At 72.3% G+C, this 55503-nt stretch carries 55 protein-coding genes (1 of these 55 only partly in view); 33 read left to right on the top strand and 22 right to left on the bottom strand.

Annotated elements, in window-relative coordinates:
* A protein-coding gene (locus ACZ4MH_RS29490; protein WP_351601687.1) for an inorganic phosphate transporter crosses the window boundary here: on the bottom strand, nt 1-510 show its beginning. The gene continues 738 nt to the left of window position 1, outside the view; 510 of the gene's 1248 nt are visible here — the first part of the coding sequence; the start codon lies at nt 508-510; the stop codon falls past the left edge of the window.
* 182 nt (nt 511-692) lie between these two features.
* On the bottom strand, nt 693-1469 hold the full coding sequence (locus tag ACZ4MH_RS29485; RefSeq protein ID WP_351601690.1) for a lysozyme: 777 nt from the start codon (nt 1467-1469) through the stop codon (nt 693-695).
* Between the two features lie 215 nt (nt 1470-1684).
* On the opposite strand from ACZ4MH_RS29485, the gene ACZ4MH_RS29480 reads away from it, so the two are divergent.
* From ACZ4MH_RS29480 to ACZ4MH_RS29470, 3 genes are all read left to right on the top strand, one after another.
* Complete coding sequence (locus ACZ4MH_RS29480; protein WP_351601693.1) at nt 1685-2356, top strand: class II aldolase/adducin family protein; 672 nt, start codon at nt 1685-1687, stop codon at nt 2354-2356.
* A 107-nt stretch (nt 2357-2463) separates the two neighbouring features.
* Entirely contained in the window at nt 2464-3591 is a 1128-nt protein-coding gene (locus ACZ4MH_RS29475) for an alpha/beta hydrolase (protein ID WP_351601696.1), read from the top strand.
* Between the two features lie 278 nt (nt 3592-3869).
* Nucleotides 3870-5462 carry a hypothetical protein gene (locus ACZ4MH_RS29470; RefSeq protein WP_467754767.1) on the top strand — a complete coding sequence of 531 codons (1593 nt, stop codon included), beginning with the start codon at nt 3870-3872 and terminating at the stop codon, nt 5460-5462.
* A 104-nt stretch (nt 5463-5566) separates the two neighbouring features.
* Here ACZ4MH_RS29470 and ACZ4MH_RS29465 read toward each other — a convergent pair whose 3' ends face one another.
* Nucleotides 5567-5977 (bottom strand): VOC family protein, encoded by a 411-nt coding sequence (locus ACZ4MH_RS29465; protein WP_351596180.1) that lies wholly within the window; start codon nt 5975-5977, stop codon nt 5567-5569.
* Nucleotides 5978-6274: 297 nt separating this feature from the next.
* Between ACZ4MH_RS29465 and ACZ4MH_RS29460 the strand changes: the two genes are divergently transcribed.
* From ACZ4MH_RS29460 to amaP, 8 genes are all read left to right on the top strand, one after another.
* Nucleotides 6275-7873 carry an ABC-F family ATP-binding cassette domain-containing protein gene (locus ACZ4MH_RS29460; protein ID WP_351596183.1) on the top strand — a complete coding sequence of 533 codons (1599 nt, stop codon included), beginning with the start codon at nt 6275-6277 and terminating at the stop codon, nt 7871-7873.
* 370 nt (nt 7874-8243) lie between these two features.
* Nucleotides 8244-8465 carry a helix-turn-helix domain-containing protein gene (locus ACZ4MH_RS29455; protein WP_006606369.1) on the top strand — a complete coding sequence of 74 codons (222 nt, stop codon included), beginning with the start codon at nt 8244-8246 and terminating at the stop codon, nt 8463-8465.
* A gap of 130 nt (nt 8466-8595) precedes the next feature.
* Nucleotides 8596-9384, top strand: a complete 789-nt coding sequence (locus tag ACZ4MH_RS29450) for an enoyl-CoA hydratase/isomerase family protein (protein WP_351596187.1) — start codon at nt 8596-8598, stop codon at nt 9382-9384.
* Between the two features lie 216 nt (nt 9385-9600).
* Nucleotides 9601-10068 (top strand): Asp23/Gls24 family envelope stress response protein, encoded by a 468-nt coding sequence (locus tag ACZ4MH_RS29445; protein WP_351596190.1) that lies wholly within the window; start codon nt 9601-9603, stop codon nt 10066-10068.
* A 45-nt stretch (nt 10069-10113) separates the two neighbouring features.
* On the top strand, nt 10114-10314 hold the full coding sequence (locus ACZ4MH_RS29440; RefSeq protein WP_030264671.1) for a hypothetical protein: 201 nt from the start codon (nt 10114-10116) through the stop codon (nt 10312-10314).
* A 3-nt stretch (nt 10315-10317) separates the two neighbouring features.
* Entirely contained in the window at nt 10318-10857 is a 540-nt protein-coding gene (locus ACZ4MH_RS29435; protein WP_351596195.1) for an Asp23/Gls24 family envelope stress response protein, read from the top strand.
* Nucleotides 10858-10891: 34 nt separating this feature from the next.
* A complete protein-coding gene (locus tag ACZ4MH_RS29430) occupies nt 10892-11557 on the top strand; it encodes a DUF6286 domain-containing protein (protein ID WP_351596198.1) in 666 nt (221 codons plus the stop codon).
* A gap of 9 nt (nt 11558-11566) precedes the next feature.
* Entirely contained in the window at nt 11567-12169 is a 603-nt protein-coding gene (gene amaP, locus ACZ4MH_RS29425; protein WP_351596201.1) for an alkaline shock response membrane anchor protein AmaP, read from the top strand.
* Nucleotides 12170-12200: 31 nt separating this feature from the next.
* Here the strand turns inward: amaP and ACZ4MH_RS29420 are convergent, their stop codons facing one another.
* The 5 genes from ACZ4MH_RS29420 to ACZ4MH_RS29400 form a co-directional block, all read right to left on the bottom strand.
* Nucleotides 12201-12956 carry an SDR family oxidoreductase gene (locus ACZ4MH_RS29420; RefSeq protein ID WP_351596204.1) on the bottom strand — a complete coding sequence of 252 codons (756 nt, stop codon included), beginning with the start codon at nt 12954-12956 and terminating at the stop codon, nt 12201-12203.
* Nucleotides 12957-12960: 4 nt separating this feature from the next.
* Nucleotides 12961-14757, bottom strand: coding sequence for a glycoside hydrolase family 15 protein (locus tag ACZ4MH_RS29415; protein ID WP_351596207.1), 1797 nt, complete (start codon nt 14755-14757; stop codon nt 12961-12963).
* A 41-nt stretch (nt 14758-14798) separates the two neighbouring features.
* The gene (locus ACZ4MH_RS29410; RefSeq protein ID WP_351596210.1) at nt 14799-15626 is read right to left on the bottom strand and encodes an SURF1 family cytochrome oxidase biogenesis protein; all 828 of its coding nucleotides are present in this window, start codon (nt 15624-15626) and stop codon (nt 14799-14801) included.
* 80 nt (nt 15627-15706) lie between these two features.
* Entirely contained in the window at nt 15707-15940 is a 234-nt protein-coding gene (locus ACZ4MH_RS29405) for a hypothetical protein (RefSeq protein ID WP_351596213.1), read from the bottom strand.
* A gap of 180 nt (nt 15941-16120) precedes the next feature.
* On the bottom strand, nt 16121-17155 hold the full coding sequence (locus ACZ4MH_RS29400) for a DEDDh family exonuclease (RefSeq protein WP_351596216.1): 1035 nt from the start codon (nt 17153-17155) through the stop codon (nt 16121-16123).
* A 291-nt stretch (nt 17156-17446) separates the two neighbouring features.
* Between ACZ4MH_RS29400 and ACZ4MH_RS29395 the strand changes: the two genes are divergently transcribed.
* The 4 genes from ACZ4MH_RS29395 (at nt 17447) to ACZ4MH_RS29380 (ending at nt 21521) form a co-directional block, all read left to right on the top strand.
* On the top strand, nt 17447-18733 hold the full coding sequence (locus tag ACZ4MH_RS29395) for an amidohydrolase family protein (RefSeq protein ID WP_351596219.1): 1287 nt from the start codon (nt 17447-17449) through the stop codon (nt 18731-18733).
* 102 nt (nt 18734-18835) lie between these two features.
* Nucleotides 18836-19717, top strand: a complete 882-nt coding sequence (locus ACZ4MH_RS29390; protein WP_351596222.1) for a sterol desaturase family protein — start codon at nt 18836-18838, stop codon at nt 19715-19717.
* Complete coding sequence (locus tag ACZ4MH_RS29385; RefSeq protein ID WP_351596225.1) at nt 19714-20421, top strand: lysoplasmalogenase; 708 nt, start codon at nt 19714-19716, stop codon at nt 20419-20421. Before ACZ4MH_RS29390 ends, ACZ4MH_RS29385 begins: the two co-directional genes overlap by 4 nt.
* A gap of 56 nt (nt 20422-20477) precedes the next feature.
* A complete protein-coding gene (locus ACZ4MH_RS29380; protein ID WP_351596228.1) occupies nt 20478-21521 on the top strand; it encodes a zinc-dependent alcohol dehydrogenase family protein in 1044 nt (347 codons plus the stop codon).
* Nucleotides 21522-21587: 66 nt separating this feature from the next.
* On the opposite strand, the gene ACZ4MH_RS29375 is transcribed toward ACZ4MH_RS29380, so the two are convergent.
* Entirely contained in the window at nt 21588-23099 is a 1512-nt protein-coding gene (locus ACZ4MH_RS29375) for a S8 family serine peptidase (RefSeq protein ID WP_351596231.1), read from the bottom strand.
* A 604-nt stretch (nt 23100-23703) separates the two neighbouring features.
* Here ACZ4MH_RS29375 and ACZ4MH_RS29370 point away from each other — a divergent pair.
* The 3 genes from ACZ4MH_RS29370 to moaA all read left to right on the top strand — a co-directional run bounded on the left by ACZ4MH_RS29370 (nt 23704) and on the right by moaA (nt 26869).
* Nucleotides 23704-24108 carry a DUF485 domain-containing protein gene (locus ACZ4MH_RS29370; protein WP_467754766.1) on the top strand — a complete coding sequence of 135 codons (405 nt, stop codon included), beginning with the start codon at nt 23704-23706 and terminating at the stop codon, nt 24106-24108.
* Nucleotides 24105-25730 carry a solute symporter family protein gene (locus tag ACZ4MH_RS29365; RefSeq protein WP_351596234.1) on the top strand — a complete coding sequence of 542 codons (1626 nt, stop codon included), beginning with the start codon at nt 24105-24107 and terminating at the stop codon, nt 25728-25730. The genes ACZ4MH_RS29370 and ACZ4MH_RS29365 overlap by 4 nt, the downstream gene beginning before the upstream one ends.
* Before the next feature lie 149 nt (nt 25731-25879).
* Entirely contained in the window at nt 25880-26869 is a 990-nt protein-coding gene (moaA, locus tag ACZ4MH_RS29360) for a GTP 3',8-cyclase MoaA (RefSeq protein WP_351596237.1), read from the top strand.
* Between the two features lie 128 nt (nt 26870-26997).
* Here moaA and ACZ4MH_RS29355 read toward each other — a convergent pair whose 3' ends face one another.
* Nucleotides 26998-27228 (bottom strand): hypothetical protein, encoded by a 231-nt coding sequence (locus tag ACZ4MH_RS29355; protein WP_351596240.1) that lies wholly within the window; start codon nt 27226-27228, stop codon nt 26998-27000.
* Between the two features lie 211 nt (nt 27229-27439).
* Nucleotides 27440-27847, bottom strand: a complete 408-nt coding sequence (locus ACZ4MH_RS29350; RefSeq protein WP_351596243.1) for a DUF3099 domain-containing protein — start codon at nt 27845-27847, stop codon at nt 27440-27442.
* Between the two features lie 218 nt (nt 27848-28065).
* Here ACZ4MH_RS29350 and ACZ4MH_RS29345 point away from each other — a divergent pair, with 218 nt between their 5' ends.
* Nucleotides 28066-28350: a GlsB/YeaQ/YmgE family stress response membrane protein gene (locus ACZ4MH_RS29345; protein WP_351596246.1), complete on the top strand. Its 285-nt coding sequence runs from the start codon at nt 28066-28068 to the stop codon at nt 28348-28350.
* 166 nt (nt 28351-28516) lie between these two features.
* Here the strand turns inward: ACZ4MH_RS29345 and tyrS are convergent, their stop codons facing one another.
* The 3 genes from tyrS to ACZ4MH_RS29330 all read right to left on the bottom strand — a co-directional run bounded on the left by tyrS (nt 28517) and on the right by ACZ4MH_RS29330 (nt 33099).
* Nucleotides 28517-29920, bottom strand: coding sequence for a tyrosine--tRNA ligase (gene tyrS, locus ACZ4MH_RS29340; RefSeq protein WP_351596249.1), 1404 nt, complete (start codon nt 29918-29920; stop codon nt 28517-28519).
* Between the two features lie 151 nt (nt 29921-30071).
* Complete coding sequence (locus ACZ4MH_RS29335; protein WP_351596252.1) at nt 30072-31487, bottom strand: metallopeptidase TldD-related protein; 1416 nt, start codon at nt 31485-31487, stop codon at nt 30072-30074.
* Between the two features lie 82 nt (nt 31488-31569).
* Nucleotides 31570-33099 carry a TldD/PmbA family protein gene (locus ACZ4MH_RS29330; RefSeq protein ID WP_467754765.1) on the bottom strand — a complete coding sequence of 510 codons (1530 nt, stop codon included), beginning with the start codon at nt 33097-33099 and terminating at the stop codon, nt 31570-31572.
* Between the two features lie 253 nt (nt 33100-33352).
* On the opposite strand from ACZ4MH_RS29330, the gene fabG reads away from it, so the two are divergent.
* Nucleotides 33353-34057 (top strand): 3-oxoacyl-[acyl-carrier-protein] reductase, encoded by a 705-nt coding sequence (gene fabG, locus ACZ4MH_RS29325; RefSeq protein ID WP_351596255.1) that lies wholly within the window; start codon nt 33353-33355, stop codon nt 34055-34057.
* Nucleotides 34058-34062: 5 nt separating this feature from the next.
* Nucleotides 34063-34830 carry an enoyl-ACP reductase FabI gene (gene fabI, locus ACZ4MH_RS29320; protein ID WP_351596258.1) on the top strand — a complete coding sequence of 256 codons (768 nt, stop codon included), beginning with the start codon at nt 34063-34065 and terminating at the stop codon, nt 34828-34830.
* Nucleotides 34831-34928: 98 nt separating this feature from the next.
* Here the strand turns inward: fabI and ACZ4MH_RS29315 are convergent, their stop codons facing one another.
* Nucleotides 34929-35612 (bottom strand): FadR/GntR family transcriptional regulator, encoded by a 684-nt coding sequence (locus ACZ4MH_RS29315; protein WP_351596261.1) that lies wholly within the window; start codon nt 35610-35612, stop codon nt 34929-34931.
* Nucleotides 35613-35759: 147 nt separating this feature from the next.
* On the opposite strand from ACZ4MH_RS29315, the gene ACZ4MH_RS29310 reads away from it, so the two are divergent.
* The 4 genes from ACZ4MH_RS29310 (at nt 35760) to ACZ4MH_RS29295 (ending at nt 38333) form a co-directional block, all read left to right on the top strand.
* Nucleotides 35760-37061, top strand: a complete 1302-nt coding sequence (locus tag ACZ4MH_RS29310; RefSeq protein WP_351596264.1) for a CynX/NimT family MFS transporter — start codon at nt 35760-35762, stop codon at nt 37059-37061.
* Nucleotides 37062-37130: 69 nt separating this feature from the next.
* The gene (locus ACZ4MH_RS29305; protein ID WP_351596266.1) at nt 37131-37247 is read left to right on the top strand and encodes an SGM_5486 family transporter-associated protein; all 117 of its coding nucleotides are present in this window, start codon (nt 37131-37133) and stop codon (nt 37245-37247) included.
* A gap of 235 nt (nt 37248-37482) precedes the next feature.
* Nucleotides 37483-37686 (top strand): hypothetical protein, encoded by a 204-nt coding sequence (locus ACZ4MH_RS29300; RefSeq protein ID WP_351596269.1) that lies wholly within the window; start codon nt 37483-37485, stop codon nt 37684-37686.
* Between the two features lie 107 nt (nt 37687-37793).
* Nucleotides 37794-38333, top strand: a complete 540-nt coding sequence (locus ACZ4MH_RS29295) for a SixA phosphatase family protein (protein WP_351596272.1) — start codon at nt 37794-37796, stop codon at nt 38331-38333.
* Nucleotides 38334-38424: 91 nt separating this feature from the next.
* Here the strand turns inward: ACZ4MH_RS29295 and serB are convergent, their stop codons facing one another.
* The gene (gene serB / locus ACZ4MH_RS29290) at nt 38425-39669 is read right to left on the bottom strand and encodes a phosphoserine phosphatase SerB (protein ID WP_351596275.1); all 1245 of its coding nucleotides are present in this window, start codon (nt 39667-39669) and stop codon (nt 38425-38427) included.
* 146 nt (nt 39670-39815) lie between these two features.
* Nucleotides 39816-41567: a streptophobe family protein gene (locus tag ACZ4MH_RS29285; protein WP_467754764.1), complete on the bottom strand. Its 1752-nt coding sequence runs from the start codon at nt 41565-41567 to the stop codon at nt 39816-39818.
* Nucleotides 41568-41830: 263 nt separating this feature from the next.
* Here ACZ4MH_RS29285 and ACZ4MH_RS29280 point away from each other — a divergent pair, with 263 nt between their 5' ends.
* Nucleotides 41831-44419, top strand: a complete 2589-nt coding sequence (locus ACZ4MH_RS29280; protein ID WP_467754763.1) for an ABC transporter ATP-binding protein/permease — start codon at nt 41831-41833, stop codon at nt 44417-44419.
* 114 nt (nt 44420-44533) lie between these two features.
* Here ACZ4MH_RS29280 and ACZ4MH_RS29275 read toward each other — a convergent pair whose 3' ends face one another.
* A complete protein-coding gene (locus ACZ4MH_RS29275; RefSeq protein ID WP_351600395.1) occupies nt 44534-45316 on the bottom strand; it encodes a transglycosylase SLT domain-containing protein in 783 nt (260 codons plus the stop codon).
* 505 nt (nt 45317-45821) lie between these two features.
* Here ACZ4MH_RS29275 and ACZ4MH_RS29270 point away from each other — a divergent pair.
* Both ACZ4MH_RS29270 and ACZ4MH_RS29265 read left to right on the top strand, forming a co-directional pair.
* Nucleotides 45822-46979 carry a GAF domain-containing sensor histidine kinase gene (locus tag ACZ4MH_RS29270; RefSeq protein ID WP_351600398.1) on the top strand — a complete coding sequence of 386 codons (1158 nt, stop codon included), beginning with the start codon at nt 45822-45824 and terminating at the stop codon, nt 46977-46979.
* Nucleotides 46972-47637, top strand: coding sequence for a response regulator transcription factor (locus tag ACZ4MH_RS29265; RefSeq protein ID WP_351600400.1), 666 nt, complete (start codon nt 46972-46974; stop codon nt 47635-47637). The genes ACZ4MH_RS29270 and ACZ4MH_RS29265 overlap by 8 nt, the downstream gene beginning before the upstream one ends.
* Nucleotides 47638-47747: 110 nt before the next feature.
* On the opposite strand, the gene ACZ4MH_RS29260 is transcribed toward ACZ4MH_RS29265, so the two are convergent.
* Nucleotides 47748-48554 carry a hypothetical protein gene (locus ACZ4MH_RS29260; RefSeq protein WP_351600402.1) on the bottom strand — a complete coding sequence of 269 codons (807 nt, stop codon included), beginning with the start codon at nt 48552-48554 and terminating at the stop codon, nt 47748-47750.
* Nucleotides 48555-48641: 87 nt separating this feature from the next.
* On the opposite strand from ACZ4MH_RS29260, the gene ACZ4MH_RS29255 reads away from it, so the two are divergent.
* From ACZ4MH_RS29255 to ACZ4MH_RS29240, 4 genes are all read left to right on the top strand, one after another.
* The gene (locus tag ACZ4MH_RS29255; protein WP_351600404.1) at nt 48642-49451 is read left to right on the top strand and encodes an ABC transporter ATP-binding protein; all 810 of its coding nucleotides are present in this window, start codon (nt 48642-48644) and stop codon (nt 49449-49451) included.
* A 126-nt stretch (nt 49452-49577) separates the two neighbouring features.
* Complete coding sequence (locus tag ACZ4MH_RS29250) at nt 49578-49991, top strand: NfeD family protein (protein WP_351600417.1); 414 nt, start codon at nt 49578-49580, stop codon at nt 49989-49991.
* Between the two features lie 129 nt (nt 49992-50120).
* A complete protein-coding gene (locus ACZ4MH_RS29245) occupies nt 50121-51050 on the top strand; it encodes an SPFH domain-containing protein (RefSeq protein WP_351600406.1) in 930 nt (309 codons plus the stop codon).
* Between the two features lie 103 nt (nt 51051-51153).
* Nucleotides 51154-51921: a sulfite exporter TauE/SafE family protein gene (locus ACZ4MH_RS29240; protein ID WP_351600408.1), complete on the top strand. Its 768-nt coding sequence runs from the start codon at nt 51154-51156 to the stop codon at nt 51919-51921.
* Nucleotides 51922-51973: 52 nt separating this feature from the next.
* Here the strand turns inward: ACZ4MH_RS29240 and ACZ4MH_RS29235 are convergent, their stop codons facing one another.
* The 3 genes from ACZ4MH_RS29235 to ACZ4MH_RS29225 form a co-directional block, all read right to left on the bottom strand.
* Nucleotides 51974-52477: an HNH endonuclease gene (locus ACZ4MH_RS29235; protein ID WP_351600409.1), complete on the bottom strand. Its 504-nt coding sequence runs from the start codon at nt 52475-52477 to the stop codon at nt 51974-51976.
* 393 nt (nt 52478-52870) lie between these two features.
* Nucleotides 52871-53410, bottom strand: a complete 540-nt coding sequence (locus tag ACZ4MH_RS29230; protein WP_351600411.1) for a YbhB/YbcL family Raf kinase inhibitor-like protein — start codon at nt 53408-53410, stop codon at nt 52871-52873.
* Nucleotides 53411-53451: 41 nt separating this feature from the next.
* Nucleotides 53452-54234 (bottom strand): sporulation protein, encoded by a 783-nt coding sequence (locus ACZ4MH_RS29225; protein ID WP_351600413.1) that lies wholly within the window; start codon nt 54232-54234, stop codon nt 53452-53454.
* 215 nt (nt 54235-54449) lie between these two features.
* On the opposite strand from ACZ4MH_RS29225, the gene ACZ4MH_RS29220 reads away from it, so the two are divergent.
* Nucleotides 54450-55100 (top strand): DNA-3-methyladenine glycosylase, encoded by a 651-nt coding sequence (locus ACZ4MH_RS29220; protein ID WP_351600415.1) that lies wholly within the window; start codon nt 54450-54452, stop codon nt 55098-55100.
* Nucleotides 55101-55503 lie beyond the last annotated feature (403 nt).

The following is a 55503-nucleotide window of genomic DNA, read 5'->3' as shown; positions in this document are numbered from 1 at the left end:
GGTGTCCTCGTCGGCGCGGTTGCGGGCCAGCCGGTACGTGAGCCGGGTGGCGGCCGTCGCGGCGATGCCCGCGACGATCGGCGCGGCCACGGCCGGGATGAGGACCTTCATGACGACCGCGTCGGCGTTGACCCCGCCGATGCCGACGGACACCAGGGTCGCGCCGATCAGGCCGCCGAAGAGGGCGTGCGAGGAGCTGGAGGGGAGGCCGGCGAGCCACGTCAGCAGGTTCCAGACGATCGCGCCCACCAGGCCGGCGAAGATCACTTCGGGCCGGATGCCGGCGCCTTCGTCGATGATGCCCCCGGAGATGGTCTTGGCCACCTCGACGGAGAGGAACGCGCCGACGAGGTTCAGCGCCGCCGACATCGCCACCGCGACTTTGGGCTTGAGGGCCCCCGTGGAGATGGTGGTGGCCATGGCGTTGGCCGTGTCGTGGAAGCCGTTCGTGAAGTCGAACACCAAGGCCGTGACGATCACGATCCCGATGAGAAGCGTGATGTGTTCCATTCACCCAGGCAATCAGTTCGATGGTCAGTGACGCGAACGACCGTAGGGAGGGTGGGTGAACGGAAGATGAACGACAACGGGCCTGGTGGTGACGCCCCCGCCGATTTCGTGCGGAGGCGCCTCACCGGTCACTCGGGGTTCATCCAGAGGTGTACAGAACGTGCTTTGCGTCGAGGCGCTTCCTAGCCCGCGGCGAACCTGCGGAGCTGGTCGAACGAGCCGTTCCAGGCGTTCTGGTCGCCCGGCAGCGCGCCCTTGTTGGAGTACTGCCAGATGCTGAGGAAGTCCCAGCCCTTCGGCAGCTTGCCGGGCTGCCCGTGCCAGGATGCCAGCCACAGCGGGTGGCTCTTCGCGAAGGCGCCGCTGCCGCCGGTGCAGGTGTTCCACCAGCGCGTGGTCGTGTAGATCACCGGCCGGCGCCCGGTCTGCCGCTTGATCTCGTCGCTGAAGCTCCAGATCCAGCGGACCATCTTCTTCTTGCTCACGCCGTAGCACTTGTGCTTCTTGCTGTACGGGTTGTGCTCGATGTCCAGGGCCGGCGGCAGCGTCCGGCCGCCCGCCGTCCACCGGCCGCCGTGGCTGAGCAAGTACCGGGCCTGTGCGGCGCCGGAGGACTCGTCCGGCACCGCGAAGTGGTACGCGCCGTGCAGCAGGCCGGCCTTGCGCGCGCCGCCGTACTGCCTGTCGAAGTAGGGGTTGGTGTAGGAGGTCGATTCGGTGGCCTTGACGTAGACGAACCGCGCGCCGTTCGCCCGGGCTTCCGGCCAGTCGACGTTCTTCTGGTGCGAGGAGACGTCGTGGCCGTGCGGTACGCCGGACGCCGCCGAGGGGCTCGCGGCGGCGAGTTCGGTGAGTGCGGCGCCGGCCAGTGCGGCCAGCGTCAGGGCGGTTGCGGTGGCGGCGGTGGTCAGGCGGGGCAGTAAGGCCGGTGAGTGGTCACCTTTGTGGTCACGAGCCATGGTTCCCCCCGGATGGCGACGTGCATGACAAATCACCCAGAGACTATTGGATGATCCCGAGATGGCGGCGACCTCCGGCCAATCACCGGTTACCACTGAGATATCCCGGTTTGGGGGATACCGGAGGGGAATGGTCCGCCTTACAGTGCCGCGGCTGCGCGGGGGGCGGCCGGTACGGTGCGGAGCCCAGGTACGTCAGGAGGGAGTGGGGCGGGATGGCGGAGCGGGAGCCGGGACCGGTGCGAGAGGTGGCGGAGGCGTGGGACGCGCTGGTGGCCGCGGCGCGGCGCACGGTGGCCGACGGACTGGTGGTCGGCACGTCGGGGAACGTGTCGGTGCGCGCCGGCGGACTGGTGCTCGTCACGCCCAGCGGCGTCCCGTACGACCGGCTCGGGCCGGACGACCTGGTGGCCGTGGACCCGGCGGACGGGCGGCAGGTGGCGGGCGCGCTGCGGCCGACGAGCGAGCTGCCGATGCACCTCGCGGTGTACCGCCACACCAGTGCCACCGCTGTCGTCCACACCCACGCGGTGCACGCCACCGCTGTCTCCACCCTGGTCCCCGAACTCCCGCCGGTGCACTACATGACCGCGGCCCTCGGCGGCACCGTCCGGGTTGCCTCATATGCGACGTACGGCAGTCAGGAGTTGGCCGACAACATGCTGCACGCGCTGCGCGGCCGCACGGGCGTGCTGCTGCAGAACCACGGCACCCTCACCTACGGCGACACCCTCGACCAGGCGTACGACCGTACGGCGCAGCTGGAGTGGATGTGCCGGCTGTGGCTGACCGCCGCGTCCGTCCCCGGCCACACGCCGTCCCTGCTCTCCGAAGGCCAGCTCGCCGAGGCGGGCGAGCGGCTGCGGGGGTACGGGCAGCAGGGCTGAGGGCCGGGTGCGCTTCCGGGGCGCGGCGGGCCGCGGATGGCCGGGTCCGTCACCCGGCCGGAGCGGCCCACTGGCCAGGCGCGGCCCGGGTCCCCAGACTGGGGAGGGTGCGCCTGGGTACCGCGGCGGCAGCGGCCGTCACCACCGTGATCGGTACCGGAGCGGCCGCGTTGGCGGCCGGCCGGTATGCCAGCGACGTCGCTCTGAAACCCACTCCCGACCGGCCGTTCCCCGGCGACGGGCGGCTGACGGTGCACGGCACCACGGGGGACCGGGTCACGCTCACCCGCAGCCTGTCCGCGCTGCGGCCCGGCCGGTACGGCCTGACGGGCCGCGGCTGCCACGCGGTGATCGGCCCGGTGTGCGACGGCGAGCCGCACGCGGCCGACACGGTCGTCCGGCGCCTGGAGCGGATCACCCACGGGGCCCTCGCGCGCGGCACCCGTATGCGGCTGACCCCGCAGGTGTACATCGGCAGCCCCTCCGACGCGCTCGGCCTGGAGTGCGCCGACGTGGACGTGCCCGGCGAACTGGGCGCGCTGCCCACGTGGTTCGTGCCGGGCGAGCGGGAGACCTGGGTCATCGCCGTGCACGGCCTCGGCACGACACGGGAGCACCCGATGGTCGTGATGCCGTTCCTGCAACGCCATCACTTCCCGGTGCTGGCCCCGGCGTACCGCAACGACCTGGGCGCGCCGCGCACCGCTGACGGCATCGGGCACCTCGGGGACGCCGAGTGGCGCGACGTGGACGCGGTGATCCGGTACGCCCTGCGGTACGGCGCCCGCCGGGTGATCCTGCACGGCTGGTCCACCGGCGCGACGATGGCGCTGCACGCCGCGGCGCACTCCGCGCTGCGCGACCGGATCGCCGGGCTGGTGCTGGACTCGCCGGTACTGGACTGGCGCGCGACGGTACGGGCGCTGGCGGCGGCCCACCGTGTGCCGCGCCCCGTGCTGCCGCTGGCGGTGCGGGCCGCCGAGGGGAGCACGGGCCTGCACTCCGACCGGCTGGCAGAGGCGCGCGACCCGGCGCTGCTCTCCGTACCGACGCTGATCTTCCACGGGCCCGGCGACACCATCGCCCCCTGGGCGGCCTCCCGCCGCCTGAAGGCGGCGCGGCCCGACCTGGTCAGCCTGCACACCGTCAGGGACGCCCCGCACGGGGCCATGTGGAACGCCGGGCCCGACGAGTACGAGGAGTCGCTGCGGCGGTTTCTGACGCCGTTGATGTAACCGCCCTTGAGCAGCGGTAGCGGGTAGCGGCCGGCCGGTCGTCCCGGTGCGCAGGTCATGTGGCACGGGGGGGCCGGGGGCCTGGCACGGGGTGCCGCGAGGAAGGGGGCGATCATGGGCGGATCGGGCACGAGCGGACCTTCCGAAGAACGCAATCCGCATTCCGATTGGGTTTTCGGGCCCACAAGAGCAAGACTGCTCCTGTGACGTCCCGTACTCCGCGCGACTCCCGGCTCCGCCTCGTCCCCAGACAACCGATCGCCGCCGCCCGCCGTGCGGTGAGCACCCGGACCGCCAGGCCCGCGACGCGGCCGCCCGAGGGCACTCCGCCGCCCGCCGAGCTGGCCCGGATGGCGCGCAGCGGACTGGCGGGCGCCGTCCGGGTGGCCCGCTGGGCCGACCGCGCGCGGGGCGAGGGCGTGGGCGCGTGCGCGGGCCCCGACGGCTCGCTCCCGGACGCCGCGGCCGAGGAGGCCGCCGCCGTACTGGACCTGACGCCGCGGCAGGTGCGGGCCGACTGGGACCGGGCCCGGCTGGCCGGACTCATCGAGCTGCACGACGGAGAGGCCCGGCCGGGCTGGCGGCTGCGCGCCTGGGACCGCGACGACTCGGCGGCGCTGCGCGGCTGGGTCGCGCTCTTCGACGCCTGGTCACTGGCGCGCCCCGCCCCGGAGGCCGCGCGCCCCGGAGCGGTCGCCGAGGTCATCGAGGCGCTGCCGCAGGTGCTGTCGCTGCTGTACCTCTCCTCGGGCCCGGTCCAGGTGGCCGACCTCCTGGAGCTGCTCGACCAGCGGATCGCCGAACTGCGCACGGAGCGCTGCGAGGTGCCGTACGAAGGCCCGGTGGACGCGGCCGCCCGTGCCGCGGAGCCCGGCGCACCGGAAGCGACCGGCACCGCCCCGGATGCCGATGGCCAGGCCACTGAACCTGAACCTGCGACCGGCCGGCAGGCCGCCGCCCCGGCGGACGCGGCCGGCGCAGCGGACGCGACGGCCCCGGCGGACGCGACCGGCACGGCGGACGCGGCCGGTCCGGCGGACGCGGCCCCGGGCGTCGGTGACGCGGGCGCCGACGTGACGTCCGCCGAGCTGCTGGACTGGGCGCTGGGCGCGCTCGCCGCGGTCGGCGCGCTCGTCGTACGCGGCGGGAACGGCGCTTCCCGGGCGCGCGGCGCCGGGGACGCCGCCGTGCTGCTGCGGGGCGGCGAACCGTCCGGCGAGCGGCAGGCCCGGCTCACCCCCCTCGGCAGCTGGGCCGTGTGGGTCAAGCTGGAGCAGATCTGCGTGGCCGCGCAGAGCCCCGCCGGCAACATCGAGCAGTCCGCCGAGGCGATGCTGCGCGGCTGCGCGCGGCTCACCCCGGGACCCGCCCGCGCTGAGTACCGGGCGTGGCTGGCCGCGCGCTCGGCCGGCAGCGCGGTCGAGGAGCTGCTGGCGGTCGCCCGCGGCGACGACGCCCTGCTGCGCGGGCTCGCCTTCGAGGCGCTGCGCGCGGTCGGCGCACCGGCCGAGCCCGCCGTACGGGCCGCGGCCGACGAGCCGGCCCTGCGGCCGTACGCCCTGCTGTGGCTGGTCGAGCACGAGGGCGGCGACCCGGAGACCGCGCCGGACGTGCTCACCCGCGAGGAGTCCACCTGGCTGTGGGTGGACACCGCAGCGGCCGTCGCCGACCACGGCGAGAGCCGGCTGCTCGTACGGCACCTGGACTCCGCCGTGCAGGGCTCCGTGCCGCGCCTGCTGGAGGAAGTACGCGCCGTCGGGCATCCGCGCACCGTCCAGGTCCTCGTGGCGCTGGCCGCCGCGCACCCCGACCCGGCGCTGGCCAAGGCCGTCCGCCGCGCGGCCTTCCAGGTCCACACGGGCGGCGCCTGACGGGCCGCGGGCGGGCGCGCTCCACGGGGCGCGGCCGACCGGCGAGGGTGCGACCGGCCGGGCCCGGCACGTGGCGAGGGTGCGACCGGCCGGGGCCCGGCGCCTCAGGCGTCCTTGGTCGACGGGGCGTACGTGCCGAAGCTCCAGATGTTTCCCTCCTTGTCGCGGGCCATGTAGTCACGGGAGCCGTAGTCCTGGTCGGTGGGCGGCACGAGGATCTCCGCGCCGGCCGCCGCGGCCTGCTCGTGATGCGCGTCGACGTCGGCGACGGCGACATAGACGCCGGTGGGCCCGGCGTCGCCCATCGCCTCGGCGAAGACGCCGCCGCGGCCCTTGGCGCCGAGCATGACCGTGCCGTTGCCGTACGACAGCTCGGCGTGCAGCACGGTGCCGGACTCGTCCTCGTACAGCGCGCCCCTGGTGAAGCCGAAGGCCGTCGTCAGGAGCTCGATCGCCGCCTTGGGGTCGCGGTAGAGCAGGGTCGGGCAGATGGAGGGAGGCGGGGTGGCGGACATGGTCTCGGTCCCTTCGCGAGCCGGTGTGGCCTGACTCACACAAGTGTGCCAGCGGGGTCTGACAACACCACCTGACCTGGGTATTCGACCCTTCCGGCGGGACTCGCGGCAGTGGCCTCGCGGGGGCGGCGGAGGCCGGGAAAACTGCTTGCACACCACCGTTAGACTGGTCCTATGGCAATTCTCCTTGTGCATTAGACGGCGTCGGCCCGTTTGCGCTCCCTTCGGAGCGCGCCGCGTTGCGGCTTCTCCGCCCGCCCGTCCGTTCCGCCGTCCACCCTGCCCTGGAGTCTTTCCGTGATCACCGCTTCCGGCCTCGAGCTGCGCGCCGGCGCCCGAGTCCTCATCGAGTCCGCCTCTTTCCGTATCGCCAAGGGCGACCGCATCGGCCTGGTCGGCCGCAACGGCGCGGGCAAGACCACCATGACCAAGGTCCTGGCCGGCGAGGGCATCCCCGCCGCCGGCACGGTCACCCGCTCCGGCGAGGTCGGCTACCTCCCGCAGGACCCGCGCACCGGCGATCTGGACGTACTGGCCCGCGACCGCGTGCTCTCCGCGCGCGGCCTGGACGAGGTCCTGCGCAAGATGCGCGAGAACGAGGACCGGATGTCCAACGGCAAGGGCGCCACCCGCGAAAAGGCGATGAAGAAGTACGAGCGCCTGGAGACGGAGTTCCTCACCAAGGGCGGGTACGCCGCCGAGGCGGAGGCCGCGACCATCTGCGCCAGCCTCGGCCTGCCCGACCGCGTCCTCGCCCAGCCGCTGCACACGCTCTCCGGTGGTCAGCGCCGCCGCGTCGAGCTGGCCCGGATCCTCTTCTCGGACTCCGACACGCTCCTCCTGGACGAGCCGACCAACCACCTGGACGCCGACTCGATCCTCTGGCTGCGGGACTACCTCAAGACCTACCGCGGCGGCTTCATCGTGATCTCCCACGACGTGGACCTCGTCGAGACCGTGGTCAACAAGGTGTTCTACCTGGACGCCAACCGGTCGCAGATCGACATCTACAACATGGGCTGGAAGCTGTACCAGCAGCAGCGCGAGGCCGACGAGAAGCGCCGCAAGCGCGAGCGCGCCAACGCCGAGAAGAAGGCCGCCGCGCTGAACACCCAGGCGGACAAGATGCGCGCCAAGGCGACGAAGACCGTCGCCGCGCAGAACATGGCCAAGCGCGCCGAGAAGCTGCTGGCCGGCCTGGACGAGGTGCGGCGGTCCGACAAGGTCGCCAAGCTGCGCTTCCCGAAGCCCGCGCCGTGCGGCAAGACCCCGCTCACGGCCGAGGGCCTGTCGAAGTCGTACGGCTCGCTGGAGATCTTCACCGACGTCGACCTGGCCATCGACAAGGGCTCCCGAGTGGTCATCCTCGGCCTCAACGGCGCGGGCAAGACGACCCTGCTGCGGCTGCTCGCCGGGGCCGAGAAGCCCGACACCGGCCAGGTCACCCCCGGCCACGGCCTCAAGCTCGGCTACTACGCGCAGGAGCACGAGACGCTCGACCCGGACCGCACGGTCCTGGAGAACATGCGCTCCGCGGCGCCGGACCTGGACCTCGTGGAGGTCCGCAAGACCCTCGGCTCCTTCCTGTTCTCCGGCGACGACGTGGACAAGCCCGCGGGCGTGCTCTCCGGCGGCGAGAAGACCCGGCTGGCGCTCGCGACCCTGGTCGTCTCCTCCGCCAACGTCCTCCTCCTGGACGAGCCCACCAACAACCTCGACCCGGCGAGCCGCGAGGAGATCCTCGGGGCGCTGCGCACGTACGAGGGCGCGGTGGTCCTGGTGACCCACGACGAGGGCGCGGTGGACGCGCTGGAGCCGGAGCGGATCATCATGCTGCCGGACGGCGTGGAGGACCTGTGGGGCCCGGATTACGCGGATCTGGTGGCGCTCGCCTGATCGCCCGCGGCGCCCGGCACCGCGCGGCACGGGCGTAGGACATCTTGATCAACGCCGTATGGATCATTCGGCCGACGGGTGATCCATCATCTGAGTGAGAACGGCTCGTACCCGGCGCGCCGCGCCGCACGGGGGCGCGTGCCCGGCTACGGATTCCGTTGCGCGCCGCCCCGTACCCCCTGACCTGGCTCTTCTTCGCGCGCCTCGACGGAGGCGGCCACGCCGGGCCCATGGAATCCCTGATTCCGTGCCGCCGTGCGCCGCCTTGCGCGCCAAACCATGTCCTACGGACCTTGCCGAATGGGTGGCCAGGACGGGCGGGAGGGGTGATCATGAGAGTCCAGAGCGCACTTCCCATGAGGAGGCACGGGTGGCCGAGACTCTGAAGAAGGGCAGCCGGGTGACCGGCGCCGCGCGCGAGAAGCTCGCGGCAGACCTGAAGAAGAAGTACGACTCCGGAGCGAGCATCCGGGCGCTGGCCGAGGAAACCGGCCGCTCCTACGGATTCGTGCACCGGATGCTCAGCGAATCCGGTGTGGTCCTGCGCGGTCGCGGCGGGGCCACGAGGGGCAAGAAGGCCGCCTCGGCGTGAACTGAGGCGGCCCGCGACTCCGAAGAGCCGACGGTGCCACCCGGTCGAAGAAGCGATCGACCGGGTGGTTACTGTTCAGTTAACTTAGCGGTTACTGTGCAGTGCCCGACGGCCGACTCGGAGGCGCGTGATGAGTACCCTGACCCCGCTCGACAAGGACGGTGTACGGCTCACCGTTGACGACGCCGTCGCCACGGTGACCCTCACCAACCCTGCGAAGCGCAACGCGCAGTCGCCCGCCCTGTGGCGGGCCCTGGCCGAGGCGGGGCAGCAACTGCCCGGGAGTGTGCGGGTCGTGGTGCTGCGCGGTGAGGGCAAGTCCTTCTCCGCCGGCCTGGACCGGCAGGCATTCACTCCCGAGGGCTTCGCCGGCGAGCCGTCCTTCCTGGAGATGGGGCGCGGCCCGGAGCACGAGATGGACGCGCTGATCGCCGAGTACCAAGAGGCGTTCACGTGGTGGCGGCGGAACGACATCGTGTCGGTCGCCGCCGTCCAGGGGCACGCCATCGGCGCCGGGTTCCAGCTCGCGCTCGCCTGCGATCTGCGGGTGTGCGCACAGGACGTGCAGTTCGCCATGCGTGAGACGAGCCTGGGCCTGGTGCCGGACCTCACCGGCACCAAGCCGCTCGTCCATCTCGTGGGCTACGCCCGGGCGCTGGAGATCTGCGCCACCGGGCGGTACGTCCACGCGGAGGAGGCCGAGCGCACAGGCCTGGCCAATCTCGTGGTGCCCGGCGACCAGCTCGACGGCGCCGTCACGGACCTGGCGGCGGCGCTGCTCGCCGCGCCCCGGGACGCCGTCATCGAGACCAAGGCCCTGCTGGCCGGTGCCGCGACGCGCTCGCTCGACGAGCAGCGCGCGGCGGAACGCGCGGCGCAGGGCCGCCGGCTGCGCGACCTCGCGGGCGCGGGCGAGTAGGCGAGTAATCCCTGCCGCGGTGCGCCGGGGGCGCATGGCATCGGAGTAACGCCTGCCGCGGTGCGCCGGGGCGGGCGAGGGGCGAGTCCGCGTCGTTCCGCGCCCACTCGGCGTATCCCGGCGGCGCTCCGCCCCGACCCCGCCTAATGTGGACCACGGAGCGGACCTCAGGTGTGCCCGCTCCGTCCGCTCCTTCCCGCGGAAAGGGACGATGCGATGAGCGACACCGCACAGGGCGGCCAGCCGCACGGCGAGGGCGCCCGGAAGACCCTCGGGACCAAGCGCGGCGGCGGCGACCCGGCGACCCGGGGACGCACGACCATCGCGGACGGCGTGGTCGAGAAGATCGCGGGCATGGCTGCCCGGGATGTGATGGGCGTCCACACGATGGGCAGCGGCTTCGCCCGCACGTTCGGCGCGGTACGGGACCGGGTGCCCGGCGGCCGGTCCGTCACGCGCGGCGTGAAGGCCGAGGTCGGCGAGGTGCAGACGGCACTGGACCTGGAGATCGTCGTCGACTACGGCGTGTCGATCGGCGATGTGGCCAGGGCGGTACGGGAGAACGTCATCGCGGCGGTCGAGCGGATGACGGGCCTGGAGGTCGTCGAGGTCAACATCGCGGTCAGCGACGTCAAGCTGCCGGACGAAGTGGAAGAGGAAGAAGAGGAGCCCAGGCTCCAGTAACGGTCCGACCGCCATCCCGGCGGGGTGGCAGCGAGGGAGCGCACGATGAGCATGGCCGTGGCCGGTCTGTTGGCCGGCATGGCGCTGGGCTTCGCGGGGTACTTCGGCGGATTCGGTGCCTTCTTGCTGGTGGCGGCGCTGGGCGCGGTCGGTTTCGTGGCCGGGCGGTTCCTGGACGGGGACCTGGAGCCCGGCGAGTTCTTCCGCCGCGCGGGCGGCCGCGAACGCGACGCCCGGCGGCGGTGAGGCGTGACCGGACAGACCCCCGAGCCCGTCGTCCCGCCGGGACAGCGCGGCGCGACACGGGTCGCCGACCGGGTGGTCGAGAAGATCGCGGCCCAGGCGGCACGGGAGGCGCTGCGGCGCGGACCGGACGCGAGGGCGCGGGAGACCAGCGGCGCGCACGCCGCCGGCGCCCCGAACGACGACAGCCCGCGGAGCGGCACCCCGTCCAACGACGATCCGCAGACGGGCACCCGGACGGGCACCCTTCAGAGCGGCACCCTTCAGAGCGTCAGCCCTCCGCGCGACGTCCGTCCCGGCGACGCCCGCGCCACCGTCGTGGTCCGGCGGCACAACAGCCAGGACACCCACGGCGAGGCCCGCGTCCGGATCTTCGTCGAGCTCGGCTACCCCTGCGACATCGGCGCGGAGTGCGGCGCGGTGCGTCGGCAAGTGACCGAACGGGTATGGGCGTTGGCGGGCATGACGGTGCCCGAGGTGGCGGTGCGGGTGACGCGCCTGCACTCGCCGCAGCTGAAGCGGGCCGGGCAGGGGAGAGTGCGATGAGACGTACGGCGACCTGTGCGACGGGACGCGCGACATGAGCGAGCCGGACACGACGCGTCGGCTCCCGACGCTGGAGAAGACGCCCCGCGGACCCGGCGGCCCGGACGGCCCCGAGCAGTCCGCCTCCGCCGCCGCGTACACCTCCGGCGCCGCCGGGGGCAGGGCCGGCCGCTTCTGGTCGGCCCGGCGGCTGCCGGCCGGCCTGGTGGCGCTGGTACTGCTCGCGGTGGCCGGGCTCTTCCTGTACGACGTGGCCGCGGTGCGGGCCGGGGAGCGGGCGATGGCCTGGCGCCGGTGGCTCGCCGACGAGCTGGCGTCCCGCCCCCTGGACAACCCCGGGGTGCTGGCCGCCGCCGCGCTCGCCGCGGCGCTGGGCCTCTGGCTGATCGTGCTCGCGGTGACGCCCGGGCTGCGCGGCGTCCTGACGATGCGGCCCGCGACGCCCGGGATACGGGCCGGGCTGGACCGCCCGGCCGCCGCGCTGGTGCTGCGCGACCGCGTCATGGAGGTGGCGGGCGTGCAGTCCGTACGGATCACTGTCTCGCGCCGCAAGGTGCGGGCGCGCGCGGTCGCGCACTTCCGCGAGCTGGACGAGGTGCGCGGCGACGTGGACGCCGCGCTCGCCGAGGGCCTGGACCGGCTCGGCCTCGTCCGGCCGCTCGGCCTGTCCGTCCACGTACGCCGTCCGGGGAAGAGGTGAGCGGTGCCGATGCGTCAGGTACGGCGGGCGGTCAACCGTGTGCTGCTCGGACTGACCGGACTGGTGCTGCTGGGCGCCGGTGGGCTGGTGCTGCTCGGCGGCGCGCTGCCGCAGAGCTGGCGCGCCGGGCTGCCGGACGGGTGGCCATGGGCGGCGCCCGATGACGTCCTGCTGCCCGCAGCGGACCGTACCCGCTGGACGGGGACGGGCTGGTGGTGGCCGGTGGTGCTCGCCGCGCTGGCCGTGCTGCTCCTGCTCGCCCTGTGGTGGCTGCTGACCCAGTTCCGCGGCCGCCGGCTGCGCGAGGTCCTGGTCGACACCGGGGACGGCGAGGGCGCACTGCTGCGCGGGCGCGCCCTGGAGGACGTCCTCGCGGCCGAGGCGGAGAGCGCGGACGGGGTGCACAGGGCCGTCGTGCATCTGACGGGACGGCGCCGCGAGCCCCGCGTACGGGCCCGGCTCCTGCTGGAGCCGCACGCGGACCCGGCCGGTGCGGTGGACCTCCTCGGCACGCGGGCGGTGGCACACGCCCGCGAGTCGACGGGCCTGCCGGAACTCCCGGCGGAGGTCAGGCTGCGGGCCGTACGGCACCGGGCCGAACGGGTCAGCTGACCCCCGCACGGGAGATCGGGGCCGCCGGCGTTCAGAAGCCGTGCCGCGCCCCGCCGTCGATGGGCAGCATGACGCCGTTGACGTACGACGCCGCGGGCGAGAGCAGGAAGGCGGCGGTGCGGCCGAACTCCTCCGGGGTGCCGTAGCGGCGCAGCGGGATCGTCGCGGCATTGCGGGTGCGCGAGCCCTCCGCGTCGCCCGACAGCTCGTCCAGCTGCTGCATCCGGTCGGTGGCGATGCGGCCGGGGAGGACGCCGAGGACGCGGATGCCCTGCGGGCCCAGCTCGACGGAGAGCGACTTGGCGAAGCCGGCCAGGCCGGGGCGGAGCCCGTTGGAGATGGTGAGGCCGCGGATCGGCTCGTGGACGGAGCCGGAGAGGACGAAGCCGATCACGCCGCCCTCGCCGAGTGCCCCGGCAGCCGTGCGGGCCAGCCGGACCGCGCCGAGGAAGACGGAGTCGAACGCGGCCTGCCACTGTTCGTCGGTGTTGGAGGCGGCGCTGCCCGGGGGCGGGCCGCCGACGCTGATGAGGATGCCGTCCAGGCCGCCGAAGCGGTCGCGGGCCGCGTCCACCAGGCGCTGCGCCGAGGCCGGGTCGGCGTTGTCCGCGCCGACGCCGTGGGCGCGCGGGCCGAGCTGCTTCGCGGCCTCGGTGGCAGCTTCCTCCGTACGCCCGGTGAGCACGACGTTCGCGCCGTCGGCGACGAGCGCGCCGGCAGTGGCGTGGCCCAGTCCGCGGGTCGCGCCGGTGACGATGTACGTCCGGTCGGTGAGTCCAAGATCCATGGGGTCAGTCTGCCTTGAGCATGCCCGCCAGGGTGAAGGCGGTACCGATCAGGCCGACGTGGCTGAACGCCTGCGGGAAGTTGCCGAGCTGGCAGCCGGTCGCCGGATCGTACTCCTCGGCCAGCAGCCCGAGGTCGGTGCGCAGCTCCAGGAGGTGGTCGAAGAGCTCGCGGGCCTCCTTCTGCCGCCCGGTGAGGTGCAGCGCGTCGGCGAGCCAGAAGGAGCACACCAGGAAGGTGCCCTCCTCGCCCGGCAGCCCGTCGGTCGCGTGCTCCCCGTCGGCCCGCTGGGCGCTGTACCGGCGCACCAGCCCGTTGTGGGTGAGCTCCCGGCGGACCGCGTCGACGGTGCCGATGACGCGCGGGTCGTCGCCCGGCAGGAAGCCGACGCGCGGGATGAGGAGCGTCGCCGCGTCCAGCTCTTCCGAGCCGTAGTACTGGGTGAAGGTGCCGCGCTCGGGGTCGTACCCCTTCTCGCACACCTCGCGGTGCACCTCGTCCCGCATCGCGCGCCAGACGTCGAGGTCCGCCTTGAGGTTCGGGTGTGCCTCGGCGGTGCGGACGGCGCGGTCCGCGGCGACCCAGGCCATGACCTTGGAGTGCACGAAGTGCCGGCGCGGGCCGCGCACCTCCCACAGGCCCTCGTCCGGCTCCCGCCAGTTCTTCCGGAGGAAGGTGAGCAGCGCGCGCTGGATGTTCCAGGCGTGCGGCTTGTCGGGCATGCCGGCGGCCTTGGCGAGGTGCAGGGAGTCCAGGACCTCGCCGTAGACGTCGAGCTGGAGCTGTTCGACGGCGGCGTTGCCGATGCGGACGGGCGTGGAGCCGGAGTACCCCTCCAGCCAGGGCAGCTCCGCTTCCGGGAGCCGGCGCTCGCCCGCCAGCCCGTACATGATCTGCAGGTCGGCGGGGGAGCCGGCCACCGCGCGCAGCAGCCAGTCGCGCCAGGCCACGGCCTCCTCGACGTACCCGGCGGAGAGCAGCGCATTGAGGGTGAGGGTGGCGTCGCGCAGCCAGCAGTAGCGGTAGTCCCAGTTGCGGACGCCGCCGATCTCCTCGGGCAGCGAGGTGGTGGGGGCCGCGACGATGCCGCCGGTGGGCGCGTACGTCAGCGCCTTCAGCGTGATCAGGGAGCGGACGACGGCCTCGCGGTGCGGCCCGTCGTACGAGCACCGCGCCGACCACTCCGCCCAGTCGTCCAGCGTGCATTGCAGCGCCTCGTACGGGTCGATGCGATCGGGGCGCGGCTCGTGTGAGGGGTGCCAGGTGAGGACGAACGCGACCTGTTCGCCGGCCTCGACGGTGAAGTCGGAGCGGGTGCTGAAGCCCTGGCCGTACGTCGTCACCTCGGGCTCGGCGCGCAGCCATACCGAGTCGGGCCCCGCGACGGCGACGCGGCAGTCCCCGACGTGCCGCACCCAGGGGACGACGCGCCCGTAGTCGAAGCGCAGCCGCAGGACGCCGCGCATCTCGACGCTGCCCTCCAGGCCCTCGACGATGCGGACGACGTCGGGGGCGCGGTCGCGCTGCGGCATGAACTCCGTGACGCGTACGCGGCCGGTGTCGGTCGTCCAGACGGTGTCCAGGACGAGCGAGTCGCCACGGTAGGACCGCTCGGCGTGGGCGCGGTGGTCGGCGGGGGCGAGTCGCCAGTGGCCGTTGTCGCGGTTGCCCAGCAGGGCGGCGAAGCAGGCGGCCGAGTCGAAGCGTGGCAGGCACAGCCAGTCGATGGAGCCGTCGCGGCCGACGAGCCCGGCGGTCTGCAGGTCCCCGATGAGCGCGTAGTCCTCGATAGGTGGATGCACGCTGTCACGACTGCCCGGTGGGGGCGGGAGCTATGCGGGGACTAGTCCTTGGCCGTGGCTGCGGTGGGGGCCGGTTCGGCCGGTTCCGAGGGTGTGCCGGCGGTCTCCGAGGCGGCGGCAGCGGCGCGGTCCCGGCGCTCACGGCGTACCAGGACGAGCCAGCCGACCGGTACCGCGGCGGCGAACAGCCACCACTGGACGGCGTACGCCATGTGCGGGCCGATGCTGTCGTGGTCCGGCTCGGGGACCAGCTCGGGCTTGCCGCCGGCGGGCTCGGGCGCGGTCTGCTCGAGGTAGCCGCCGAGCACCGGGCGGTGCAGCCGCTCGGCCGCCTGCTTGCTGTTGATCAGCATGACCTGGCGGGCGGGCAGCCCCTTGGTGTCCTTGATCCCGCTCTCGGCGGTGGTCTCGTCGGGGATTGCCCGGCCGGTGACGGTGACCGTTCCCTTCGGCGCCGGCGGCACGTCGGGGAAGGTGGTGAGCGCGCCGCCGCTGGGCGCGATCCAGCCGCGGTTGACCAGGACGGTCGCGCCGTCGGTCAGCCGCAGCGGGGTGAGGACGTAGTACCCGATGGTCTGCTCGTCGGCGGCGGTGCGGTTGCGCACCACGACCTCGCCCTTGGTGTCGTACCGCCCCGTGGCCCTGACCGGGTGCCAGCGGTCCGCCTCCGGCAGATCGCGCCCCGGCTTCGCGAGGTCGGTGACCGGTACCGGCTTCGCGTGCAGTGCCTTGGCGATCTGGGCGTTCTGGGCGACCTTGTGCTCATGGCGGTGCAGCTGCCAGTAGCCCAGCTTGACCATGACGGGGATCAGGACGAGGCCCACGAGGGTGAGGATCACCCACTGCCGGGACAACAGGAAGCGGTACACGGTATTGACGGTACCTGTCACGATTCGGCCCCCGACGGCAGGGTCCCGCCGAGGGCCGGCCGGGCGCCCGGTCCCGGCCGTCAGACCCGGTCGACGATGCCCACCTTCCCCTCCGCGCGGGCGCAGTGGGCGCAGCAGAACCAGTGGCCGTCCGCCTCGACGCCGTGGCCGATGACCTGGCACCGGCAGTGCTCACAGATGGGCGCCATGCGGTGGATGGCGCAGGAGAAGCAGTCGAAGACGTGCACCGCGCCCTGCGCGTGCACCTCGAACGTCATGCCGTAGTCATTTCCGCAGACCTCGCATCGTGCCATGCGCCCCAGGATGGGCGCGGATTTCCGACGAGGGCGGTCCGGGCGGGGGTGTGTTGGTCGGCTTCACCCGGACGGGGGCGGGGGCCGGCTGCCCGCCGTGGGGACTTCGGTCGGCGTCCGGCGCACGCGCCGTTTGGGTTGCTCGCGCAGTTCCCCGCGCCCCTGACGGGGCGCTGCCGTTTACTTCTGCTGGGCCGGCAGGACGTCCTGCAAGAGCTGCATGAAGGCGGCCTCGTCTACTACCGGGGTGGCGAAGGAGCGGGCCTTGGCGGTCTTGGACGTGGGGGAGTCCGGGTCGTTGGTGACCAGGAGGCTGGTCAGCCGGGAGACGCTCGTCGCGACGTGCAGCCCGGCCTCGATCGCGCGGTCCTCCAGCAGTTCGCGGTCCACGGAGGTGTCACCGGAGAAGGCGACCCGCATCCCCTGCGTCAGCCGGCCGCCCGCTTCGTACCGTCCGGGGTTCGGATACGGGCAGGCCGGGCGCTTGCGGGAGGGGCGCCAGGTCGACGGGCGGTATCCCGCGCCGGATCCGGAGCGCTGCGCGGGCGGGCGCGGCGCGTCGGCCCACTCGGTCAGCGGCTGGCAGGCCAGCAGCGGCAGCCGGAGGTTGTCCTTGGCGGCCAGCCGGAGGCTCGGCCGGAACGCCTCGGCGAGCACCCGGGCGTCGTCCAGCGCGTGGTGCGCGTGCTCCTGCACGACGCCGTAGTGCGCCGCGAGGGACTCCAGCTTGTGGTTGGGCAGCGGCAGCCGCAGCTCCTTGGAGAGCGCGATCGTGCACAGCCGCTGGCGCACCGGTGCCTGGGCCTTGGCGCGGGCGTACTCGCGGGCGATCATCGACCAGTCGAACATCGCGTTGTGCGCGACGAGGACGCGGCCCTCCAGGCGCCGGGACAGCTCGGGGACGATCTGCGGGAAGAGCGGGGCGTCGGCCAGCACCTCGCTCGTGAGGCCGTGGATCCACACCGGACCGGGGTCGCGCTCGGGGTTGACGAGGGTGTACCAGCGGTCCTGGACCTCGCCGCGGGCGTCCAGTTGATACACGGCAGCGGAGATGATCCGGTCGTCGCGGGCCAGGCCCGTGGTCTCCACGTCGACCACCGCGTATCCCTCGGGATAGGCGGTGGGCCAGAGAGCCTGCGGTTCCTCCTGCGGGGCCGGCTGCCGCACGATCTCCGGAGTGAGTGTGCGGTCGGCTGCCGTGCGGTCTTCGAGCATGGTCCATGAGGATACGGGCCGGCACTGACAGCGATGCCGTGTGGGGGCGTACGGATGCGCGCTTGGGGATGATTCGGACATCGCGCGCCCCGTACGCGCCGGGTTTCCCGAAGGGGCGTCAGGTCCCTGCCCGACCTGACCGATGCACGTCTCTTTACCCCTCGTGGGGTCGCGCTGTAACCCTGTTCCAGCACGGGCACGACATGGACGCGACACGCACGCGACGCGTACGCGACACGCATGCGCAGGACCACCTCGAACGCTTCCTTCCGGACCGACCGAGGAGCCGCGATGACGGACCCGACCGACCCGTACCTGATCATCTCCGCCGACTGCCACGCCGGGCTGCCCGCCGAGCGGTACCGGCCCTATCTGGAGGCCGGGCACCACCGGGCCTTCGACGACTTCCTCGGGCAGCGGGACGCCCGGCGCGCCGGTACGGCCCGGCGCGGCATACGGAACGAGACCTCCGCCATGAAGTGGTACGAGGACAACGAGGAGGGCCTGCGCGGCGGCTGGGACGCCGCGCGGCGCGCCAAGGAGCTGGACGGCGACGGGGTGGCCGCCGAGGTCGTGCTGCCCGACACGGACCCCGTGGACGGCGGCGTCGCGGTGCCCTTCGGAGCGGGCCTGGACGCCCCCGAAGGGCAGGACCCCGAACTGGGCATGGCGGGCGCCCGGGCGTACAACCGCTGGCTCGCGGAGTTCTGCGCCACCGACCCCGAGCGGCACTGCGGCGTCGCCGTGCTGCCGGTCGCCGGCGAGGTGGAGGAGGTGGTCGCGGAGATCCACCGGGCCCGGGAGTCCGGGCTCGGCGCGCTGCTGATCCCGGCGACGTGGGCCGGCGGGGCGCCGTTCCACGACCGCCGGTACGACCCGGTCTGGGCGGCCGCCGCCGAGACCGCGATGCCCGTCCTCACGCACGCGGGGGCCGCGCCCCGCCACGAGTACGGCGGCCACCTCGGCATCGAGCTGTCCGAGGCCACCTGGTGGCCGGCCCGCCCGCTGTGGTTCCTGCTGTGGTCCGGGGCCTTCGAACGCCACCCGGGGCTGCGCTTCGGGGTCGCCGGGGCCGGCTGCTGGTGGCTGCCGAACCTGCTGTGGCACATGGACCGGTGCTACCTCGGCGCGCACGGCGGCAAGAAGCTCTCCCCGTTCGCCGCGCTGAAGCGGTCCCCGCACGAGTACCTCGACCGTCAGGTCTTCGTCTGCGCCACCGCGCCCCGGCGCCGCGAGCTGGCGCAGCGGTACGAGATCGGCGTGGACAACATCCTGTGGGGCTCCGACTTCCCGCACCCGGAGGGGACTTGGCCGCACACGAAGGAGTGGCTGCGCCGGGCCTTCCACGACATCCCGGTCGGGGAGACCCGCCGGATGCTCGGCGAGTCGGCCGCCGAGGTCTTCGGCTTCGACAGGCGGCGGCTCGCGTCGGTCGCGCGGCGCGTCGGGCCGACGCCGGACGACCTGGGGCAGCCGCGCAACCAGGCGCCCGTGGAGGCGTCCTGGCGGCGCGCCCGGGAGACCGGCCGGCACTGGCTGACCGGCTTCGACTTCCCGTTCGTGGGGGTGGGGGAGTGATCCGGGCCCGGACCCCGTGAGCGTACCGCCGGTAACTTTGACCGATACTCATTGGTAACAACCTCTGGCCGAGCCCCTGTACCCCGTTCTATGGTGCCCCACATGCCGCACCTGCCCGATGTCGTGTTGTGGTCGATACCGGCCTTCGTCCTGCTCACCGTCCTGGAGATGGTGAGCTACCGGCTGCACCCGGACGAGGACGCCGCCGGATACGAGACGAAGGACGCCGCCACCAGCATCGGCATGGGGCTCGGCAGCCTGGTCTTCGACGCGCTGTGGAAGATCCCGATCGTGGCCGTCTACGCGGCCGTCTACGAGCTGACGCCGCTGCGCATCCCCGTGCTGTGGTGGACGCTGCCCCTGATGCTGCTCGCGCAGGACTTCTTCTACTACTGGTCGCACCGCGGCCACCACGTCATCCGCATCCTGTGGGCCTGCCACGTGGTGCACCACTCCAGCCGGAAGTTCAACCTCACCACCGCGCTCCGCCAGCCCTGGACCACCTGGACGGTCTGGCCGTTCTACGTACCGATGATCGCGCTCGGCGTGCACCCGGCGGCGGTCGCCTTCTGCTCCTCGGCGAACCTCGTGTACCAGTTCTGGGTGCACACCGAGCGGGTCGGCAAGCTGCCCCGCCCGTTCGAGTACGTGCTGAACACGCCCTCGCACCACCGTGTCCACCACGCCTCCCAAGGCGGCTATCTGGACCGGAACTTCGGCGGCATCCTGATCGTCTGGGACCGGCTGTTCGGCTCCTTCGTCCCGGAGACCGAGCGGCCCGTCTTCGGACTCACCAAGAACATCGGCACCTTCAACCCGCTGCGGGTCGCCACCCACGAGTACGCGGCCATCGCGCGCGACGTACGGGCCGCGGGCAGCTGGAGCGAGCGGGCGGGGCGGATCTTCCGCGGCCCCGGCTGGCAGCCCGCACGGAGCGGCGACGCCGCGTCCCCGGTGCCGGACACCGGGACGTCCGCCGCATGAGCCGCTCCACCGCGGCCCGCGCCCTCCTCGCCGCCTTCGGGCTGCTGACCGCCGTCCACCTCGGCGCGCTGCTCGCCGGGGCCGGGACGGTGGAGGTGGCGACCAAACCGGCGCTGCTGCCGGTGCTCGCCGCCTACGTACTCGCCCGCGGCGGCCCCGTACTGCTCGCCGCCGCGCTGCTCTTCGGGTGCGGCGGAGACACGCTGCTCCAAGTGGACGGCGAGACGGCCTTCCTCGTAGGGATGGCCTCCTTCGCTGCCGGGCACGTCTGCTACCTGGTGTTGTTCGTACGACGGGGCAGCGCACCGGAGTGGGGCCGCGGGCGGCTCGCCGCCGCGGCCGCCGCGTACGCCGTCGCCTGGCTCGGCACCGTGGCGCTGCTGTGGCCGGACCTCGCCGCCGATCTGCGCGGGCCGGTCGCCGGGTACAGCCTGCTGCTCACCGCGATGGCGTACGGCGCGCTGCGGGCCGGGCCGCGCGCCCTGCTCGGCGGCCTGCTCTTCCTGGCCTCCGACACCCTCATCGCGAGCGGCCTCGCGCACTGGCCGCAGCCGCCCGCGCCGCAGTTCTGCATCATGCTCGGCTATCTCGCCGCCCAGTGGCTGCTGGCCGACGGCGTGCTGCGGACGGCGGCACCGGCCGCCGCCGGCGCCGCTGCCCCCGACGGACCGGCCCGGCGCGCCGCCGTACCGGGCCGGACGTAGCGTGGGCCGTGAGGCCCCGGGCCGGGGCACGCCCCGGACAGCGAGGACTCCCCGCCATGCGAGCCAGCACTCTCCACGCGCCCCGCGACATCCGCGTCGAGGAGGTGCCGGACGCCGCGCTGCGCCGGCCGCAGGACGCGGTGGTCCAGGTGGCGCGGGCCTGCATCTGCGGCAGCGACCTGTGGCCGTACCGGGGCGAGTCGCCCCGCGAGCCGGGGCAGCGCACCGGCCACGAGTTCCTCGGGACGGTGACCGACACCGGTGACGACGTCGTCACCGTCGCGCCGGGCGACCTCGTCGTGGCGCCCTTCACCTGGTCCGACGGTACCTGCGACTACTGCGCCGACGGGCTGACCACCTCCTGCGTCAACGGCGGCGCCTGGGGCACGCCCGGCTCGGACGGCGGCCAGGGCGAGGCGGTGCGCGTCCCGTATGCCGACGCCACGCTGGTGAAACTGCCCGCCGCAGCAGCTGGTGACGACCGGCTGCTGACCGCGCTGCTCTCCCTGGCCGACGTGCTGGGCACCGGGCACCACGCGGCGCTGGGCGCGGGCGTCCGGCCGGGCGCGACGGTCGCGGTGGTCGGGGACGGCGCGGTGGGGCTGTGCGGGGTGCTGGCCGCCCGGCGGCTGGGCGCGGAGCGGATCATCATCCTGGGGCGGCACCGCTCGCGTACGGACCTCGCGCGGGCCTTCGGGGCGAGCGAGGTGGTCGCCGAGCGCGGCGACGAGGCGGCGGCCGCGGTGCGGGAGCTGACCGACGGGCACGGCGCGCACGCGGTGATCGAGGCGGTCGGCACGGAGCAGTCGATGCGCACCGCGGTGGAGATCGCCCGGCCGGGCGGCGCGATCGGCTACGTCGGGGTGCCGCACGGCAGCGGCAACGGCCTGGACCTGAGCGTGACGTTCGGGCGGAACATCGCGGTGCGCGGCGGCGTGGCACCGGTACGCACGTACATCCCCGAGCTGCTGCCGGACGTCCTGGACGGCACCGTCGACCCCTCGCCGCTCTTCGACGTGTCGGTGGACCTGGACGGGGTGCCGGAGGGATACCGCGCGATGGACGAGCGCAGGGCGCTGAAGGTACTGGTACGGCCGTAGCCGTGGCTGTAGCCGTAACGGTCACGGCCGCCGGGGCCCGGCTCCACGGGCCCCGGCGCCGCTCGCTCAGTGCTGCTCGACGGCGTCCAGCGCGTCCACGATGCCGTAGCCGTAGTGGCCGTTGACGTGCTGAGTACCGGTGCACGTCGCGTCACCCTGGGGGCAGCCCGGGTTGTCGGCGTCCTTCTTCAGCAGCCACTGGATCTCCTGCGGGCTGCTGTCGGGGTGCGCGCTCTTCACCAGCGCCGCGACGCCGGCCACGTGCGGGCTGGCCATCGAAGTGCCCGCCAGGTAGGCCCAGTCGCCGCCCGGCATGGTGGAGAGGATGTTGCCGTTCTTCGCGGGGAGGTCGGGGACCTGCCGGCTGTCACCGCCCGGCGCGGCCACGTCGATCACGCCGTTGCCGTAGTTGGAGTAGTACGACTTGAGCTTCTTCACGCCGGTCGCGGCGACCGTGACGGTGCCCGGGAGCTGGGTGGGCACGTCCCAGCACTCGGCCGGGTTGATCTTCCGCTCCACCGGAGTGCTGTCGTTCGGGCTCGACTTGTCGGTCAGCTCCTTGGCCGCCAGGTCGAGGTTGGAGTTGCCGGCCGCGGCGACGTTGATCGCGCCCTTGCGCTCGGCGTACTTGGCCGCCCGGCCCACCGCGTCGACAATGGCGCCCTGATCGGCGTCGCTCTTGCAGTTGAACATCCACGGGTCGACGTAATAGCTGTTGTTGGTGACCTCGACGCCGTGGTCGGCCGCGAAGACGAAGGCACAGACCACGCTCTCGGCGTAGAACAGGCTCGTCTCGGGCTCGCTGACCTTGATGGCGGAGATCTTCACGCCCGGCGCGACGCCGGCCACGCCGACACCGTTGCGCGCCGCGGCGATCGTGCCCGCGACGTGGGTGCCGTGGTAGTCCTCGGCCGGGTTCCACGGACGCCAGGAGCCGGGGGTGGTGTCGGCCACGCCGCCCACGCAACTGGCGGACTGCTGGGCGGAGAAGTTGGGCTTCAGGTCCGGGTGGGTGTCGTCCACGCCGGTGTCGATGACGGCGACGGTGACCTTCCTGCTGCCCGGGTTCACCTTCGCGGCCTGGTCGGCCTTGATGGCGGGCAGGTCCCACTGGAGGGACTCCAGGGGCTCCTCGCCGGCGGCCTTGGCGCGGGCGCCCGCCGTACGGGCGGCCTTGGTCAGGTCGGCCTTCTGCGGCTTGCCGATGTCGGTGGTGCCGGAGGGCTTCAAGGGGGCGGTGCGGGTGGCGCCGGCCGACTGGACGCCGCGCACCGTGCGTATCGTCTCGGCGAACTTCGGGTTCGCCGAGTGGACGACGATCACGCCTATCTTCTCGTGGGCGACGACCACCGTGCCGCCGGCGGCACGTATCTCCTTGCCGACCCTGGCCACCGAGGACTTGCCCGGGGTGGCGTTGACGACGTACGAGAGCAGCGGGCCGTCGGTGGTGACCGTGGCCCGGGACTCCTCCTGAGGGGCGGCGGTGGCCGCCTGCGGGAGGAAGCCGAGGGACGCGACGAGGGCCAGTCCGACCGGTACGGCGAGCGCGCGCACCCGTCTGGATCTCAGATGTGCCATGGGGGTACTCCACATCATCTCTGACCGCTCGCGGGCAGGTCGCGCGCGAGCCGGTTCATGACGAGTGAAGCTAACCGTGATCACCCGGACAGTTCAATGGACGGCAAAGAAAACCCGTCAACTGCCGCAGGAGCGGGGTCCGTCAACCACACCGGGGACGGCGCAGCGTTCCGAAGCTCAGCAGCGGCAGCGCGATCCGTCTGCCGTCCCAGCGGCGGGCAACGGCGCAGGTGGGACGGGGTGGCGCGGGAGGCGCGAGGGCGACGGGGGAGGACAACCGCACGGCGCCGTACGGGAGTCGGCCCGGTCCTGGTGGCTGCCGGGGCGGCGAAGGCGTCACACCCGGACAACGATCCGGCGTGCCGGCGGTGGCGGCCGCACCCCCCGGTTTCCTGGGGATTTCAGGCCCTGCCCCCTGTCGTAAGGCGGCCGTGCCCCTCTAGCATGCGTGATCCGGATCACTGATCTGAACTTTATGTCGTTCGACGAAACGCCCCGCAGAACGCCCCGCAGAACGCCCCCACAGAGCGCGCGACGGAACGCCCCGCACACCGCGCGACAGAACTCGCCAGGAAAGCCGCACCGTGAGAAAACAGGAGACCGCGTGAGCACCGCCGCCCAGCCGCCCGCCGACCCCGGGCCGCACGAGGAGCACGAGGCGCAGCACGACGCGCCCCATGAGGCACCGCCCTTCACCGAGGTGCAGTCCGGCGCGGAGTTCACCGAACTGCGCCGCTCCTACCGCTCGTTCGCCTTCCCGCTGACCGTCGCCTTCATCCTCTGGTACCTGCTGTACGTGCTGCTCAGCAACTACGCGGGCGGCTTCATGGGCACCAAGGTCCTCGGCAACATCAACGTCGCGCTCGTCCTCGGCCTCGCCCAGTTCGTGACGACCTTCCTCATCGCCTGGTGGTACTCGCGGCACGCCGCCGCGAAGCTCGACCCGAAGGCCGAGGCGATCAAGAGCCGCCTGGAGGGCGGCACCCCGCGTGTGGAGGGCGACGCATGAGCCACCTGACGTACCAGCTCGCCGCCGAGGGCGCGACCCAGCACCGGCCGCTGATCATCACGCTCTTCGCGGTCTTCGTGGCCGCCACCCTCGGCATCACCGTGTGGGCGGGGCGGCAGACCAAGGGCGCCGAGGACTTCTACGCCGGCGGCCGCCAGTTCTCCGGCTTCCAGAACGGCCTGGCCATCTCCGGCGACTACATGTCCGCCGCGTCCTTCCTCGGCATCGCGGGCGCCATCGCCCTCTTCGGGTACGACGGCTTCCTGTACTCCATCGGCTTCCTCGTCGCCTGGCTGGTCGCGCTGCTGCTGGTCGCCGAGCCGCTGCGGAACTCCGGCCGCTTCACGATGGGCGACGTCCTCGTGTACCGGATGCGGCAGCGCCCCGTGCGCACCGCGGCGGGCGTCTCCACCATCGTCGTCTCGATCTTCTACCTGCTGGCGCAGATGGCGGGCGCGGGCGCGCTCGTCACGCTGCTCCTCGGCATCACCAGCGAGACCGGCAAGATCCTCGTCGTCGTCCTGGTCGGCCTCGTGATGATCCTTTACGTCTCCATCGGCGGCATGAAGGGCACCACCTGGGTGCAGATGGTCAAGGCCGTCCTGCTGATCGCGGGCACCCTGCTGATCACGTTCCTGGTGCTGCTCAAGTTCGACTTCAACATCTCCACGCTGCTCGGCGAGGCCGCCAAGGAGAGCGGCAAGGGCGCGGCCTTCCTGGAGCCGGGCCTGAAGTACGGCGCCACCGCCACCTCGAAGATCGACTTCCTCTCGCTGGGCATCGCCCTGGTCCTGGGCACCGCGGGCCTGCCGCACATCCTCATCCGCTTCTACACCGTGCCCACGGCCAAGGCCGCCCGTAAGTCCGTGAACTGGGCCATCGGCATCATCGGCGTCTTCTACCTGATGACCATCGCGCTCGGCTTCGGCGCCGCGGCCCTCATCAAGCCCGAGACGATCATCGCGTCCAACCCGGCGGGCAACACCGCGGCCCCGCTGCTCGCCCAGGAGATCGGCGGCGGCGCCGACTCCACCGGCGGCGCCATCCTGCTCGCCGTGATCTCGGCGGTCGCCTTCGCCACCATCCTCGCCGTGGTCGCGGGCCTCACCCTCGCCTCGTCCTCGTCCTTCGCGCACGACCTGTACGTCAACGTGATCAAGAAGGGGAAGGCGTCGGAGAAGGAGGAGGTACGGGCGGCCCGATGGGCCACCGTCGGCATCGGCGCCGCCGCGATCGTCCTCGGCGTCTTCGCACGCGGCCTGAACGTCGCCGGCCTGGTCGCGCTGGCCTTCGCGGTCGCCGCCTCCGCCAACCTGCCCACGATCCTCTACAGCCTCTTCTGGAAGCGCTTCACCACCTCGGGGGCGCTGTGGTCGATCTACGGCGGCCTGGCCTCCTCGGTCCTCCTCGTGCTCTTCTCGCCGGTCGTCTCCGGCAAGGAGACCTCGATGTTCCCCGGCGTGGACTTCCACTTCTTCCCGCTGGAGAACCCGGGCCTGGTCTCCATCCCGCTGGGCTTCCTGCTCGGCTGGCTCGGGTCCCTGCTCTCCAAGGAGGAGCCGGACGCCGCCAAGTACGCCGAGCTGGAGGTGCGGTCCCTGACCGGCACCGGAGCGCACTGACCCCCGATTCCCGCAGGCGGAGCACCGGCCGCGTCGTAGATCCCTACGACGCGGCCGGTCCCGCATCGTGACATCGGGTCCCTGCTCGTTGTCACACCCATCGCGTAGGCTCGACAACACACTGATCCGCCACCGGGGGAGGGGGCCTCGTGCTCATCGACACATACGGGCGAGTAGCCACCGACCTGCGGGTTTCACTGACCGACCGGTGCAACCTGCGGTGCACGTACTGCATGCCCGAAGAAGGCCTGCAATGGCTGGCCAAGCCGGACCTGCTCACGGACGACGAAATCGTCCGCCTCATCCGCGTCGCCGTCACCGACCTCGGGATCGAAGAGGTCCGCTTCACCGGCGGCGAGCCGCTGCTCCGCCCCGGCCTCGTCGGCATCGTCGAGCGCGTCGCGGCGCTGGAGAAGCGCCCCCGGATGTCGCTGACCACCAACGGCATCGGCCTGGAGCGCACCGCCGCCGCGCTGCGCGACGCCGGCCTGGACCGGGTCAACGTCTCGCTGGACACCCTGCGCCCCGACGTCTTCCAGACCCTGACCCGCCGCAAGCGCCACGCCGACGTACTGCGGGGCCTGGAGGCGGCCCGCGCCGCCGGCCTCACCCCCGTCAAGGTCAATTCCGTCCTCATGCCGGGGCTGAACGACGACGAAGCCCCCGACCTCCTCGCCTGGGCCGTGGAGAACGACTACGAGCTCCGCTTCATCGAGCAGATGCCGCTCGACGCCCAGCACGGCTGGAAGCGCGACGGCATGATCACCGCGGGCGACATCCTCGCCTCGCTGCGCACCCGCTTCGCGCTGACCCCCGAGGGCCAGGACGAGCGCGGCTCCGCGCCCGCCGAGCGCTGGCTCGTCGACGGCGGGCCGCACCGCGTCGGCGTCATCGCCTCGGTGACCCGCCCCTTCTGCCGCGCCTGCGACCGTACGCGGCTGACCGCCGACGGCCAGGTGCGGACGTGCCTGTTCGCCACGGAGGAGACGGACCTGCGGGCCGCGCTGCGCTCGGACGCGCCGGACGAGGAGATCGCGCGCATATGGAAGCTCGCGATGTGGGGGAAGAAGGCGGGCTCGGGCCTGGACGACCCGAGCTTCCTGCAGCCGGAGCGGCCGATGTCGGCGATCGGCGGCTGAGAGCCGACGCGGACGCAGTGCCGGACGGAAGCGAGTGCCGGGCGGACGCGGGTGCCGGGCCGGCGCTGGCTCCGAGCGGCCGGTGCGGGCGCTCAGCTCTCCTCGGCCGACGCGGCCGGTGCGGGCCCTCAGCCCTCCTCGGGCGACGCCTTCTCCCACTCCTCCAGCGTCACGACGTCCTTCAGGAAGCCGCGGACGCCGAGGAATTGGGAGAGGTGCTCGCGGTGCTCCTCGCACGCGAGCCAGGTCTTGCGCCGGTCGGGCGTGTGCAGCTTCGGGTTGTTCCAGGCCAGTACCCACACCGCGGCCGCACGGCAGCCCTTGGCGGAGCAGATCACTGTGTTATCGGGGGAGTTCACAGCCTCAACCCTACGATGCCCCTGATCCGGCACTTCCGGATCCGGACGTGGCGACGCCGGGCAGCCACGGGGGGAGCCGCCCGGCGTCGGTCCGTCGCTCCGACGGGGGATGCGGAGCGCGTACGAAGTATGTCACGGGGGACCGTGCCGGGTGCACCGGAACCACATGATTGATCTGAGCTTTTCTTGAGCTTTGCGGATCGTCGGCAGATCAGCCGTGCTCGCCGCGCTGCTCGGCGGAGTCCGTCCGCCCCGCTCCCGGGCCGCCTTCCGCGCCCGGCTCCCGCGGTGTGCCGTCGGCCGGCCGCGGTGCGTCCTCGGCCGACGTGGTCAGCATCGGCCGGGACGGGGCCGCTATGAAGGTCGAGGGAAGCGAAGTGACGTTCTCCCGGCCCGCGTTGGCGATGACGACCGCGATGTACGGCAGCACCAGACCCGCGATCAGGGTGATAATGGCGATGGGCCGCTCGACGTTCCAGAGCACGGCGGTGAGTATCACCGCCACCGTCCGTACCGACATCGAGATCACGTAGCGTCGCTGCCGCCCACGGACGTCCTCGGTCAGCCCCTGGCGGGCTCCCGTGATCCGGAAGGACTGGGCACTGCTCTGCTTCCGCATCACGTTCCACCACCTGTTGTCATACCGGGCACACGCCAATGCCGGACCTGTCCCACGTTACGCCGGGCCTGCGCCGCCTTCGAGACCGGGGCGCGATACGCCCGGCGGGGTACATACCGGCGTCATACGTACAGACCGCTCCGGCGTGCGCCGTACGGGTGGCGGTATGAAACTGAACGATGCACGGCCTTGTACACCGCGCCCCACTAGGAGGCGACATGAATTGGTTGTGGGCCATCATCCTGGGTCTGGTCCTGGGTGTGATCGCGAGGGCGCTCATCCCAGGGAAGCAGGCGATCCCGCTCTGGCTGACGGTGATCTTCGGCATGCTCGGCAGCGTCCTGGGCAACTGGGCGGCCACCGGCATCGGAGTCGCGGACACGAAGGGCATCGACTGGACCCGGCATCTGCTGCAGCTGATCGGCGCGGTGATCGTCGTCGGCGTGGGCAGCCGGCTGTGGGCCACGGTGCGCGGGAGGAAACACCGGCACCAGCAGGCGTGACCACGCCGCACCATTCCGCTCCCGCGGACCCGCACATCGGGCCCGCGGGAGCGGTCCGGCACATCGGGTCCGCGGGAGCGGTCCGGCACGGGACCGTCATGTGCGGCCCCGTACCGGGTTACGCGCCCCGGGCCTGAGCCGGCTCCGCGGCCGGCCCCGTGACGGCTTACGCGCCCTCCACCTGGGCCAGCTTGCGGCCGGCCTTGAGGTACGGCGTGCCGGGCGTCGCGGCCAGCTTCTCCGCCAGTACCTCGGCCAGCGGGCGGATCGCGTCGGCCTCGGCCAGTACGACCGTCTCCTGGCCCGACTCGGTCTCGATGACCAGCCGCAGCGCGTTCTGCTTCGCCAGCCGGCGGGCCGCCGACGCACTCTGCGTGAACTCCAGCACCTTGGTCAGCACCGTGGCCACCGTCTCCGCGCCGTGCTCGGCGAGGTCCACCGACGGCAGCGTGCCGACATCGGCGAAGGACTTCTTGGAGAACTGCGCGACGAACCCGGCGCGGGCCGCCATCGCCGCCTCGATGCCGTACAGCGCGGTCACGACCTCACCCGCGAGGATCTTCTTCAGATCCATCGGGTGCAGCGACTTCGCCGCGATGCGGGCCAGGACCTGGGCGATCTCCTCGTCCGTCCACTCCGTCCACGCCTTGAGGTACGGCTCCATCAGCCGGTCCGGGACCGACATGATCTTGCCGAAGACGTCCTCGGCCGGGGCGTTCAGACCGACGTAGTTGCCCTTGGACTTGGACATCTTCGCGCCCGTGCCGTCCGTGCCCTCGATCAGTGGCATCGTGACGACCAGCTGCGGCTGCTGGCCCTTGAGCTCCATGAGCTTGCGGCCCATCTGGAGGTTCAGCAGCTGGTCGGCACCGCCCAGCTCCACGTCGCACTCCAGCGCCACGGAGTCCAGGCCCTGCGCGATCGGGTACAGCATCTCCGTCATGGTCAGCCCGGAGCCGTCCGCAAGGCGCGTACGGAAGTCCTCGCGCTGCAGCAGCTGGGAGGCGGGCACCTTGGACAGCAGGCTCAGCAGCTCGGGGAAGGTGTACGGCGCCAGCCACTCGCTGTTCTGCCGGAAGCTGACCTTCTCGAAGTCGAAGAACGGCCGGACCTGGTCGCGGTAGCTGGCGAGATTGTGCGCGATGTCCTCGTCGGTCAGCGGCGGGCGCTCGGCCGTGCGGCCCGAGGGGTCGCCGATCTTGGCCGTGAAGTCGCCGATGATCAGCGTGATGTCGTGGCCGAGCCGCTGGAAGCGGGACAGGACGATCAGCGGGACCGCGTGCCCCAGGTGCACGTCGGTGGCCGTCGGGTCGATGCCCAGCTTGATGTGCAGGCTCTTGCCGGCGGCCGCTCGCTCCTCGATGCGCTCGGCGAGCTGGTCCACGCCCGGCAGCACCTCGACCGTCCGCGCGGCGATCAGCGCGGCCTGCTCCTTGGCCGGCAGGTCCGTCAGGTCGAGATAGCGCCGCGCGCCCGTCTCCTTCAGCAGCTCCTCGACGGTGGCGTCGACGGAGAGGTCTGCGGAGAGCAGCGTGCTGGCGCGGGCGACGGATTCGCCGAGGCGTGTCATGGCGTTCCTGATCGGTCGTTGTTCCCAAACGGGAGGACGGCACCGATTCTATTAGGGGCACGGAGCGTGGCCGACCGAGTATCCACAGGCCGGCCACGCGGTACGACAAATACGCGCGCCCCGGAGGCCGGCGCCCCAAAAGGCCCCGGCCTCACACCCCCCGGCTCACCGAGCTCATGTTGAAGTCCGGGATGCGCAGCGCGGGCATCGCGGCGCGCGTGAAGTAGTCGCTCCACTCGCGCGGCAGCGTGCGCTCCGTACGGCCCGCCTCGCTCGCCCGCCCCAGCAGGTCCACCGGCGACTCGTTGAACCGGAAGTTGTTCACCTCGCCGACCACCTCGCCGCCCTCCACGAGGTACACGCCGTCCCGGGTCAGCCCCGTGAGCAGCAGCGTCGCCGGGTCGACCTCGCGGATGTACCACAGGCAGGTCAGCAGCAGCCCCCGCTCGGTACCGGCCACCAGCTCGTCCAGGGACTTCGTGCCGCCCGCGTCCAGCAGCAGATTGTCGACCGCGGGGGCCACCGGCAGGCCGGTCAGGCCCGCGCTGTGCCGGGTGGTGACCAGCCGGTTCAGCGCGCCGTCCCGCAGCCAGTCGGTGGGCTCCAGCGGCAGCCCGTTGTCGAAGACGGAGGCGTCGTCCCCGGAGCTGTGCGCCAGTACGAAGGGCGCGCACTCCAGGCCCGCGGCCCCCGGGTCGCTGCGCAGCGTCAGCGGCAGCCCGGAGAGCTTCTCGCCGACCCGGGTGCCGCCCCCGGGCGCCGCGAAGACCGTGCGCCCCTCGGCGGCGTCCCGCGCCCCGGAGGACCACATCTGGTAGACGAGCAGGTCGGCGACGGCGGTGGGCGGCAGCAGCGTCTCGTACCGCCCGGCGGGCAGCTCGATCCGCCGCTCGGCCCAGGCCAGCCGCCGTGCCAGGTCGGCGTCCATGGCCAGCGGGTCCACGTCGGCGAAGTCCCGGGTGGCCCGGCCGGCCCAGGCCGAGCGGGTGCGGTCGGGCGACTTGGCGTTCAGCTCCAGCGTGCCGGTGGGCTGGTCGTGCCGCAGCCGCAGCCCGGTGGAGGAGCCCACGTACGAGGACACGACCTCGTGGTTGGCGAACCCGTACAGCTCGCGGCCGCCGTCCCGGGCCCGCCGGAAGGCTTCGCCCAGCGCCGGCGCGAAGTCGGCGAACACCTCGGAGGAGGTCTCGGCGGGCGGCTCGGTGAAGCCGGGGGAGGGCGCGCCGCCCGGTACGAGCGGCTGCGCGTCCTCGGCGGGGCCCGCGCTCCCGGCGGCCGCCTCCGCGGCCCGCACCAGCGCCTCCAGATCGTCGGCGGTGACCGCGGCGCGCGAGACGACGCCCGAGGCGGTGCCCTCCTTGCCGTCCACCGTGGCGATCACGGTGAGCGTGCGGCCCCGGGTGACGCCGTTGGTGGTCAGCGCGTTGCCCGCCCAGCGCAGGTTGGCGGTGGTGGACTCGTCGGCGATGACCACGCAGCCGTCGGCCCGCGAGAGCGCCAGCGCCCGCTCGACCATCTCGTGCGGCGCGCTCGTACGAGAAGTACGAGACGTACGGCGTGTGCTCATCGACCGGCCTCCTGGGTCGTGTTCAGGCTGTGCTGACCCGGGGGACGACCCCCGGCCCCCCGGCCGATTCCGTGGTCAGCGTTCATCGACCGGCCTCCTGGGTCGTGTTCAGGATGTTGACGCCCGTGAAGAGAGCGGAAGGGCAGCCGTGCGAGACGGAGGCGACCTGGCCCGGCTGGGCCTTGCCGCAGTTGAAGGCGCCGCCCAGTACGTACGTCTGCGGGCCGCCGACCGCGGCCATCGAGCCCCAGAAGTCGGTGGTGGTGGCCTGGTACGCCACGTCCCGCAGCTGCCCCGCCAGCCGCCCGTTCTCGATCCGGAAGAACCGCTGCCCGGTGAACTGGAAGTTGTACCGCTGCATGTCGATGGACCAGGACCGGTCGCCGACCACGTAGATGCCGTGCTCCACGCCCGCGATCAGCTCCTGCGTCGACGGGCCCGCGGGCGCCGGCTGCAACGACACGTTCGCCATCCGCTGCACCGGCACATGGGACGGCGAATCCGCGTACGCGCACCCGTTGGACCGCTCGAAGCCGGTCAGCTTCGCGATCCTGCGGTCCAGCTGGTAGCCGACCAGGACGCCGTCCTTGACCAGGTCCCAGGACTGCGCCGCCACGCCCTCGTCGTCGTACCCGATCGTCGCCAGCCCGTGCTCGGCCGTCCGGTCGCCCGTGACGTGCATCAGCGACGACCCGTACGCCAGCTTCCCCAGCTGGTCGAAGGTCGCGAACGAGGTGCCCGCGTACGCCGCCTCGTACCCCAGCGCCCGGTCCAGCTCGGTCGCGTGCCCGATCGACTCGTGGATCGTCAGCCACAGGTTGGAGGGGTCCACCACCAGGTCGTACCGCCCGGCCCGGACGCTCGGCGCGCGCATCTTCTCCGCGAGCAGCTCCGGCATCTCCGCCAGCTCCGCGTCCCAGTCGTACCGCCCGTCGGTCAGGTACTCCCAGCCGCGGCCGACCGGCGGCGCGATGGTCCGCATCGAGTCGAACTCCCCGCTGCGGTCGTCCACCGCGACGGCCGTCAGCTCCGGGTGCAGCCGGACCCGCTGCTGAGTGGTGGTCGTCCCCGCCGTGTCGGCGTAGAACTTGTTCTCCCGGATCGTGAGCAGCGAGGCGTCCGCGTGCGTGACGCCCGGCGCGGCCAGCAGCCGCCCGCTCCACTCCGCCAGCAGCCCGGTCTTCTCCGCGTCCGGCACGTCGAACGGATCGACCTCGTACGAGGAGATCCACGTCCGGTCCGGATACGCGGGCTCCGCGGCGAGCTCGACGACCTCCTCCGACCCCGCCGCGTCGATCACCTTCGCCGACAGCTTGGCCATCGCCACCGCCTGCGCCGCCACCCGCGCCGCCGCGTCCATGGTCAGGTCCACACCGGACGCGAACCCCCAGGCCCCGCCGTGCACGACCCGCACCGCGTACCCCAGGTCGGTCCTGTCCGAGGACCCGGCCGTCTTCGCGTCCCGCAGCCGCCAGGACGCGTACCGGATCCGCTCCAGCCGGAAATCCGCATGCTCGGCCCCCAACGCCCGGGCCCGCGCGAGCGCGGCATCGGCGAGCGCGCGCAACGGCAGCGCGAGGAAGCTCTCGTCAAGGGAACGAGGTGTAGGCACGGCATCCCTCCCGGGGTCGGCGCCACGCATCATGCCGTGCCGGACCCCGGGTGCGCACGGGGACCGGCGGGTTCACCGCGGCGATTCGCCGGGTCTTCGCCGGGTCGCGGAGCGGTCGCTGCTGCGTCGCTTCTGTAGGGACCCCACAGTGACCGGCATGTGCCCCTGTCCGAGGTGGATTCTCCGTATGGGGCTCGTGACCGCTAGTTTCGTAAGGAACACACGTCGGACAGGACACGGAAAGGGTGATCTCTTGAGCCGCTCGGTTCTGGTCACCGGAGGCAACCGCGGCATCGGCCTCGCCATCGCCCGCGCCTTCGCCGAGGCAGGCGACAAGGTCGCCATCACCTACCGCTCCGGCGAACCCCCGGCGGGGTTCTTGGCCGTGAAGTGCGACATCACCGACACGGAGCAGGTCGAGCAGGCGTACAAGGAGATCGAGGAGAAGCAGGGCGCGGTCGAGGTGCTGGTGGCCAACGCCGGCGTCACCCGTGACCAGCTGCTGATGCGGATGTCGGAGGACGACTTCGCCTCGGTCCTGGAGACCAACCTCACCGGTACGTTCCGCGTGGTCAAGCGGGCCAACCGGGCCATGCTGCGGGCGCGCAAGGGCCGGGTCGTGCTGATCTCGTCCGTCGTGGGGCTGCTGGGCTCCGCGGGGCAGGCGAACTACGCGGCCTCCAAGGCGGGCCTGATCGGCTTCGCCCGCTCCCTCGCCCGCGAGCTGGGCTCCCGCAACATCACCGTGAACGTCGTGGCCCCCGGCTTCGTCGACACGGACATGACCCGCGCGCTCACCGATGAGCAGCGCGAGAACATCGTGAAGCAGGTGCCGCTCGCGCGCTACGCGCAGCCCGAGGAGATCGCCGCCTCGGTCCGCTTCCTGGCCTCCGACGAGGCCGCGTACATCACTGGAGCCGTCATTCCCGTCGACGGCGGATTGGGCATGGGTCACTGATCGATATGAGCGGAATCCTCGCCGGCAAGCGCATTCTGATCACGGGTGTGCTGATGGAGTCCTCCATCGCCTTCCACGCGGCGAAGGTCGCGCAGGAGCAGGGCGCCGAGGTCATCCTCACCGCGTTCCCGCGGCCCACCCTCACCGAGCGCATCGCCAAGAAGCTGCCCAAGCCCGCCAAGGTCATCGAGCTGGACGTGACCAACGACGAGCACCTGGCCCGCCTGGAGGGCATCGTCCGCGAGGAGCTCGGCGGCCTCGACGGCGTCGTGCACTCCATCGGGTTCGCCCCGCAGGACGCGCTCGGCGGCAACTTCCTCAACACGCCCTTCGAGTCGGTCTCGACCGCGATGCACGTCTCGGCGTTCTCGCTGAAGTCGCTGACCATGGCCTGCCGCCCGCTGCTCAGCGAGGGCAGCGCCGTCGTCGGCCTCACCTTCGACGCGCAGTACGCGTGGCCGCAGTACGACTGGATGGGCCCGGCCAAGGCCGCCCTGGAGGCCACCTCGCGCTACCTCGCGCGTGACCTCGGCCCCGAGGGCATCCGCTGCAACCTGATCTCGGCCGGACCGATCGGCTCGATGGCCGCCAAGTCCATCCCGGGCTTCTCCGAGCTGGCGGACGTCTGGAACACCCGCTCCCCGCTGAAGTGGGACATGGCCGACCCGGAGCCCGCAGGCCGCGGCGTCGTCGCCCTGCTGTCGGACTTCTTCCCGAAGACCACCGGCGAGATCGTGCACGTCGACGGCGGCGTGCACATGATGGGCGCCTGACCGGCCCGTACCGCTTGAAGGCCGTGGGGCCGCCGCACCGCGAGGTGCGACGGCCCCACGGCCTTCGTGCAGGGGTGGGGGTCGGAATCGCAGCGCCCTCAGCCCTGCCGCAGTCGGCCCGGTCGGCAGCCGTACGGATGGGAGCTCGCCTCGGTCGCCGCGCGTTCGCCGTCGCCCGCGCGGATCGCGTCCACCAGCCGTGAGTGGTCCATGTGCGACTCCGGGCGCAGCTCGTCGCCCACGTCGGCGCGGAGGAACTCGCGCAGTACGCCGCCGAGGTCCGCGTACAGCTCCGCCAGTACCTCGTTGTGCGAGGCCGCCACGATCGCCATGTGCAGCGTGGCGTCCGCCTCCACGAAGGCGGCCGCGGCGCCGGACTCCCACGCCTGCTCCCGCCGCTGGAGCGCCGCGTCCAGCTGCTTGAGGTCGGCCTCGGTACGGCGCTCGGCGGCCCGCCGGGCGGCCTCCGCCTCCAGGGCGCTGCGCAGCTCCGCGACGTGCCGGGGGTCGGCCTCGGCGAACCTGCGGTTCATCACGCCCGCCAGCTCACTGGTGGCGACGACGTACGTGCCGGAGCCCTGGCGGATGTCCAGCAGGCCGTTGTGGGCCAGCGCCCGGACCGCCTCGCGGACGGTGTTGCGGGCCACGCCGAGCTGTTCGACCAGCTCCGGTTCGGTGGGGATGCGCGCTCCGACCGGCCACTCGCCCGAGGTGATCTGGGCGCGCAGCTGGGCGATCACCTGGTCGGACAGGGCGGAACGCCGGGGTGAGGTCAGCGGCATACGGGCGCTCCTGGAGGCGCGGAAGCGGACGCGGACACGAACGTGGCATCGCCGATGCCAATGCTTCTCCGGCCTGTCGCCGGGAGACGGGACTCACCTGGACACTCACCTGGACAACCATTCATCCCATGATTCTATGATGTACCCATGGCAGACGACGACCTCGCGACCCTCGGCACCACGGCCGAGGCCCCACAGACCCCCCGGACGCCCGGCGGCGAACCGCTCGACCGCGGCCCCGCGCCCGTACCCGTACCGCGCTGGCTCGGCGCGGTCCTGACCGTCGGTCTCGTCCTCGCCGCGCTCAACCTCCGCCCGGCCATCACCAGCCTGGGCGCCCTCATGGAGGAGGTGCGGGACGGACTCGGCATGAGCGGCACCGTCGCGGGCCTGCTCACCTCCGTACCGGCTCTCTGCTTCGCCGTCTTCGGCATCGCGGCACCGCGGCTGGCCCGCCGCTTCGGCGCGGGCACCATCGTGTGCGCCGGCATGGCGGCGATCGCGGTCGGCGTCGTGGTGCGCCCCTTCGCGGGCGGCACGGCCGGCTTCCTCGCCGCCAGCGCCCTCGCGCTCGCCGGCATCGCGGTCAGCAACATCCTGCTGCCCGTGGTGATCAAGACCTTCTTCCCCGACCGGGTCGGCTCGATGACCGGGCTGTACTCCATGGCCCTGGCCCTGGGCACCTCACTCGCCGCCGCCCTCACCGTGCCGGTCACCGGCGCGCTCGGCGGCGGCTGGCAGGCCGGGCTCGCGGTCTGGGCGGTGCTCGGCGTCCTCGCCGTCGTGCCGTGGCTCGCCGTACTGCGGCACCGCGCGCCCCAGGCGGCGCCGGCAGCGGCGGGCGCGCCCCAGGAGGACGCCCCGGCCGTCCGGATCAGCCGCTCGCCCACCGCCTGGGCGCTGGCCGTCTTCTTCGGCCTGCAGGCCACCGCCGCGTACATCACCATGGGCTGGCTGCCGCAGATCTTCCGCGATTCGGGCGTGCCGGCCGGGACCGCCGGCGTGCTGCTCGCCCTCACCATGGCCATGGGCATCCCGCTGTCCTTCGTGCTGCCGCGGCTGGCGGCCCGGATGCGGCACCAGGGGCTGCTGGCCGTGCTCCTCGGGACCTGCGGGCTCGTCGGGTACGCGGGACTGTGGCTGGCGCCCGCGGCCGGCGCCTGGGGCTGGGCGCTGCTGCTCGGCATATCGAACTGCGCCTTCCCGCTCGCCCTCACCATGATCGGCATGCGCGCCCGCAGCGCCGCGGGCGTCGTCAAGCTCTCCGCCTTCGCCCAGTGCATCGGCTACCTGATCTCCATCCCCGGGCCGCTCCTGGTGGGCACGCTGTACCAGCACAGCGGCGGCTGGGGCCTGCCCATCGCGCTGATGGCGGGGCTGATGGTGCCGCAGATCGCGGTGGGCGTGCTGGCCGGCCGGGACCGCCGGATCGAGGACGAGGGCCGGTAATCCGTACCCGGACCGGCACCGGTGGGTACCGGCGGCCCGCGCCCGCACGGCGTTTGCGACACTGGGGACATGCCAGTGCTCGAACCGAATCCGCAGGGCGGACAGAAGAAGCTGCTCCTCGTCCTGACCGCGATGCTCGCCGTGACCGTCGTGGTGGGGATCATCGCCAGCATCGCCTCACCCTGACCCGGCGCCGGCGGGGCCGCCTCGATGCGACGACCTCAGTGACTACCGCGGTGAAGCTTCCTCGGTAGGGCTGTCCCCACCGTCCCTTAGGGGGCCGGGGTCAGGGGTAAGTGGGTGGCGCACCTGATGGGCGGCGCGGTCCCGGGACCGTAGGTTCGAAGGACACCGCGCCGCCGCGGTGGGCGTGGCCGCACGGCGGCCGCGCCGTCCCCTCGACCGCACGGAGGCGATCCCCATGTCCGCCGCTCACACCCGGCACACCAAGGCCGGTGCCCGGCCCGTGCGGCTGCCGTGGTGGGCCGTGGCCCTGGCGGTGGTCTCCTTCGTGGCGCTGCTCTCCGTGATGACCTCCGCGGCGAAGGCCGACGCCGCCGGCGTACCGCCGTCCCTCGCGCCGCTGGTCGACCTCCTCGCGCGGCTGCTCGGCGCCGGGCTGTAGGCGGCGCCGGGAGGCGGTACGGAGGCGCTGCGGTGCCTGCCCGCTTTGTGGGATGAGGCTGTCAACACCCCGCGCCCCGCGCCGCTTTTCATGCGAAGCTGGGACACATGAGCGTCGATTTCCCCCGCCGGATTGTCCTTCTCCGACATGCAAAGGCCGAATGGTCGCAGGAGAGCGACCACGAGCGGCCGCTCGCCGAGCGCGGCCGCCGGGACGCCCCCGTCGCCGGACGATGGCTCGCGGGCGCGGGCATCAGTCCCGATCTGACCCTCTGTTCCACCTCCGTCCGCACCCGCGAGACCTGGAAGGCCTGCGTCCACGAGCTGCCCCAGCGCCCGAAGACCGTCTATGAGGACCGGCTGTACGAAGCCTCGCTCGGCGACCTGCTCGCGGTGGTCAACGAGGTCCCGGACGACGTGCAGGACCTGCTGCTGGTCGGCCACAATCCGGGCATGCACGCCCTCGCCGACGCGCTCTCCGGCGAGGCGGACGGCGAGCTGCTGACCAGGATGAACCGCAGCGGCTTCCCGACCGCCTCCCTAGCGGTGGTGACCTTCAACGGCTCCTGGAAGTCCGTCGAGCACGGCGTCGGCCGGCTGGTCGCCTACTGGACGCCCCACGACGGAGCGCCTGCGCCCGAACTGTGAACGCCGGCGCGCGCGGACGGCAGGGACCGCGTACGCCACAGGGCCCCGGCGCACCTCGCGCCGGGGCCCTGTGGTGTAGGGAGGCGGGCGGTCAGTCCGCGATCGTGTCGGCGGCCTCGACCTCTTCGCGGGTGACGCCGAGCAGGTACAGCACGGTGTCCAGGAACGGCACGTTCACGGCGGTGTGCGCGGCCTCCCGTACGACCGGCTTGGCGTTGAAGGCGACGCCCAGGCCCGCCGTGTTCAGCATGTCCAGGTCGTTGGCGCCGTCACCGATCGCGACCGTCTGCGCCAGCGGCACCCCGGCCTGCTGGGCGAAGGAGCGCAGCAGCCGGGCCTTGCCCGCCCGGTCCACGATGTCGCCGGTGACCTTGCCGGTGAACCGGCCGTCCGCGATCTCCAGGGTGTTCGCCGAGGCGAAGTCCAGCCCCAGCTCGTCCTTGAGCGCGTCGGTGACCTGCGTGAAGCCGCCGGAGACCACGCCGACCTGGTAACCCAGCCGCTTGAGCGTGCGTACCAGGGTCCGCGCGCCGGGGGTCAGCCGCACCTCCTTGCGCACCTGCTCCACGACCGAGGCGTCCAGGCCCTTCAGCAGCGCCACCCGGGCGTGCAGCGACTGCTCGAAGTCCAGCTCGCCGCGCATCGCGGCGGCGGTCACCTCGGCCACCTCGGCCTCACAGCCCGCGTGCGCCGCGAACAGCTCGATGACCTCGTCCTGGATCAGCGTGGAGTCCACGTCCATCACGACCAGGCGCTGCGCCCGGCGCTGCAGCCCGGAGGCGATCACGGCGATGTCCACGCCGAGCACGGCGGCTTCGGTGGCGAGCGCGGTGCGCAGGGTGTCGGTCGGGGTGCCGGAGACCGCGAACTCCACGGCGGTCACGGGGTACTTGGCGAGCCGGAAGATGCGGTCGATGTTGCCGCCGGTGGCCGTTATGGCGGCGGCGATGGCGGAGGTGGACTCGGCGGTGAGCGGGTGCCCGAGGACGGTGACGTGCGAACGGCCGGTGCCGCGCGGACGGTTGTCACCGGTACCGGAGATGATCTCGGCCTGGAGGTGCAGCGACTCGGCCCAGCTGTGCACGGTCGCGCGCAGGTCGCCTTCGGTGGCACCGTTCGACGCGCTTCCCGTGGGCGTGGTCACCAGGGCGCACAGCACGATGCGGCCCCGGGTCACGACCTGCTCGATGTCGACGACGTCGACGGAGTAGGCGGCGAGGGTGTCGAAGAGACCGGCGGTGATGCCGGGCCGGTCCTTTCCGAAGATCTTCACGAGAAGGGTCGGTACGTCGTCGCCCGGTACGGCGGTGGCAGGCGGTGTCTGCGATGCGCTCATGGTGCTCTTACGGTATCCGGCCGCGTCCCGGAACCGTACAGGTGTCCCGCCGAGTGGACGCCTGCCACCACGCGGCCGGGTGGGTCACGGGTCCGTACATGTCCGTACAGAGCGGGGTCCGGCCCGCTGCCCGCGCGGTCCCGTCCTCAGCGGCCCGCACCCGGCCGTCCGGGCGGCGGCGGCTCCGGCGGCGGCTCGTCCCGGTCCCGCCGCGGCCGGGGACGCGGCCGGGCGGGGCGGGGGAGCGGAGTGCCGCTCACGGTGGGCGCCGAGGCGGTGTCGCTGCCGTGCGGCGGCGGCTTCCGCGGCGGAGCCTCCCGAGGCGGGGCCTCCCGGGGCGGCTCCCCGGGCGGTGTCTCCCGGGGCGGGAGCGTCCGCATGTACGGATTGGTGTCCGGGTTCGGCCGCCGGTACGGGGGCGACGGCGTGTACGGCCCCGGAGCCCCCGGGCCTCCGTCCCCCGGCCCGTACGCCGTCGGTGCGTGCACCGGTAGCGGCGGATCCGCGGCGCTCCGGCCCGCGATGCCCGTCCCGACGGCCAGCAGCGCCCCCGCGAGCCCGGCCGCGGCGCCCCACAGCGCCCCCAGCAGCAGCCCGGCTCCGGGGCTCCCGCGCAGGTCGAGGCCCGCCCCGTGGACGCCGATCCCCAGGAAGGTCAGCCGGACGTCCGCCGAGACCTCCGTCAGCCGCACCAGCAGCGGTACGGCCAGTGCCGTCAGCGCGCCCAGCCGCAGCGCACAGCCGCCCGCGTACGCCAGGACGCCGGATCCCGCCCGCGCCGTGCGGGCGGCCGTCAGGATCCCGGCCAGCAGCATCAGCACCGCCGCCACCAGCGCCGCGACCCACGCCCACGCGCTCTGCTCGGCCAGCCGCTGCAGCGTGACCGGCCGCTCGCCCGAGCCGCCCAGCAGCGCCCGCAGCGGCGCGGGCAGGACCGGCAGCAGCGCCCCGCTCGCCGAGCCGTGCCAGGGCACGAAGAGACCCAGCGGCATCGCGAGCCACGCTCCGTTGGGCGCGCCCAGCAGCGCGGCGCCCGCCGCCCGCCGCGGCTGCCCGCCGCTGGTCACCCCGTACACCCCGGCCGCCAGCCCCAGGAGTACCGCGAGGCCCAGCACCTGGGTGAGCGCGGAGGCGGCGGGGCGGACGGCGCGGCCCGCGCCGGCCAGCGCGCGGGGGAGCGGGGTGCGCCGCGAGGCCGCCAGCGCGATGAGCAGGACGGCCAGCGCCCACACCGCGCCGGCCACGAGCGAGGGCCAGGCCGCCACCTCGAAGTCGATACGGAGCCGGGCGTCCGCGAGGTCCGCGAGCCCGTCCGGCAGCAGCCGGCCGGGCAGCTCGCGCCCCAGGTCCGGCAGGTCGCCGAGGCCCGGCAGATCACCGAGCCCGGGCAGGTCCGGCAGCCGGTCGAGCGGTCCGCCGCCCCCGCCGCCCGGCGTCGGCAGCAGCCGCAGCACCGGGATCGTTACGGAGTCGTGTCCGGCCCAGGTGAGCCCGCCGACCAGCGCGGTGAACAGCGCGGCCACCGTCGCGGCGCGCGCCGCCAGCCCGCCCGGCGCGACCCCGCCCGGCACCGCGCGGAGCGACCGCAGGAACAGCGCCCCCAGCACCACGGCACCGGTCAGTCCCACGCCCAACGGCACGATGTCAATGGCGGTTTCGGCCGTCACGCCGGACATGCCGAAGGCCGAGACGTCACCCCGCGGGGTCACCGATCCACCCACCGCCAGCACCATGACGGCGGCCGTCATCGGGCCCAGCGAGCCGTACGCATCGGCGCCCAGCAGACGCAGCCCGAGCGCCGCGACGCCGGCCATCGCCAGGAACGCGCAGCAGACCGCGATGACGGCGGAGAGCAGCACAGCACCCGGCCCTGTGTGCGGAGTTGCGGTCGCGCTCATCGCGGCCCCCGATCGTGCGCCGATCGATGCTGAGTCACCCGTGTTGTGCGCATCGCGTGGCATCCGTACGGATCCGTGGGTGTCTCCCACTCTCCGGGGGCCTTTCGCCGGCGTCAACCGACGACAACACTGTCCGCTTCGTGCTCTTGTCACGGCCCGGCTTTCGGTCGCGGCCCGCTGCCTGGAATAGTTCCCCAGGATGTTCGCCATCCCTAGACTTCCCGTGCAGGGGGTCACTCGGGGGACAACTAGTGGGGCATGGAGTGCCTGAACTCGTACTCGAAATCAATGGAATGACCTGGACGCTCGATCCGTCCCGGTCGTACAGCCTGGGGCGCGATCCCCAGGGCGATGTGGTGCTGGACGACGCTCGGGTGTCCTGGCGGCACGCGACCGTGCGCTGGGGAGGGCGCAGTTGGGTCATCGAGGACCACGGCAGTACCAACGGCACGTATGTGCAGGGGCAGCGGATCCACCAGATGGAGATCGGCCCCGGCTCGGCCGTGCACCTCGGCAACGCCACCGACGGTCCCCGGCTGACCCTCAGCGGTACGGCGGCGGCCGCAGCGGCGGACGCGTACGCCGCGCAGCCCACGGCTCCGGCCAACGACGCGTACGCCGCGCAGCCGGCGGCCGGGGCCCCCGCACAGCAGGGCGCCCCCGGCTGGGCGGGCGCGCAGCAGCAGCCGGCGCCGCAGCAGGGATGGCAGGGCGCGCCGCAGCAGCAGAGCGCGCCGCAGCAGGGCATGCCCCCGCAGGGGCCGCCGTCGCACGGCGCCGGCATCCCGCCGCAGGGCGGGCCGCAGCAGCCCCCGGCACAGGGCGGCGCGGCTCCGCAGGCGGCGGGCGACCGCAGCCCGACCACCTTCCACCAGCTGGACCTCGGCCGCGTCATGCGCATCGGCCGTGCCCTGGAGAACGAGCTGGTCGTCTCCGACCTGCAGGTCTCCCGGCACCACGCGGAATTCCGGGCCACGCCCGACGGCCGCTTCGAGATCCACGACCTGGGCAGCCACAACGGTACGTACGTCAACGGCCAGCCGGTCCCCAAGAGCGGCTCGGCCCTCATCGGGCCCAACGACACCGTCGGTGTCGGTCACTCGACGTTCCGGCTGGTCGGCGACCGGCTGGAAGAGTTCGTCGACACCGGTGAGGTCTCCTTCTCCGCGCGCCACCTGACCGTCACGGTCGAGGGCGGCAAGCAGATCCTGAAGGACGTCTCCTTCGGCGTGCCCGAGAAGTCGCTGGTCGCGGTCATCGGCCCGTCCGGCTCCGGCAAGTCCACGCTGCTCAAGGCGCTCACCGGTTACCGCCCCGCCAACCAGGGCGACGTCCTCTACGACAACCGGAACCTCTACAAGCAGTTCGCCGAGCTGCGGCAGCGCATCGGTCTGGTCCCGCAGGACGACATCCTGCACAAGGAGCTGACCGTCCAGAAGGCGCTGCGGTACGCGGCCAAGCTCCGCTTCCCCGGTGACACCGCGGAGGCCGAGCGCGAGGCCCGCATCGACGAGGTGCTGCACGAGCTCAAGCTGCACGTGCACAAGGAGAAGAAGGTCACCTCGCTCTCCGGCGGCCAGCGCAAGCGCGTCTCGGTCGCCCTGGAGCTGCTGACCAAGCCGTCGCTGATCTTCCTGGACGAGCCGACCTCCGGCCTGGACCCGGGCATGGACCGCGACGTCATGAAGCTGCTGCGCGACCTCGCCGACGACGGCCGCACGGTCCTGGTCGTCACGCACTCCGTCGCCGAGCTCGCGCTCTGCGACAAGCTGCTGGTCATGGCGCCCGGCGGCGGCGTCGCCTACTTCGGCCCGCCCGAGGAGGCGCTGAACTTCTTCCAGTACGAGACCTGGGCGGACGTCTTCTCGGCGTTCGAGAACTACCGGGACTACGACTGGATGGGCCGCTGGCGCGGCTCCCCGCACTACCAGATGTACGCGGCCGACATCGACGCCGTGGCGCCGCAGTCGGTCAGCGTCCAGGCGCCGCCGGCCCGCATGCAGAAGTCCCAGAGCTGGGGCTCGCAGCTGTGGACCCTGATGCGGCGGTACGTCTCCGTGATCGCCTCCGACCGCGGTTTCCTGGGCCTGATGCTGATCCTGCCGGCCGTGCTCGGCGTGGTCTCCATGCTGATCCCCAGCGACTTCGGCCTCGGATACGGGCCGCTGAACCGGGCCCGTACCAACCGCGACGCCACGACGATCATGCTGATCCTCACGGTCGGCATGTGCTTCTCCGGCGCGGCCAACTCCGTACGCGAACTGATCAAGGAACGCGTCATCTACGAGCGCGAACGGGCCACCGGCCTGTCCCGCTCGGCGTATCTGATGTCCAAGGTGATCGTGCTCGGCCTGGTCACGGCCGTGCAGGGCGTGATCATCGCGGTGATCGGCTTCTCGACCCGGAACATGCCCTCCGAAGGCCTGATCATCAAGGACCTGCCCGCCATCGAGATGACCGTCGCGATCATCGCGCTCGGCTTCACCTCGATGATGTTCGGCCTGCTGATCTCCGCGCTGGTCAAGACCGCCGAGAAGACCATGCCGCTGCTGGTCATGTTCGCCATCGTGCAGGTCGTCTTCACCGGCGTGCTCTTCCAGCTCTTCGACACCCCGGGCGTCGCGCAGGTCTCCTGGCTGATGCCCTCGCGCTGGGCGGTCGCCGCGCTGGGCGCCACCGCGGACCTGAACACCCTGCTCCCCTGGGAGAAGGGCAACCCGGACCCGCTGTGGCAGCACCAGACCGGCGTCTACGTGATGGACATGGTCTTCATGCTGGCGCTCGGCGTGATCCTCGCCTTCGCGGTGGCGCGCCTGCTGCGCCGCCACGAGCCCGAGGTCATGCGCAAGTGACGCTCCCCTGAGGCAGCGCATACGAAGAGCCGCGAGGGGCGGCACCCGGGAATCGGGTGCCGCCCCTCGCGGCGTTCATCGTCCGGCGCCGGTGCTCCGGCGCGCCGCAGTGGCTCAGTACGCCGAGTCGACGTTGTCCATCGAGCCGTACTTGTCGGCCGCGTAGTTGCAGGCGGCGACGATGTTGGCGACCGGGTCGTACAGGTCGTTCGCCGTGCCGGCCACGTGGTACTGCTCGAAGGTCGGCTGGATGACCTGCAGCAGGCCCTTGGACGGGATACCCATCTGGGCGTTCACGTCCCAGTTGTTGATCGCCCGGGGGTTACCGCCGGACTCACGGATGACGTTGCGCTTGATGCCCTCGTAGGAGCCGGGGATCCCCTTCTGCTTCATGATCGAGAGGGATTCCTTGATCCAGCCGTCGAGGTTGTTGGCGTAGGTGACCGGCTTGCGCTCGGCGGACCGGCTCGCGGCCTGCGTCGTGCGCTGCTGGTCGGCCTTGTTCTTGGCGGCCTCCTTGGCCTGCGCGGCCGCGTCGGAGGCGGCCTTGGCCTTGGCCTCGGCGGCGGCCTTGGCGTCGCCCTCGGCCTGCTTCTTCGCGGCGAAGGCGGAGGCACCGGCCTGGTCGGCGGCACGGGTGCTGTCCTGGGTCAGCTCGGCGTTCTGGGCCTTGGCGGCCGCGTTGTCGACCAGGCTGTACGCCGAGGAGTCGTCCACCACGTGGTAGGCGACGGGCTTCACGTTCTGGGCCGTCGCGGAGTGGGCCGGCTCGGCGTTGGCCGAACCCGGGACGACGGCGAAGACCACGGCCGCGGCGCCGCCCGCGGCAACTGCGGCGGCGGAGAGCTTGTGATTCCGGTTCAGGCGGCTGTAGCCAGGAATGGCGTGCAGGGGCATGCGGAAAGAACCTCTTCCAATGGGGGACGTCGCGTGGGCCGGATTGGCGCGAGAACGCCGAGATCCTTTTCCACGGCGCCGGGCGACGTCAGCCATTGTTAGCGGTCGAAATTTGACCCTGCAATCATGTGACGTACGAAGCTGGATAGTGGAACCTCGGGCCACCGAATTGCGTCCGAAAGCACTCAGTCCAAGGGGTGCACCGGATCAACTCCTGCGGCTGCCCACATTCACACACCACTAACGCCGGTCGTAAGTGATGTACGCCCTATGCCCGGGCTCACATGTTTAGAGACGCCGGCTGCCGTTATGTCATTGACTCCATACGGAAAGTGAGCGCCGTCCGGGCAAGGAAAAGGCCGCCTTCCTTTCCCCTATATATAGGGGGCAGAAAGTCCCGGCCCCGGGGCGCCGATGGTCCTCCGCCGGCCCTACGCCCCAGGACCTAGCCGGGGCCCCGCCGCAGGCGGATACGTGCCGTGCGGGCCGCCGGTACGGTGAGTCCATGACCAAGGGACCAGGGGCGGAGCGGGGAGCCGGGCTCTCCGCGGTGAGCGGCGCCATCCTCGCCATGAGCCGGCACCTGGAGGTGCGCGACGTCCTCAAGACGATCGTCGCGTCGGCCCGCGAGCTGCTGGACGCGGAGTACGCCGCGCTCGGCGTGCCGGACGACCACGGCGGCTTCGCGCAGTTCGTCGTGGACGGGGTGAGCGAGGAGCAGTGGAAGGCCATCGGCCCGCTGCCCCGCCAGCACGGCATCCTCGCCGCGATGCTCCAGGAGGCCACCCCGCAGCGCCTCGGCGACGTCCGCCAGGACCCCCGCTTCGAGGGCTGGCCCGGCGCCCACCCCGAGATGTCCGACTTCCTGGGCATGCCGGTCGCCGACGGCGACGAGATCCTCGGTGCGCTCTTCCTCGCCAACAAGAGGTGCCCGAAGCCGGCCGGCGGCTGCGGCTTCACCGGAGAGGACGAGGCGCTGCTCGGCATGCTCGCCCAGCACGCCGCCATCGCCCTGACCAACGCCCGGCTGTACGAGCGCAGCCGCGAGCTGACCATCGCGGGGGAGCGCGCCCGGCTGGCGCACGAGCTGCACGACGCGGTCTCCCAGAAGCTCTTCTCGCTGCGGCTGACCGCGCAGGCCGCCACCGCCCTGGTCGACCGCGACCCGGCCCGCGCCAAGGGCGAGCTGCAGCAGGTCGCGCGGCTCGCCGCGGAGGCCGCCGACGAGCTGCGGGCCGCCGTGGTGGAGCTGCGCCCCGCGGCCCTGGACGAGGACGGCCTGATAGCCACGCTGCGTACCCAGATACAGGTCCTGGACCGCGCGCACAGCGCCAAGGTCACTTTCGCCTCCCACGGGCTGCGGGCGCTGCCCGCCGCGCAGGAGGAGGCGCTGCTGCGGGTGGCACAGGAAGCCCTGCACAACGCGCTGCGCCACGCCGACGCGCAGCGTGTCGACGTCACTCTCGTACGCCACTGGCAGGGCGCGGTGCTCCGGATCGCCGACGACGGCCGCGGCTTCGACCCCGGCGCCGTCCGCCGGGCCGGGCGCCACCTCGGCCTGGTGTCCATGCGGGACCGGGCGAGCGGCGTCGGCGGCACGCTCACGGTGGAGTCGGAGCCCGGCAAGGGCACCGCTGTCGAGATGGAGGTCCCCGGTGGCTGACGGAGGCAGGGGCCCGCTCGGCGGCCCCATCAAGGTGCTGCTGGTCGACGACCACCAGGTCGTACGGCGCGGGCTGCGCACGTTCCTGGAGGTACAGGACGACATCGAGGTCGTGGGGGAGGCCGCCGACGGCGAGGAGGGGGTCGCCGCCGCCGAGCGGCTCGAGCCCGATGTCGTACTGATGGACATCAAGATGCCCGGCATGGACGGCGTCGAGGCGCTGCGGCTGCTCCGGGAGCAGCACAATCCCGCCCGCGTGCTGATCGTGACGAGCTTCACCGAACAGCGGACCGTCATCCCGGCACTGCGGGCGGGCGCCGCGGGCTATGTCTACAAGGACATCGACCCCGACGCGCTGGCCGGCGCCATCCGGTCCGTGCACGCCGGGCACGTCCTGCTCCAGCCCGAGGTGGCCGACGCGCTGCTCAGCCAGGAGGACACGGGCGGCGGCCAGGGCCGCGGCGGCTCCCTCACCGACCGGGAGCGCGAGGTACTGGCCCTGATAGCGGACGGCCGCTCCAACCGAGAGATAGCCCGCGCCCTGGTCCTCTCCGAGAAAACGGTCAAGACCCACGTCTCGAACATCCTCATGAAACTGGACCTGTCGGACCGCACCCAGGCAGCCCTGTGGGCGGTCCGCCACGGGGTGGGCGCGTAAACGCTGCTGTACGGCGCTGGTGGGGGCCGCGCGCAGCGCGCCCCTTCAGGGGCGCGGGGAACTGCGCGCCCAGCCACAACGGTGCCGCGCCCGGGCGCATACCGACACCCCTACGGCGCCCGCCGCTCCCGCTCCTCCACAGCCGCGTTGTACGCCGCCACCTGCGCCCGCCGCGCAGTCCGCTCAACCGGACGCAACGCGTCCCCGCGCGCGGCCATCTGCGAGGCGCTGACCGCCGCACCGTGCTCCCGGCCGTCCCCGCCCGCAGGGCGGCTCGCGATGCCGATCAGCGCGCCGACCTTCTGCGCCAGCTCCAGCACCCGCACCGCGCGCGGCGGATACCCCGGCGCCAGCAGCTGCCGCCCGGCCTCGGCCCGCGCCCGATACGCCGCCAGCGCCGCGTCGGCGACCGGGCCCGATCCGGCCACATCCAGCTTCGCCAGCAGCTCCGTCGCCTCCAGCAGCGCCTGCGTCAGCTCCCGCTCCGCCTCGCCCAGCGAGGGCACATCGGCCGGCGGCGCGTCCCGTACGGCCATGCAGTGCCATACGACCTCGACGTGCACATCGCCCTCGGGCCCGGCCTCGTGCACCTCCGGCACCAGACCCAGCGCCACCCCGCACGCGGTGACCGCTTCCTCGGCCACTATCGCGCGGGCGTTGAACTCCGGCGGGCCGCTCAGTCCCAGCGGGTGCCCCGGCACCGGCAGCGCCACCCGCAGTCCGGTCGCGCCCAGCGCCCGCAGCCGGCCCAGCGCGAGCGTCAGCCCCACAGGGCCCGGCTCGCCGGGCAGCCCGGTGACGCGGTGCACCGCGTCACCCTCGGCGATCCGCTCCGCTGCGTCATCAGGTGGGACAAGCCCGGCCAACAGGGCGTTTCCCCACGCGGCCAGCCGTCCTGATCGAGGTTCATCGAGCATGGACCCAGCCTAAGGACAGCCGCTGACAATGGGTGGCGTAGGTTTGCAGAGGGCTGCGCCCACAGGCGCACCGACGACCGAGATGCAATGGGAGACAACGCGCTCATGAGCGATGTTCTGGAGCTGGTGGACGTATCCGTGGTCCGCGAGGGCCGGGCTCTGGTGGACCAGGTCTCCTGGTCGGTGAAGGAGGGAGAGCGCTGGGTGATCCTGGGCCCGAACGGCGCAGGCAAGACCACCCTCCTCAATGTCGCCTCCAGCTATGTCTTCCCGACCACGGGCACCAGCACGATCCTCGGCGAGACGCTCGGCAAGGTCGACGTCTTCGACCTCCGCCCGCGCATCGGCATGGCCGGCATCGCGCTCGCGGACAAGCTGCCGCGCCGCCAGACCGTGCTGCAGACCGTGCTCACCGCCGCGTACGGCATGACCGCCACCTGGCAGGAGCACTACGACCAGGTCGACGAGCAGCGCGCCCGCGCCTTCCTCGACCGGCTGGGCATGACCAAGTACCTCGACCGGAAGTTCGGCACCCTCTCCGAGGGCGAGCGCAAGCGCACCCTCATCGCCCGCGCGATGATGACCGACCCGGAGCTGCTCCTGCTGGACGAGCCGGCCGCAGGGCTGGACCTCGGCGGCCGCGAGGACCTCGTACGCCGCCTCGGCAGACTCGCCCGCGACCCGTTCGCACCGTCGATGATCATGGTCACCCACCACGTCGAGGAGATCGCGCCCGGCTTCACCCACGTCCTGATGATCCGTCAGGGCAAGGTGCTCGCCGCCGGCCCCATCGACCTGGAGCTGACCTCCAGCAACCTCTCCCGCTGCTTCGGCCTGCCGCTCGTCGTCGAGCGCAACGGCGACCGCTGGACCGCCCAAGGTCTGCCGCTCGCCTGACAGTTGGCGCGGAACGGGCCCTGACCGAGGTCGGGGCCGAAAAGCCCCGGCCCGATCCGGCCGCGATCGATCGCACCCTGTCCGCGACGCCGTCCGCGGATCTACCATGACACCGTGGATGCATGGGTGTGGTGGCTCATCGCTGCCGTAGGACTGGGAATTCCGCTCGTCGTCACCGCGATGCCCGAATTCGGGATGTTCGCGGTCGGCGCCGTCGCCGGTGCCGTGGTGGCCGCCCTGGGCGGCGGCATGGTCACGCAGGTCGTCGTCTTCGCCGCGGTCTCGATCGCGCTCGTCGCCGTCGTCCGCCCGATCGCCAACCGCGCCCGCTCCCGGCGACCGGGCGTGGCCTCCGGCATCGACGCCCTGAAGGGCAGGCAGGCCACGGTGCTCGAACGGGTCGACGGCTCCGGCGGCGGCCGCATCAAGCTCAACGGCGAGGTCTGGTCGGCACGCGCACTGGACGAGGGCCAGGTGTACGAGCCGGGGCAGAAAGTGGACGTCGTGGACATCGAGGGAGCAACCGCCGTCGTCATGTGACGTTCCTGCTCAACAGCCCTCTGCGGGACCGGAGAACGGCCTGCGCAAGAGGTGAGTCTCTGAAAGACTCGATCAACGACTCGCCGGGCGGGACCGGCCGACAGCTATGGAAGGACACGAGGAGCCACTGTGGAACCGATCATCATTGTCCTGATCATCCTGGTGGTGCTGGTGTTCATCGCACTCATCAAGACGATCCAGGTCATTCCGCAGGCCAGCGCCGCCATCGTCGAGCGCTTCGGCCGCTACACCCGCACGCTGAACGCGGGCCTGAACATCGTCGTGCCGTTCATCGACTCCATCCGCAACCGCATCGACCTGCGCGAACAGGTCGTGCCCTTCCCGCCCCAGCCGGTCATCACGCAGGACAACCTCGTCGTCAACATCGACACCGTCATCTACTACCAGGTGACGGACGCCCGCGCCGCGACGTACGAGGTCGCCAGCTATATCCAGGCGATCGAGCAGCTCACCGTCACCACGCTCCGGAACATCATCGGCGGCATGGACCTGGAGCGCACCCTCACCTCCCGCGAGGAGATCAACGCCGCGCTGCGCGGCGTCCTGGACGAGGCCACGGGCAAGTGGGGCATCCGCGTCAACCGCGTCGAGCTCAAGGCCATCGAGCCGCCGACCTCCATCCAGGACTCGATGGAGAAGCAGATGCGCGCCGACCGTGACAAGCGCGCCGCGATCCTCCAGGCCGAAGGTGTCCGGCAGTCCGAGATCCTGCGCGCCGAGGGCGAGAAGCAGTCCGCGATCCTCCGCGCCGAAGGTGAGGCCAAGGCCGCGGCCCTGCGCGCCGAGGGCGAGGCCCAGGCGATCCGTACGGTCTTCGAGTCCATCCACGCCGGCGACGCGGACCAGAAGCTGCTCTCGTACCAGTACCTCCAGATGCTTCCGAAGATCGCCGAGGGCGACGCCAACAAGCTCTGGATCGTGCCCAGCGAGATCGGCGACGCGCTCAAGGGCCTCGGCGGCGCCCTCGGCAACTTCGCGCCCGGCGGCGGCACCCCGCCCGCCCCCACCACCCCCCTCGAGAAGCCGTCCATCGACTGACACCGCGCCACGGCCGTCTCGGACCGTGGTCCCGCAGCGCACCCACCGGACCCCTGGTGCATGATCGGTTCATGACGCACCGATCACGCGCCAGGGGTTCCGCATGACCTTCTGGGAAGCGCTCGCCGTCTTCGCCGCGGGGCTGGGCGCCGGAGCCATCAACGTCGTCGTCGGCTCCGGGACGCTCATCACCTTCCCGGTCCTGCTCGGCATCGGCCTGCCACCCGTCACCGCCAACGTCTCCAACAACCTCGGCCTCGTGCCGGGCTCCATCAGCGGTGCCATCGGCTACCGCCGCGAACTGCGCGGCCAGGGCCGCCGCATCCTCCGCTTTGGCGCCACGGCCCTCGTCGGCGGCCTGACGGGCGCCGTCCTGCTGCTCGCCCTGCCCTCCGACGCCTTCGCCGCGATCGTCCCCGCCCTCGTCGCCATCGCCCTCGTCCTCGTCGTCCTGCAGCCCCGGCTGTCCGCCGCCGTCAAGGCCCGCCGCGCCCGCAACGGCACCGTCCCGCACCGCGACGGCGGCATCGCGCTCCTGACCGGCCTGCTGTTCTCCAGCGCGTACGGCGGTTACTTCGGCGCCGCCCAGGGCGTCCTGTACATCTCCCTGATGGGCCTGCTGCTCGACGAGGGCCTGCAGCGCGTCAACGCCCTCAAGAACGTGCTCGCGCTGGTCGTCAACGGCATCGCCGCGGTGTTCTTCCTCTTCGTCGCCGACTTCGACTGGACGGCCGTCGTCCTGATCGCCGTCGGTTCCGCGCTCGGCGGCCAGCTCGGCGCCAAGATCGGCCGCCGGCTGCCGCCCGCCGTCCTGCGCGGCGTCATCGTCGTGGTCGGCGTGGTCGCCATCGTGCAGCTGGCGCTGCGCTGAGGGCCGGTACTCGTACGCGTCGAGTACCGGCCCTCAGCCACCCTCAACCGTCCTACGCGGGCAGCGCCAGCCAGTCCGGCAGCTCGTCCCGCAGGGACGCCCCCAGCGCCGCCAGCATCGTGTCGGCGGGCGTCGGCACGAACGGCCGCCGCAGCAGCTCCATCCCCGCCTGCTCCGGCGTCCGGTCCGCCTTGCGGTGGTTGTCCTCGGCACAGGAGGCGACCGTGTTCAGCCAGGTGTCACCGCCCCCATGCGCCCGCGGCACGACATGGTCGACGGTCGTCGCCCGCCGCCCGCAGTACGCGCACCGGTGCTGGTCCCGCACCAGTACGCCGCGCCGCGACCACGGCGCCTGTCTTCGGAACGGCACCCGTACGTACCTGCTCAGCCTGATCACCTGCGGTACCGGGAGATCCACCGCGGCGCCCCGGATGCGCAGCCCGGGGTGCGCCTGCTCGACCACGGCCTTGTCCTGCATGACCAGCACGACCGCGCGCCGCAGCGACACCGTCGACAGCGGCTCGAAGCTCGCGTTGAGGACCAGCGTCTCGCGCATCCCGACCACCTCCCGCATCCCGTCCGCCGCTCGGCGAAGTGGCTCCACTGTGCAGTTCCAGTGATCCCCCGGACAACGCAATTTCCGTATGCCGCAAGGGAGATGACAGGTGAGCAGCGGACGAACGAATGGCGAACCGGGAAGGGGAGCGAGCAGCGGAAAAGGGGTACGCTCCGGGCCCCGTCCCCCGTGACAAGGGACCCGGAGCGTCACGGCAGCCGGCGCGGGCGTCCGACACGAAGCGGACTCCGGCAGACAGCGGGGGACACACCTGCGCCCCGCCGCCCCCGCCACTGCGGTGCCGACTGCCCGACGGCCATATGGCACCGTCGGCCAAGCACCACTGTGCGATCCGGGGCGCCGGGGCGCAACGGAATTACGGGCGAGCCCGCGTCACCCCTCGGCGGGGATCTCGTACTCGCCGATCAGCTGGGCCCGGCCCAGCGTGTGGAACCGCAGGTTGAAGCCCACCACGGCAGGCGACGCGTCCGCGTCCGGGCCGAGCTTCTCCTGGTCCACCGCGTACACGGTGAAGACGTAACGGTGCGGGCCGTCCCCCGGAGGCGGCGCCGCGCCCCCGAAGTCACGCGTCCCGTAGTCGTTCCGTACGTGCACCGCGCCCTCGGGCAGGCCCTTCATGTCACCGGAGCCCGCACCGGCCGGCAGCTCCGTCACCGACGCCGGGATGTCGAACACGGACCAGTGCCAGAAACCGCTGCCGGTCGGCGCGTCCGGGTCGTAGCAGCTGACGGCGTAGCTCCGGGTGCCCTCCGGGGCGCCCTCCCACCGCAGCTGCGGCGAGGTGTTCCCCGCGCTGAGCACCTGGGCGTCCGCCAGCGTCCCGCCCTCCTGCAGATCGTCGCTCACGACGGTGAACGAAGGCACCTGCGGGTGGAAATCGTGCGGGAGCGGCCGCCGCTTCAGCTCGGACACTGCAACACCTCCTGATCGTGTACTGACGTTTCCCGGCCAGGTTAGAACCAGTTGCGCTTGCCGCCCACCTCGGCCAGCCACTGGTTCAGGTACGCCGCCCAGTCCGTGCCCTGGAAGTCGTGCAGGCCCACCTCGAAGGCGCGGTAGGTGTCGCTCCCTTCGGTGAACAGCCCCGGCTTCTTGTCCATCTCCAGTACGACGTCCATCGCCCGGTCGTCCGCCACGAAGGACAGCTCGACCTGGTTCAGCCCCCGGTACTGCTGCGGCGCGAAGAACTCGATCTCCTGGTAGAAGGGCAGCTTCTGCCGCGAGCCCCGGATGTGCCCGCGCTCCAGGTCCGCGTTCTTGAAGCGGAACCCGAGCTGCCCGAAGGCGTCGAGGATCGCCTGCTGCGCCGGCAGCGGGTGCACGTTCACCGGATCGAGGTCACCGGAGTCGACCGCACGGGCGATCGCCAGCTCGGTCGTCACGCCGACGTTCATCCCGTGCAGGTGCTGCCCCAGGAACGTCGTCACCGGCGTCTCCCACGGGATCTCCAGCCCGAACGGCACGGTGTGCGCCGCGCCGGCCTGCACCTCGAAGGCGCCGCCCAGCTTCTGCTTGGTGAACTCGATGCTCTCCTTGCGCTCCCCCTCGCTGGTCTCGACCTCGACCACGGCCTGCAGCCCGACCGACAGCCCCTCGATCTGCTGCGGCACCGAACCGCCCTGGATGCGCACCTCACCCTGCACCACGCCACCGGGGACGACGTTCTCCTCGAAGAGCACCGTCTCCACCGACGCGCCTCCAGCACCCAGACTCGCCAGCAGCTTCTTGAACCCCATTGATCGTCCTCCCCAGGCACGTGCCTGTTCTTCGGTGATGTCCGGCCGCGGCACACCTGCCCGGTCCGGGTCCGATCCCTACGAACGCGAAACGGCGTACGGCGGTTCCCCCGGCGGCCGGTCGCCGCACGCCCACACCCTGCCAAGACGCGGTACTTCCCGGCCACTCCGCGGTCCCCGAAGAGAACGGGCGAGGTCCACTACCCTGGGAACGCATGATCTCCGAACCCACCCGTATGCCGCTCCCGCGGACATTCTTCGACCGCCCAGTCCTCGAAGTCGCCCCCGATCTGCTCGGCCGCACCCTCGTGCGCAGCACCCCCGAGGGCCCCATCGAACTGCGCCTCACGGAGGTCGAGGCGTACGACGGCGAGAACGACCCCGGCTCGCACGCCTACCGGGGCCGCACCGAGCGGAACGCCTCGATGTTCGGCCCGCCCGGACACGCGTACGTCTATTTCATCTACGGCATGTGGTTCAGCCTCAACCTGGTCTGCGGCCCCAACGGCTACGCCAGTGGTGTCCTGCTGCGCGCCGGCGAGGTGCTCAGCGGTACGGAGCAGGTGGCCGAGCGCCGCCCGAAGTCCCGCCGCCCGAGTGAACTGGCCCAGGGCCCGGCCCGGCTGGCCACCGGCCTCGCCATCGACCGGCAGCTGAACGGCACGGACGTGTGCGCGGGCCCCGGTGCGCCGCTGTCCGTCCTCCAGGGCACGCCGGCCGCCCCTGACCTGGTACGCAGCGGACCGCGCACCGGTGTCGGCGGCGAGGGCGCGACCCACCCGTGGCGCTTCTGGATCGCGGGCGACCCGACGGTCAGCGCGTACCGGGCACACGTCCCCCGGAAGCGCCGGACCAGGGCTGCTTGACTCTGCCCGGGCAGAGCCGTAACGTGGCCCGAGCCGCTTGAGACGGGCAGCGCTATGTGCGCACGCCGCAGGCGGCACCACCATCACTTTCGAACGACTCCCTCAATCGGGTCTCCATCGGCGTTGCCGAAAAACAGACTGCGATTGCGTCGGTCCGACCCCGTCGGCGCCGATTATGAGCAATCAAGGGAATCCGCTAAAGTGAGGGCACGCCGAAAAGCCCGCAGTGCAAATTGCAGCTCTACGGCGAACCCCGCCGACGGGAATCGGAAACGAATTCGGACCGACTGCGACTTTCGAGAAGCAGGGGAAAGAATGAGGATCTGATAGAGTCGGACTCGCCGGAAGGGAAAGCCCGAAAGGGCCGGACCGGAAAGCAACCCCGCTCCGACAGGGGGCCGGA

This window comes from Streptomyces sp. NPDC026301 (assembly GCF_055567935.1).
The sequence above is the reverse complement of the archived record's forward strand: the minus strand, read 5'-3'. Positions and strand labels throughout refer to the sequence as shown.

What these genes read in the sequence shown, in the direction of transcription:
- ACZ4MH_RS29375 (WP_351596231.1), bottom strand. Translation starts at nt 23,099, where the DNA reads ATGGCACATCTGAGATCCAGACGGGTGCGCGCGCTCGCCGTACCGGTC.
- ACZ4MH_RS29270 (WP_351600398.1), top strand. Translation starts at nt 45,822, where the DNA reads ATGACCAAGGGACCAGGGGCGGAGCGGGGAGCCGGGCTCTCCGCGGTG.
- ACZ4MH_RS29235 (WP_351600409.1), bottom strand. Translation starts at nt 52,477, where the DNA reads ATGCGCGAGACGCTGGTCCTCAACGCGAGCTTCGAGCCGCTGTCGACG.
- ACZ4MH_RS29295 (WP_351596272.1), top strand. Translation starts at nt 37,794, where the DNA reads ATGAGCGTCGATTTCCCCCGCCGGATTGTCCTTCTCCGACATGCAAAG.
- ACZ4MH_RS29305 (WP_351596266.1), top strand. Translation starts at nt 37,131, where the DNA reads ATGCCAGTGCTCGAACCGAATCCGCAGGGCGGACAGAAGAAGCTGCTC.
- ACZ4MH_RS29430 (WP_351596198.1), top strand. Translation starts at nt 10,892, where the DNA reads ATGAGCGAGCCGGACACGACGCGTCGGCTCCCGACGCTGGAGAAGACG.
- ACZ4MH_RS29485 (WP_351601690.1), bottom strand. Translation starts at nt 1,469, where the DNA reads ATGGCTCGTGACCACAAAGGTGACCACTCACCGGCCTTACTGCCCCGC.
- ACZ4MH_RS29345 (WP_351596246.1), top strand. Translation starts at nt 28,066, where the DNA reads ATGAATTGGTTGTGGGCCATCATCCTGGGTCTGGTCCTGGGTGTGATC.
- ACZ4MH_RS29275 (WP_351600395.1), bottom strand. Translation starts at nt 45,316, where the DNA reads ATGCCCCTGCACGCCATTCCTGGCTACAGCCGCCTGAACCGGAATCAC.
- ACZ4MH_RS29450 (WP_351596187.1), top strand. Translation starts at nt 8,596, where the DNA reads ATGAGTACCCTGACCCCGCTCGACAAGGACGGTGTACGGCTCACCGTT.
- ACZ4MH_RS29385 (WP_351596225.1), top strand. Translation starts at nt 19,714, where the DNA reads ATGAGCCGCTCCACCGCGGCCCGCGCCCTCCTCGCCGCCTTCGGGCTG.
- ACZ4MH_RS29300 (WP_351596269.1), top strand. Translation starts at nt 37,483, where the DNA reads ATGTCCGCCGCTCACACCCGGCACACCAAGGCCGGTGCCCGGCCCGTG.
- ACZ4MH_RS29315 (WP_351596261.1), bottom strand. Translation starts at nt 35,612, where the DNA reads ATGCCGCTGACCTCACCCCGGCGTTCCGCCCTGTCCGACCAGGTGATC.
- ACZ4MH_RS29390 (WP_351596222.1), top strand. Translation starts at nt 18,836, where the DNA reads ATGCCGCACCTGCCCGATGTCGTGTTGTGGTCGATACCGGCCTTCGTC.
- ACZ4MH_RS29365 (WP_351596234.1), top strand. Translation starts at nt 24,105, where the DNA reads ATGAGCCACCTGACGTACCAGCTCGCCGCCGAGGGCGCGACCCAGCAC.
- ACZ4MH_RS29260 (WP_351600402.1), bottom strand. Translation starts at nt 48,554, where the DNA reads ATGCTCGATGAACCTCGATCAGGACGGCTGGCCGCGTGGGGAAACGCC.
- ACZ4MH_RS29285 (WP_467754764.1), bottom strand. Translation starts at nt 41,567, where the DNA reads ATGAGCGCGACCGCAACTCCGCACACAGGGCCGGGTGCTGTGCTGCTC.
- ACZ4MH_RS29445 (WP_351596190.1), top strand. Translation starts at nt 9,601, where the DNA reads ATGAGCGACACCGCACAGGGCGGCCAGCCGCACGGCGAGGGCGCCCGG.
- ACZ4MH_RS29350 (WP_351596243.1), bottom strand. Translation starts at nt 27,847, where the DNA reads ATGCGGAAGCAGAGCAGTGCCCAGTCCTTCCGGATCACGGGAGCCCGC.
- ACZ4MH_RS29335 (WP_351596252.1), bottom strand. Translation starts at nt 31,487, where the DNA reads ATGAGCACACGCCGTACGTCTCGTACTTCTCGTACGAGCGCGCCGCAC.
- ACZ4MH_RS29380 (WP_351596228.1), top strand. Translation starts at nt 20,478, where the DNA reads ATGCGAGCCAGCACTCTCCACGCGCCCCGCGACATCCGCGTCGAGGAG.
- ACZ4MH_RS29465 (WP_351596180.1), bottom strand. Translation starts at nt 5,977, where the DNA reads ATGTCCGCCACCCCGCCTCCCTCCATCTGCCCGACCCTGCTCTACCGC.
- ACZ4MH_RS29255 (WP_351600404.1), top strand. Translation starts at nt 48,642, where the DNA reads ATGGGAGACAACGCGCTCATGAGCGATGTTCTGGAGCTGGTGGACGTA.
- ACZ4MH_RS29400 (WP_351596216.1), bottom strand. Translation starts at nt 17,155, where the DNA reads ATGCTCGAAGACCGCACGGCAGCCGACCGCACACTCACTCCGGAGATC.
- ACZ4MH_RS29310 (WP_351596264.1), top strand. Translation starts at nt 35,760, where the DNA reads ATGGCAGACGACGACCTCGCGACCCTCGGCACCACGGCCGAGGCCCCA.
- ACZ4MH_RS29480 (WP_351601693.1), top strand. Translation starts at nt 1,685, where the DNA reads ATGGCGGAGCGGGAGCCGGGACCGGTGCGAGAGGTGGCGGAGGCGTGG.
- tyrS (WP_351596249.1), bottom strand. Translation starts at nt 29,920, where the DNA reads ATGACACGCCTCGGCGAATCCGTCGCCCGCGCCAGCACGCTGCTCTCC.
- ACZ4MH_RS29440 (WP_030264671.1), top strand. Translation starts at nt 10,114, where the DNA reads ATGAGCATGGCCGTGGCCGGTCTGTTGGCCGGCATGGCGCTGGGCTTC.
- fabI (WP_351596258.1), top strand. Translation starts at nt 34,063, where the DNA reads ATGAGCGGAATCCTCGCCGGCAAGCGCATTCTGATCACGGGTGTGCTG.
- ACZ4MH_RS29240 (WP_351600408.1), top strand. Translation starts at nt 51,154, where the DNA reads ATGACCTTCTGGGAAGCGCTCGCCGTCTTCGCCGCGGGGCTGGGCGCC.
- ACZ4MH_RS29420 (WP_351596204.1), bottom strand. Translation starts at nt 12,956, where the DNA reads ATGGATCTTGGACTCACCGACCGGACGTACATCGTCACCGGCGCGACC.
- ACZ4MH_RS29220 (WP_351600415.1), top strand. Translation starts at nt 54,450, where the DNA reads ATGATCTCCGAACCCACCCGTATGCCGCTCCCGCGGACATTCTTCGAC.
- ACZ4MH_RS29395 (WP_351596219.1), top strand. Translation starts at nt 17,447, where the DNA reads ATGACGGACCCGACCGACCCGTACCTGATCATCTCCGCCGACTGCCAC.
- amaP (WP_351596201.1), top strand. Translation starts at nt 11,567, where the DNA reads ATGCGTCAGGTACGGCGGGCGGTCAACCGTGTGCTGCTCGGACTGACC.
- serB (WP_351596275.1), bottom strand. Translation starts at nt 39,669, where the DNA reads ATGAGCGCATCGCAGACACCGCCTGCCACCGCCGTACCGGGCGACGAC.
- ACZ4MH_RS29225 (WP_351600413.1), bottom strand. Translation starts at nt 54,234, where the DNA reads ATGGGGTTCAAGAAGCTGCTGGCGAGTCTGGGTGCTGGAGGCGCGTCG.
- ACZ4MH_RS29405 (WP_351596213.1), bottom strand. Translation starts at nt 15,940, where the DNA reads ATGGCACGATGCGAGGTCTGCGGAAATGACTACGGCATGACGTTCGAG.